Annotated in this window: 59 protein-coding genes (1 of these 59 cut by a window edge); 30 read left to right on the plus strand and 29 right to left on the minus strand. The window is 72.6% G+C overall.

Annotation, left to right across the window (positions count from 1 at the left end; all coding sequences use genetic code 11):
- The first annotated feature begins 94 nt into the window (after nucleotides 1-94).
- The 3 genes from BKD26_RS40565 to BKD26_RS28050 are packed head-to-tail and all read left to right on the plus strand — an operon-like array spanning nucleotide 95 to nucleotide 1,937.
- A complete protein-coding gene (locus tag BKD26_RS40565) occupies nucleotides 95-664 on the plus strand; it encodes a hypothetical protein (protein WP_179166737.1) in 570 nt (189 codons plus the stop codon).
- On the plus strand, nucleotides 661-1,323 hold the full coding sequence (locus BKD26_RS28045; protein WP_179166738.1) for a neocarzinostatin apoprotein domain-containing protein: 663 nt from the start codon (nucleotides 661-663) through the stop codon (nucleotides 1,321-1,323). Before BKD26_RS40565 ends, BKD26_RS28045 begins: the two co-directional genes overlap by 4 nt.
- Nucleotides 1,320-1,937 (plus strand): neocarzinostatin apoprotein domain-containing protein, encoded by a 618-nt coding sequence (locus BKD26_RS28050; RefSeq protein ID WP_179166739.1) that lies wholly within the window; start codon nucleotides 1,320-1,322, stop codon nucleotides 1,935-1,937. Before BKD26_RS28045 ends, BKD26_RS28050 begins: the two co-directional genes overlap by 4 nt.
- 20 nt (nucleotides 1,938-1,957) lie before the next feature.
- Here BKD26_RS28050 and BKD26_RS28055 read toward each other — a convergent pair whose 3' ends face one another.
- The 3 genes from BKD26_RS28055 to BKD26_RS28065 form a co-directional block, all read right to left on the minus strand.
- A complete protein-coding gene (locus BKD26_RS28055) occupies nucleotides 1,958-2,611 on the minus strand; it encodes an adenosylcobinamide amidohydrolase (RefSeq protein WP_241518894.1) in 654 nt (217 codons plus the stop codon).
- Nucleotides 2,612-2,677: 66 nt separating this feature from the next.
- A complete protein-coding gene (locus BKD26_RS28060; protein ID WP_084903740.1) occupies nucleotides 2,678-3,325 on the minus strand; it encodes an isochorismatase family protein in 648 nt (215 codons plus the stop codon).
- A gap of 1 nt (nucleotide 3,326) precedes the next feature.
- Complete coding sequence (locus tag BKD26_RS28065; protein WP_084903743.1) at nucleotides 3,327-4,520, minus strand: CoA transferase; 1,194 nt, start codon at nucleotides 4,518-4,520, stop codon at nucleotides 3,327-3,329.
- Nucleotides 4,521-4,585: 65 nt separating this feature from the next.
- On the opposite strand from BKD26_RS28065, the gene BKD26_RS28070 reads away from it, so the two are divergent.
- Both BKD26_RS28070 and BKD26_RS28075 read left to right on the plus strand, forming a co-directional pair.
- On the plus strand, nucleotides 4,586-5,524 hold the full coding sequence (locus tag BKD26_RS28070; protein ID WP_084903745.1) for a hydroxymethylglutaryl-CoA lyase: 939 nt from the start codon (nucleotides 4,586-4,588) through the stop codon (nucleotides 5,522-5,524).
- A 12-nt stretch (nucleotides 5,525-5,536) separates the two neighbouring features.
- The gene (locus BKD26_RS28075; protein WP_084903748.1) at nucleotides 5,537-6,232 is read left to right on the plus strand and encodes a hypothetical protein; all 696 of its coding nucleotides are present in this window, start codon (nucleotides 5,537-5,539) and stop codon (nucleotides 6,230-6,232) included.
- A 24-nt stretch (nucleotides 6,233-6,256) separates the two neighbouring features.
- On the opposite strand, the gene BKD26_RS28080 is transcribed toward BKD26_RS28075, so the two are convergent.
- A complete protein-coding gene (locus tag BKD26_RS28080) occupies nucleotides 6,257-7,042 on the minus strand; it encodes an IclR family transcriptional regulator (RefSeq protein ID WP_241518885.1) in 786 nt (261 codons plus the stop codon).
- A 206-nt stretch (nucleotides 7,043-7,248) separates the two neighbouring features.
- On the opposite strand from BKD26_RS28080, the gene BKD26_RS28085 reads away from it, so the two are divergent.
- The 6 genes from BKD26_RS28085 to BKD26_RS28110 all read left to right on the plus strand — a co-directional run bounded on the left by BKD26_RS28085 (nucleotide 7,249) and on the right by BKD26_RS28110 (nucleotide 15,185).
- Nucleotides 7,249-8,526, plus strand: a complete 1,278-nt coding sequence (locus BKD26_RS28085; protein WP_084903750.1) for a flavin reductase — start codon at nucleotides 7,249-7,251, stop codon at nucleotides 8,524-8,526.
- Nucleotides 8,527-8,604: 78 nt separating this feature from the next.
- Complete coding sequence (locus BKD26_RS28090; protein WP_206603728.1) at nucleotides 8,605-9,903, plus strand: acyl-CoA dehydrogenase family protein; 1,299 nt, start codon at nucleotides 8,605-8,607, stop codon at nucleotides 9,901-9,903.
- Nucleotides 9,900-11,396, plus strand: coding sequence for an aldehyde dehydrogenase family protein (locus BKD26_RS28095; RefSeq protein WP_084903753.1), 1,497 nt, complete (start codon nucleotides 9,900-9,902; stop codon nucleotides 11,394-11,396). The genes BKD26_RS28090 and BKD26_RS28095 overlap by 4 nt, the downstream gene beginning before the upstream one ends.
- Nucleotides 11,393-12,592, plus strand: a complete 1,200-nt coding sequence (locus BKD26_RS28100) for an FAD-dependent oxidoreductase (protein ID WP_084903756.1) — start codon at nucleotides 11,393-11,395, stop codon at nucleotides 12,590-12,592. The genes BKD26_RS28095 and BKD26_RS28100 overlap by 4 nt, the downstream gene beginning before the upstream one ends.
- The gene (locus BKD26_RS28105; RefSeq protein ID WP_084903758.1) at nucleotides 12,582-14,036 is read left to right on the plus strand and encodes an aldehyde dehydrogenase family protein; all 1,455 of its coding nucleotides are present in this window, start codon (nucleotides 12,582-12,584) and stop codon (nucleotides 14,034-14,036) included. The genes BKD26_RS28100 and BKD26_RS28105 overlap by 11 nt, the downstream gene beginning before the upstream one ends.
- Nucleotides 14,037-14,177: 141 nt before the next feature.
- Entirely contained in the window at nucleotides 14,178-15,185 is a 1,008-nt protein-coding gene (locus BKD26_RS28110; RefSeq protein ID WP_084903761.1) for an alpha/beta hydrolase fold domain-containing protein, read from the plus strand.
- Nucleotides 15,186-15,208: 23 nt separating this feature from the next.
- Here BKD26_RS28110 and BKD26_RS28115 read toward each other — a convergent pair whose 3' ends face one another.
- Nucleotides 15,209-15,502, minus strand: coding sequence for a Dabb family protein (locus BKD26_RS28115; RefSeq protein WP_084903763.1), 294 nt, complete (start codon nucleotides 15,500-15,502; stop codon nucleotides 15,209-15,211).
- Nucleotides 15,503-15,607: 105 nt separating this feature from the next.
- On the opposite strand from BKD26_RS28115, the gene BKD26_RS28120 reads away from it, so the two are divergent.
- Genes BKD26_RS28120 through BKD26_RS28160 form a run of 9 tightly spaced genes read left to right on the plus strand, consistent with a single transcriptional unit; the run spans nucleotide 15,608 to nucleotide 24,226 of the window.
- A complete protein-coding gene (locus tag BKD26_RS28120; protein ID WP_084903766.1) occupies nucleotides 15,608-17,326 on the plus strand; it encodes a nitrilase-related carbon-nitrogen hydrolase in 1,719 nt (572 codons plus the stop codon).
- A complete protein-coding gene (locus tag BKD26_RS28125; protein ID WP_084903768.1) occupies nucleotides 17,323-18,141 on the plus strand; it encodes an oxidoreductase in 819 nt (272 codons plus the stop codon). The genes BKD26_RS28120 and BKD26_RS28125 overlap by 4 nt, the downstream gene beginning before the upstream one ends.
- A complete protein-coding gene (locus tag BKD26_RS28130) occupies nucleotides 18,138-19,109 on the plus strand; it encodes an alpha/beta hydrolase (protein ID WP_179166740.1) in 972 nt (323 codons plus the stop codon). The genes BKD26_RS28125 and BKD26_RS28130 overlap by 4 nt, the downstream gene beginning before the upstream one ends.
- A gap of 31 nt (nucleotides 19,110-19,140) precedes the next feature.
- A complete protein-coding gene (locus BKD26_RS28135) occupies nucleotides 19,141-20,301 on the plus strand; it encodes an aromatic ring-hydroxylating dioxygenase subunit alpha (RefSeq protein ID WP_084903771.1) in 1,161 nt (386 codons plus the stop codon).
- Between the two features lie 2 nt (nucleotides 20,302-20,303).
- Nucleotides 20,304-21,056 (plus strand): hypothetical protein, encoded by a 753-nt coding sequence (locus tag BKD26_RS28140; RefSeq protein ID WP_143662721.1) that lies wholly within the window; start codon nucleotides 20,304-20,306, stop codon nucleotides 21,054-21,056.
- The gene (locus BKD26_RS28145) at nucleotides 21,053-22,018 is read left to right on the plus strand and encodes a hypothetical protein (protein WP_084903778.1); all 966 of its coding nucleotides are present in this window, start codon (nucleotides 21,053-21,055) and stop codon (nucleotides 22,016-22,018) included. The genes BKD26_RS28140 and BKD26_RS28145 overlap by 4 nt, the downstream gene beginning before the upstream one ends.
- Entirely contained in the window at nucleotides 22,015-22,815 is an 801-nt protein-coding gene (locus tag BKD26_RS28150; RefSeq protein ID WP_084903781.1) for an SDR family oxidoreductase, read from the plus strand. Before BKD26_RS28145 ends, BKD26_RS28150 begins: the two co-directional genes overlap by 4 nt.
- Nucleotides 22,812-23,483 (plus strand): hypothetical protein, encoded by a 672-nt coding sequence (locus tag BKD26_RS28155; protein ID WP_084903783.1) that lies wholly within the window; start codon nucleotides 22,812-22,814, stop codon nucleotides 23,481-23,483. Before BKD26_RS28150 ends, BKD26_RS28155 begins: the two co-directional genes overlap by 4 nt.
- A complete protein-coding gene (locus BKD26_RS28160; protein ID WP_084903786.1) occupies nucleotides 23,480-24,226 on the plus strand; it encodes an arylmalonate decarboxylase in 747 nt (248 codons plus the stop codon). The genes BKD26_RS28155 and BKD26_RS28160 overlap by 4 nt, the downstream gene beginning before the upstream one ends.
- On the opposite strand, the gene BKD26_RS28165 is transcribed toward BKD26_RS28160, so the two are convergent.
- Genes BKD26_RS28165 through BKD26_RS28185 form a run of 5 tightly spaced genes read right to left on the minus strand, consistent with a single transcriptional unit; the run spans nucleotide 24,206 to nucleotide 29,588 of the window.
- Complete coding sequence (locus BKD26_RS28165; RefSeq protein WP_084903788.1) at nucleotides 24,206-24,835, minus strand: hypothetical protein; 630 nt, start codon at nucleotides 24,833-24,835, stop codon at nucleotides 24,206-24,208. The two genes, BKD26_RS28160 and BKD26_RS28165, sit on opposite strands and share 21 nt — an antisense overlap.
- A 14-nt stretch (nucleotides 24,836-24,849) precedes the next feature.
- Complete coding sequence (locus tag BKD26_RS28170; RefSeq protein ID WP_084903791.1) at nucleotides 24,850-26,568, minus strand: AMP-dependent synthetase/ligase; 1,719 nt, start codon at nucleotides 26,566-26,568, stop codon at nucleotides 24,850-24,852.
- A gap of 43 nt (nucleotides 26,569-26,611) precedes the next feature.
- Nucleotides 26,612-27,232 (minus strand): acetoacetate decarboxylase family protein, encoded by a 621-nt coding sequence (locus BKD26_RS28175; protein ID WP_206603729.1) that lies wholly within the window; start codon nucleotides 27,230-27,232, stop codon nucleotides 26,612-26,614.
- Nucleotides 27,229-28,941 carry a GMC family oxidoreductase gene (locus tag BKD26_RS28180; RefSeq protein WP_084903794.1) on the minus strand — a complete coding sequence of 571 codons (1,713 nt, stop codon included), beginning with the start codon at nucleotides 28,939-28,941 and terminating at the stop codon, nucleotides 27,229-27,231. Before BKD26_RS28180 ends, BKD26_RS28175 begins: the two co-directional genes overlap by 4 nt.
- Entirely contained in the window at nucleotides 28,938-29,588 is a 651-nt protein-coding gene (locus BKD26_RS28185; RefSeq protein WP_084903796.1) for a TetR/AcrR family transcriptional regulator, read from the minus strand. The genes BKD26_RS28180 and BKD26_RS28185 overlap by 4 nt, the downstream gene beginning before the upstream one ends.
- Before the next feature lie 191 nt (nucleotides 29,589-29,779).
- Between BKD26_RS28185 and BKD26_RS28190 the strand changes: the two genes are divergently transcribed.
- Entirely contained in the window at nucleotides 29,780-31,111 is a 1,332-nt protein-coding gene (locus tag BKD26_RS28190; RefSeq protein WP_084903799.1) for an NAD(P)-binding domain-containing protein, read from the plus strand.
- Here BKD26_RS28190 and BKD26_RS28195 read toward each other — a convergent pair.
- Complete coding sequence (locus BKD26_RS28195) at nucleotides 31,089-32,063, minus strand: hypothetical protein (protein WP_084903801.1); 975 nt, start codon at nucleotides 32,061-32,063, stop codon at nucleotides 31,089-31,091. The genes BKD26_RS28190 and BKD26_RS28195 overlap by 23 nt on opposite strands.
- A gap of 203 nt (nucleotides 32,064-32,266) precedes the next feature.
- Complete coding sequence (locus BKD26_RS28200; RefSeq protein WP_084903804.1) at nucleotides 32,267-32,734, minus strand: SPW repeat protein; 468 nt, start codon at nucleotides 32,732-32,734, stop codon at nucleotides 32,267-32,269.
- Between the two features lie 194 nt (nucleotides 32,735-32,928).
- Between BKD26_RS28200 and BKD26_RS28205 the strand changes: the two genes are divergently transcribed.
- The gene (locus BKD26_RS28205; RefSeq protein ID WP_084903806.1) at nucleotides 32,929-33,129 is read left to right on the plus strand and encodes a hypothetical protein; all 201 of its coding nucleotides are present in this window, start codon (nucleotides 32,929-32,931) and stop codon (nucleotides 33,127-33,129) included.
- Here BKD26_RS28205 and BKD26_RS28210 read toward each other — a convergent pair.
- Nucleotides 33,102-34,607, minus strand: coding sequence for a SulP family inorganic anion transporter (locus BKD26_RS28210; RefSeq protein WP_084903809.1), 1,506 nt, complete (start codon nucleotides 34,605-34,607; stop codon nucleotides 33,102-33,104). The two genes, BKD26_RS28205 and BKD26_RS28210, sit on opposite strands and share 28 nt — an antisense overlap.
- An 83-nt stretch (nucleotides 34,608-34,690) precedes the next feature.
- Nucleotides 34,691-35,275: a carbonic anhydrase gene (locus BKD26_RS28215; protein ID WP_084903811.1), complete on the minus strand. Its 585-nt coding sequence runs from the start codon at nucleotides 35,273-35,275 to the stop codon at nucleotides 34,691-34,693.
- A gap of 592 nt (nucleotides 35,276-35,867) precedes the next feature.
- On the opposite strand from BKD26_RS28215, the gene BKD26_RS28220 reads away from it, so the two are divergent.
- Nucleotides 35,868-36,242: a subtilase-type protease inhibitor gene (locus tag BKD26_RS28220; RefSeq protein ID WP_241518886.1), complete on the plus strand. Its 375-nt coding sequence runs from the start codon at nucleotides 35,868-35,870 to the stop codon at nucleotides 36,240-36,242.
- A gap of 231 nt (nucleotides 36,243-36,473) precedes the next feature.
- Here the strand turns inward: BKD26_RS28220 and BKD26_RS28225 are convergent, their stop codons facing one another.
- Nucleotides 36,474-37,262 carry a PRC and DUF2382 domain-containing protein gene (locus tag BKD26_RS28225; RefSeq protein WP_084903817.1) on the minus strand — a complete coding sequence of 263 codons (789 nt, stop codon included), beginning with the start codon at nucleotides 37,260-37,262 and terminating at the stop codon, nucleotides 36,474-36,476.
- 149 nt (nucleotides 37,263-37,411) lie between these two features.
- On the opposite strand from BKD26_RS28225, the gene BKD26_RS28230 reads away from it, so the two are divergent.
- On the plus strand, nucleotides 37,412-38,347 hold the full coding sequence (locus BKD26_RS28230) for a hypothetical protein (protein ID WP_084903819.1): 936 nt from the start codon (nucleotides 37,412-37,414) through the stop codon (nucleotides 38,345-38,347).
- A gap of 10 nt (nucleotides 38,348-38,357) precedes the next feature.
- Here the strand turns inward: BKD26_RS28230 and BKD26_RS28235 are convergent, their stop codons facing one another.
- The 3 genes from BKD26_RS28235 to BKD26_RS28245 form a co-directional block, all read right to left on the minus strand.
- The gene (locus tag BKD26_RS28235) at nucleotides 38,358-38,768 is read right to left on the minus strand and encodes a response regulator (protein WP_084903822.1); all 411 of its coding nucleotides are present in this window, start codon (nucleotides 38,766-38,768) and stop codon (nucleotides 38,358-38,360) included.
- A 78-nt stretch (nucleotides 38,769-38,846) separates the two neighbouring features.
- The gene (locus BKD26_RS28240) at nucleotides 38,847-40,484 is read right to left on the minus strand and encodes an NAD(P)/FAD-dependent oxidoreductase (RefSeq protein WP_084904055.1); all 1,638 of its coding nucleotides are present in this window, start codon (nucleotides 40,482-40,484) and stop codon (nucleotides 38,847-38,849) included.
- A 53-nt stretch (nucleotides 40,485-40,537) separates the two neighbouring features.
- Nucleotides 40,538-40,975, minus strand: a complete 438-nt coding sequence (locus BKD26_RS28245; RefSeq protein ID WP_084903824.1) for an SRPBCC family protein — start codon at nucleotides 40,973-40,975, stop codon at nucleotides 40,538-40,540.
- A gap of 362 nt (nucleotides 40,976-41,337) precedes the next feature.
- Here BKD26_RS28245 and BKD26_RS28250 point away from each other — a divergent pair, with 362 nt between their 5' ends.
- Together BKD26_RS28250 and BKD26_RS28255 are read left to right on the plus strand one after the other, a co-directional pair.
- On the plus strand, nucleotides 41,338-42,309 hold the full coding sequence (locus BKD26_RS28250; RefSeq protein ID WP_084903827.1) for an LLM class F420-dependent oxidoreductase: 972 nt from the start codon (nucleotides 41,338-41,340) through the stop codon (nucleotides 42,307-42,309).
- A gap of 7 nt (nucleotides 42,310-42,316) precedes the next feature.
- The gene (locus tag BKD26_RS28255; protein WP_277622422.1) at nucleotides 42,317-42,898 is read left to right on the plus strand and encodes an isochorismatase family cysteine hydrolase; all 582 of its coding nucleotides are present in this window, start codon (nucleotides 42,317-42,319) and stop codon (nucleotides 42,896-42,898) included.
- A 34-nt stretch (nucleotides 42,899-42,932) separates the two neighbouring features.
- On the opposite strand, the gene BKD26_RS28260 is transcribed toward BKD26_RS28255, so the two are convergent.
- Nucleotides 42,933-43,328 carry a hypothetical protein gene (locus tag BKD26_RS28260; RefSeq protein ID WP_084904060.1) on the minus strand — a complete coding sequence of 132 codons (396 nt, stop codon included), beginning with the start codon at nucleotides 43,326-43,328 and terminating at the stop codon, nucleotides 42,933-42,935.
- Nucleotides 43,329-43,496: 168 nt separating this feature from the next.
- Here BKD26_RS28260 and BKD26_RS28265 point away from each other — a divergent pair, with 168 nt between their 5' ends.
- Nucleotides 43,497-43,823, plus strand: coding sequence for a plasmid stabilization protein (locus BKD26_RS28265; RefSeq protein ID WP_073758902.1), 327 nt, complete (start codon nucleotides 43,497-43,499; stop codon nucleotides 43,821-43,823).
- 16 nt (nucleotides 43,824-43,839) lie between these two features.
- On the opposite strand, the gene BKD26_RS28270 is transcribed toward BKD26_RS28265, so the two are convergent.
- The 3 genes from BKD26_RS28270 to BKD26_RS28280 all read right to left on the minus strand — a co-directional run bounded on the left by BKD26_RS28270 (nucleotide 43,840) and on the right by BKD26_RS28280 (nucleotide 45,793).
- Nucleotides 43,840-44,532, minus strand: a complete 693-nt coding sequence (locus BKD26_RS28270) for an HAD family hydrolase (RefSeq protein ID WP_084903830.1) — start codon at nucleotides 44,530-44,532, stop codon at nucleotides 43,840-43,842.
- A gap of 84 nt (nucleotides 44,533-44,616) precedes the next feature.
- Nucleotides 44,617-45,300 carry a DUF6766 family protein gene (locus tag BKD26_RS28275; RefSeq protein WP_084903832.1) on the minus strand — a complete coding sequence of 228 codons (684 nt, stop codon included), beginning with the start codon at nucleotides 45,298-45,300 and terminating at the stop codon, nucleotides 44,617-44,619.
- An 88-nt stretch (nucleotides 45,301-45,388) separates the two neighbouring features.
- The gene (locus tag BKD26_RS28280) at nucleotides 45,389-45,793 is read right to left on the minus strand and encodes a hypothetical protein (protein ID WP_084903835.1); all 405 of its coding nucleotides are present in this window, start codon (nucleotides 45,791-45,793) and stop codon (nucleotides 45,389-45,391) included.
- Between the two features lie 231 nt (nucleotides 45,794-46,024).
- Here BKD26_RS28280 and BKD26_RS28285 point away from each other — a divergent pair, with 231 nt between their 5' ends.
- Nucleotides 46,025-46,555, plus strand: coding sequence for a DUF6328 family protein (locus BKD26_RS28285; RefSeq protein WP_084903837.1), 531 nt, complete (start codon nucleotides 46,025-46,027; stop codon nucleotides 46,553-46,555).
- Here the strand turns inward: BKD26_RS28285 and BKD26_RS28290 are convergent.
- Entirely contained in the window at nucleotides 46,534-48,099 is a 1,566-nt protein-coding gene (locus BKD26_RS28290) for an ATP-dependent DNA ligase (protein ID WP_084904063.1), read from the minus strand. The two genes, BKD26_RS28285 and BKD26_RS28290, sit on opposite strands and share 22 nt — an antisense overlap.
- Nucleotides 48,100-48,386: 287 nt before the next feature.
- Here BKD26_RS28290 and BKD26_RS28295 point away from each other — a divergent pair, with 287 nt between their 5' ends.
- Nucleotides 48,387-49,457, plus strand: coding sequence for a phosphatidylinositol-specific phospholipase C domain-containing protein (locus BKD26_RS28295; protein ID WP_084903840.1), 1,071 nt, complete (start codon nucleotides 48,387-48,389; stop codon nucleotides 49,455-49,457).
- Here BKD26_RS28295 and BKD26_RS28300 read toward each other — a convergent pair.
- The 3 genes from BKD26_RS28300 to BKD26_RS28310 all read right to left on the minus strand — a co-directional run bounded on the left by BKD26_RS28300 (nucleotide 49,454) and on the right by BKD26_RS28310 (nucleotide 51,596).
- The gene (locus tag BKD26_RS28300) at nucleotides 49,454-50,335 is read right to left on the minus strand and encodes a DUF6397 family protein (RefSeq protein WP_084903842.1); all 882 of its coding nucleotides are present in this window, start codon (nucleotides 50,333-50,335) and stop codon (nucleotides 49,454-49,456) included. The genes BKD26_RS28295 and BKD26_RS28300 overlap by 4 nt on opposite strands.
- Before the next feature lie 129 nt (nucleotides 50,336-50,464).
- A complete protein-coding gene (locus tag BKD26_RS28305) occupies nucleotides 50,465-50,878 on the minus strand; it encodes a roadblock/LC7 domain-containing protein (protein ID WP_084903845.1) in 414 nt (137 codons plus the stop codon).
- Between the two features lie 127 nt (nucleotides 50,879-51,005).
- On the minus strand, nucleotides 51,006-51,596 hold the full coding sequence (locus BKD26_RS28310) for an ATP/GTP-binding protein (protein ID WP_084903848.1): 591 nt from the start codon (nucleotides 51,594-51,596) through the stop codon (nucleotides 51,006-51,008).
- 317 nt (nucleotides 51,597-51,913) lie between these two features.
- Here BKD26_RS28310 and BKD26_RS28315 point away from each other — a divergent pair, with 317 nt between their 5' ends.
- Complete coding sequence (locus BKD26_RS28315; RefSeq protein ID WP_084903851.1) at nucleotides 51,914-52,582, plus strand: dienelactone hydrolase family protein; 669 nt, start codon at nucleotides 51,914-51,916, stop codon at nucleotides 52,580-52,582.
- 2 nt (nucleotides 52,583-52,584) lie between these two features.
- Here the strand turns inward: BKD26_RS28315 and BKD26_RS28320 are convergent, their stop codons facing one another.
- The 3 genes in view from BKD26_RS28320 to BKD26_RS28330 are tightly spaced (at most 13 nt apart) and all read right to left on the minus strand, a layout consistent with a single transcriptional unit that may run on beyond the window.
- Nucleotides 52,585-52,998: a DUF742 domain-containing protein gene (locus tag BKD26_RS28320; protein WP_084903854.1), complete on the minus strand. Its 414-nt coding sequence runs from the start codon at nucleotides 52,996-52,998 to the stop codon at nucleotides 52,585-52,587.
- A 13-nt stretch (nucleotides 52,999-53,011) separates the two neighbouring features.
- On the minus strand, nucleotides 53,012-53,449 hold the full coding sequence (locus BKD26_RS28325; RefSeq protein WP_084903856.1) for a roadblock/LC7 domain-containing protein: 438 nt from the start codon (nucleotides 53,447-53,449) through the stop codon (nucleotides 53,012-53,014).
- Nucleotides 53,446-53,638, minus strand: partial view of a nitrate- and nitrite sensing domain-containing protein gene (locus tag BKD26_RS28330; protein WP_084903859.1) — the end only. Its footprint extends 2,357 nt past the window's final position; the window shows 193 of its 2,550 coding nt (coding positions 2,358-2,550); the start codon falls outside the window, past its right edge; the stop codon is at nucleotides 53,446-53,448. The genes BKD26_RS28325 and BKD26_RS28330 overlap by 4 nt, the downstream gene beginning before the upstream one ends.

A 53,638-nucleotide genomic window follows, 5' to 3' on the forward strand; every position in this document is an offset into this window, starting at 1 on the left:
AGCTGTTGGAACTGCCATTCGATGCATGAAGAGATCCACTTCCGATACAGGCCCTAGGGCGGTCCCGGACACGGGCATGGTTCCCCTCGGGGGCGTGGCCCGCAAAACACGCGGGTTGTCGGCGTCGGTCGGCGCGGGCACCACGGCCGCCTTCTTCGCCGCGCAGGACCTCTACGTCTTCCGGTGGGAACATCTGGGCGGCTCGCTCGCCATGTCCACGACTGCAGCGGCAGGAGCGGCTCTGGGCTTCTTCACCGCCGGGGCGGCGGCCGCGTCCAGAAGTCGCGCTGCTTCGCCCGCGATGCCGCCACTGCTCCTGCTCGCGCTGGGTGCGGCGATGACCGCCTGCGCGTCGGCGGCGAACGCCTGGCAGCTCACCCTCGCGCTCGCGGGTGTGCTCACGGTGGCGGCCTGGTGCGCCCGGCTGCTGTACGCGTGCGCGGCGCCGGACATCCCGCCCGGGCTGCATGCCGGATGGGGGGTGGTCGGCGCGGTGGGCGGGGCGGGGGTCTGGGAGTTGGCGGGGCGGTGGGTCCCGGCGGGCGACGCCCTTGTCCTGGCCGCCCTGTGGCCGGTGGCTACCGCCGCGGCGTGGACCGTACTCCAGGGGCGGTGGCCGGCCGCCGGCCGGCGCGTACGGCACGACAGGAAGGCATCCTCATGAGACTTCTCGCGCCGGGCCGCTTCGGACGGGTGGCCCCGGCGGCCGCGACGGCGTGCGCCCTGCTCCTGTGCGGCGGCACCAGCGCCGCCGCGACTCCGAAGGAAGGGCCGGGGACGGCGACGGCGCGGGTCTCCGCAGCCGTCGGCCTGACCGATGGGCAGAAGATCACCGTCACCGGTCGGGGCTTCCGCCCCGGCCTCCCCTCGGTCGCCGTCGGCCTCTGCCGAAAGGGGTACGCGGGCATCAAGGACTGCGACCTGGGCGGCGGCGCCACGCTGGTCAACATCGACGGCTCCGGCCGGCTGCCCACGGTCACGCTCACCGCGCGGGCCAGGTTCGCCGGCGTCGACTGCCGGACCGCCGCATGCGTCATCGGTATCGCCCCGCTGCCCTCCGCCGCCCCCGCCGCTCTTCGCGCCGCCAACACCGTCGACATTCCCGTGGGTTTCCGGGGCGGCACCGTGCCGGGCGAGGCCTCGGGCACGGGAAGCGCCGCCACCCCCCCGGCCGCCCCGGGTGCGCCGGACGCGCGCTGGGGCGGGCCGTCGACGGCGCTGTGGGCGGTTTCCATCGGCGTGACCGTGTTCTGCACCGCCTTGGCCCTCGTCATCCCACGACGTCATCGATCCCCTGTCCCCCACACCGGAGGTACACCATGACACCCCTACGGCTCTCCCACTCCACCGCCGCTCTCGCGGTGGCAACAGCCCTCGCGGTGACGGCTCTTGCCGTACCCGCCGCGGCGGCGCCCTCGCTGACCGTGAGCAAGTCGACCGGGCTGGTGCCCGGTGACAAGGTCACTGTTTCCGCGAAGGGACTCAGCCCCAACCAGCCGTTCGTTCCGCTCGGGCTCTGCAAGCCGAACCCGGCCGGACCGACGGACTGCGCGACCGCACCGGAGTCCTCGGTCCTCGGGAAGACCGACGCGTCCGGCGTCTGGCGCAGCGCGTCCTCCAACGGCACGACCGCCCGGATCACCGTCAAGGGGAAGGTGGGCGGCGTCGACTGCACCGCGAAGGCGGGGGCGTGTGTCATCGCCGTTTCCATCACGGCGGCCAAGGAGCTGGCCCAGGTACCGCTGACGGTCGGAGCTGGCGGCACCACGCCGCCCTCGGCCACCGGCGGCGCCACCGCGTCCGGCGGCGTCGGCAGTCTCCCGGAGACCGGCGCCACCGACGGGATACCCGTGGCACTGCTCGGCGGTGGCACCCTGCTGGTGCTGGGCGCCTCGGTGATGATCCTGGTGCGCCGACGGCAGGACGACGCGGCCTGAAAGCAGGGCCGGCCGCCGGCTCAGCGGACCGGCGCCCGGCCCCCGTCCCGTTCGCTGAGGCATGCCGCGTACGTGGCCGTGTGAACGGTACGGGCGAGCCGGGCGCCCCACGGCGAACGGGGGCCCATGAACGTCTCCTCCGCCCGGCCGTCGCGCGCGACGGGCGCCGCGACGCAGACCGCGTCGGTCGGCGTGCCGGACGCGTCGAAACCCGCGTCCAGCAGCGCCTGCACCTTGGCCTCCGTGGCCGTCGCGACCGCGTTGACGTACGCCGCCGGGCTCAGGGGGACGGGGAGCGCGGCGATGATGTTGATGGTCCCGGCGGGCGGCGGTCCGGCCGTGGTGGGGCCGGGGGCCGCGGCCCAGCCGCGCACCCCCACTCCGGCGGTGACGAGGGCCTCCGCTCCGCCCTCCGTCGCATGCCGGAAGTCCCGTACGGAGGCCGCGGTCATCAGCCCGACGCCCGGTCCGCGCAGGCCGGCGTCCGCGGCCAGATCCGCCAGGTGACGGTCGGCGTCCATCCTCCGGTAGCCGCCGCGCACCTGGGCGTTGATCACCCAGTGCCGCTCGCCCCAGCCGCCGCCCAGGACGGCGGAGGACATCATGCGCCACCCCGGCCCGGGCGCCCACACCAGCACGGGCAGGACGGTCCCGTCCTCCTCGCGCTCCGCGATCCGGGCGTCGGACGGCGTGGCGGTGCGGGTGGGAAGGGCTGTGGAGGCTGCGGTCACCGAGGAACCCTAACCCACTCCTCCGAGCGCGGCGCGGGCTTCGTCGAGGCCGACGACGTCGGCGTACTTGGCGTCGAGGTCGAAGAGGTTCGCCTCGTGCGGTCCGGGGTCGCGGTCGGCCACGGCTTCGCGTACGACGAAGGGCCGGAAGCCGTGCTGGAGGGCGTCCAGCGTGGTGGCGCGGACGCATCCGCTGGTGGAGAACCCTCCGATGACGACGGTGTCCACGCCGTACGACACCAGCCGGTCGTGCAGTCCGGTACCGAAGAAGGCGCTCGGGTAGTGCTTGTGCACCGTGTCGTCGCCGGGGAGGGGAGGGCACACGGCGGTGAAGCGGGCGTACGGGCTGTCCGCGCGGAAGGCGTCGAGCCCGGGAACCTTGCGGTGGAAGTGGGGTACGTCGAAGGCCGGTTCGCGGTCGTAACGCACGGCGGTGAAGACCACCGGCAGGCCGGCCTCGCGGGCGGTGCGGGCGAGGAGTTCCATGGCGGCGAGGGCATCGGCCGCCGCCCGCAGGAAGAGTGCGGAGCCGGGGTCGGCGTAGGCCCGTACCGGATCGACCAGCAGGACGGCCGGCCGCTCCCCCCAGCCGATACGCCGGCCGAATCCGGCGGTCCGGTAGTCGTCTTCGAGTGGGCGGCCGGGGGGCGCGTCCACGTCAGATCACCCCCTCGGCGGCGAGTTTCTCGAGCCGCTCGTCGGTCAGGCCGAGCAGCTGTCCGTAGACCTCGTCGTTGTGTTCGCCGAGGGCGGGGCCGGCCCAGCGGACGGCTCCGGGTGTGGCGGACAGGCGGGGTACGACGTTCTGCATGGGGATCTCGCCGAAGTCGGGGTGCGGTACGCGCACGATGGCCCGGCGGGCGGCGAAGTGCGGGTCGGCGAGCATGTCGGCGGCGGTGTAGGTCTTGCCTGCGGGGACTCCCGCCCGGTGCAGGGCCGCGAGCAGCTGATCGGACTGCTGTTGTGCGGTCCAGGCGGTGATGAGGTCGTCGAGTTCGCGCTGGTGCGCGCCGCGCGCCGTGTGGGTGGCGTAGTGGGGGTTGTCCGTGAGGTCCTCCCGGCCCATCACCTCGGTGAGGCGCCGGAAGACGGTGTCCTGGTTGGCGGCGATGAGGACGGTGGCGCCGTCGGCGGTCGGATAGGCGTTGCTGGGCGCCACGTTCGGGAGGACGGCTCCGGTGCGTTCGCGCTGGTAGCCGCCGATCTCCCACTCGGGCAGGAGGGACTCCATGTAGGCGAGGACGGCTTCGTACAGCGCGGAGTCGACGACCTGGCCGGTGCCGGTGCGGTCCCGGGCGTGCAGGGCCATGACGGCTCCGTACGCGGCCATGGTGCCGGCGAGTGCGTCGCCCAGTGAGATGCCGGTACGGGACGGGGGCCGGTCGGGTTCGCCGGTGATGTGCCGGATGCCGCCCATGGCTTCGCCGATGGAGCCGAAGCCGGCGCGGGGCGCGTACGGTCCGCTCTGCCCGTAGCCGGTGACGCGGACGAGGACGAGACGGGGGTTGAGGGCGGCGAGCTCCTGGTAGCCGAGGCCCCAGCGTTCCAGGGTGCCGGGGCGGAAGTTCTCGACCAGGACGTCGGCGTGGGCCGCGAGTTCGCGGGCGAGGGCCTGGCCGTCGGGGTGGCGCAGGTTGCAGGTGACGGACTTCTTGTTGCGGGCGACGACGGGCCACCACAGCGATTTCCCGTAGGGCCGTTCACGCCCCCACTGGCGCATGGGGTCGCCACGGCCGGGGTCTTCGAGCTTGATGACCTCGGCGCCGTGGTCGCCGAGGAGTTGGCCGCAGAAGGGGCCGGCGAGCAGGGTGCCGGTCTCCAGGACACGGATGTCGGACAGAGGTCCAGTCATGTCCGTGAGTCTAGTTTTGGGAAACGCCGTTTCGCTAGAGGAATCGGCGGGGCAGAATGCGGCGCATGGAGAACTCATCGGTGGACGTGCCCGCCGGCTCGGTCGGGGTGGTGGAGGTCGCGCCCCGCGACGGCCTGCAGAACGAGAGCGCCACCCTCCCCCCCGAGGTGCGGGCGGAGCTGGTACGGCGTGCCGTGGCGGCGGGCGCGCGGCGGATCGAGGCGGTGGCCTTCGTCCGCCCGGACCGCGTGCCGCAGATGGCGGGCGCCGAGGAGGTCATGGCGCTCCTGACCCGCCCGGAGGGCGTGCGCTACAGCGGGCTCGTGCTCAACCGGCGGGGGCTCGCGCGGGCGGTGGACGCCGGTGTGCACGAGGTCAACTGCGTGGTGGTGGCCACGGACTCCTTCTGCCGCCGCAACCAGGGAGTGAGTACCGATGAGGCCCTCGGGGCGTGGGCGGACATCGCGAAGGCCGCGCATGCGGCCCGGGTCTCCCCGACGCTGACGATCGCGGCCGCGTTCGGCTGTCCCTTCGAGGGCGAGGTGCCCGAGGAGCGCGTTGTGGAGATCGCGCACCGCGGTGCCGGCACCGGGGCCGCCGAGATCGTCCTGGCGGACACGATCGGCGTCGCCGCACCGGACGCGGTGGCCCGGTTGCTGCACGCGGTGCGGGAGGCAGCGCCCGGTGTTCCGCTGCGCTGCCACTTCCACAACACGCGGAACACCGGGTACGCGAACGCCGTGGCGGCCGTGGCGGCGGGGGCCGCGTGGCTGGACGCGTCCCTGGGCGGGTTCGGCGGCTGCCCCTTCGCCCCTGCGGCGACCGGCAACATCGCGACGGAGGACCTGGTCTATCTGCTGGAGCGGATGGGGACGCGCACGGGCATCGAGCTGGACGCGGCCTGCGCCACGGGCACCTGGCTGGGCACGCTGCTGGGGCGGGAGGCGCCCGCGCTGCTCGGGCGTGCGGGCGGGTTCCCGTCCACGGCCGGCGACCGGACCTGAGGGAGGGGCACCATGGGCGCGCATCCGCACGGCTGGTGGATCCTGCTCCACCTGGTCCTGTTCGTCTTCTGGCTCGGCGGCGACCTGGGGGTCTACGTCTCCAGCCGCTACGTCCTGCGCGCGGAGCTGCCGTTCGCGGCCCGCGCCACCGCCCTGCGCATCATGGGGATCCTCGATCTCGGCCCGAAGATCTGCCTGGTGCTGTTCCTCCCGAGCGGCGTCACGCTCATGGCGCTGGAGCCGCACGGGGCCGAGGCCGTCCTGAACGGCTGGACCGTGGCGGCGGCCTGGGCGGGAGCCGCCTGCTGGCTGTGGGTGACGGTCGCGGACCATCACCGTCCGGGCCGGCGCCCCTGGGTGCGGCGCGCCGACTGGACCGCCCGTATCGCCGTGACGACGGCGCTGCTCGGCGTGGCGGCGTACACGCTGGCCGCTTCAGAGCCCTTCGGGGTGGCCACCGAGCCGCGCTGGCTCGGCGCGAAGGTCGCGCTGTACGCCGCCGCCATCGCGTGCGGGCTCGGCATCCGGCTCACCCTGCGGCCGTTCGGCCCGGCCTTCGCGACCCTCGGTACGAAGGGCTCGACGCCGGCGACGGAGCGGGCGCTGCGGCGGGCGGTGGACGGCTGTGTCCCGTACGTGGTGGCCATCTGGTGCTGCGTACTGGGCGCGGCGGTGCTGGGCGTGCTGAAGCCGGGGGCGAACCTTTGAGGGGGGTACGGGACCGTCTGCCGATCAGTCGGCGGCGGGCCGGTGGCCGAACTCGGCCGACAGCCGCTCGGCCGCTTCGAGCAGCAGAGGTGCGCATTCGCCCATGCGGGGCTTGAAGCGGGTCTGCGGACCGGCGACGCTCAGGACGGCGATGACATGGCCGTCGTGCCCGAGGACGGGGGCGGCGATGGAGGCGGACCCGACCTCGCGCTCCCCGAGGGACGTCGCGTAGCCACGGCGCCGGATGGCGGCGAGCTCCTTGCGGAGCTTCGCGGGGTCGGTGACGGTCCGGTCGGTCAGCGGCTCCAGCGGGTGCCGGTCGAGGTACGCGTCGATCTCGGCCTCCGGCAGGAAGGCGAGCATGGCCTTGGACGAACTCCCCGCGTGCAGGGGGAAGGGGATGCCGAGGGCGACCTCCATCCTCAACTCCTGGACGGGCACGACCTGGTCGACGTACAGGCGTGTGTCACCGCGCCGGATGGACAGGGTGGCCGTCTCGCCGCACTCGTCCGCCAGGCGGCGCAGTTCGGGGGCGGCGAGGATGCGCAGATCGGTGCGGGCCAGGTAGGCACGGCCGAGCGAGATGGCCGCGGGGCCGAGGGCGTACCGGCGGGTGACGGGATCAGTGATGATCAGGTCGCGGTTGCGCAGCGCGGTGAGGATGCGGTGCACCGCGGCCTTGGTGATCCCCAGCTCCTGGGCGATCTCGGTCACGCCCAGATCGGGGCGTCCGGCGCGGCCGAAGAGGAGGAGTACGTCCATGGCGCGCTCGACCGCTGCGATCGACCTGCTGCTGTTCTCGTCGGTCACGGTGTCTGTCCCCCGGTGTGGTGCGGGCGTGCTGAGCCGGCCGGGGCGACTGGCGCCGACCACGGCCCAGCATAGGGCGGGATTTCCCCATGGGAAACACTCCCCCGGCCACGTACCGCGATCCCCTTGACGCCGACTCTCGCACCTTATTACGGTGTGCGTGACACTGTTTCGCATCAGGAAACGATGTGGGGGCGGAAGTGGCCATGGACACCGGTACCGCCGTGGACGGGACCACCTTCCGCCAGGTGCTGGCGCGCTGGCCGAGCGGAGTCGGCATCATCACCACCGCGGGACCGGACGGCCTGCGCCACGGAATGACGGCGAGCTCCTTCAGCAGCGTCAGCCTCGACCCTCCGCTCGTCCTGGTCTGTCTCGACCGCCGCATCCGCTCCCACGAACTGGTCACGCGCAACGGCGTGTTCGCCGTGAACGTGCTGGGGCGCGACCACATCGGACTCGGCCGCCGGTTCGCCGGGCTGACACCGGGCGTCACCGACCGGTTCGCCGAAGGCGACTGGCTGCCCGGTGCCACCGGCAGTCCGGTGCTCACCGACGCCGCGGCCTGGGTGGACTGCCGGGTACGCCATGTCTACCCGGGCGGCGACCACACCATTTTCGTGGGTGAGGTCGTAGCGGCCGGAGTGCCCCGGATCACCTCCCCGCTGCTGTTCCACTCCCGGTCCTGGGGCCAGCTCGCCGATCCCCTCCCGGACAGCATCGCCGTCGCCGACACGGAGCTGGCCCGGACGCTGGCGGCGGAGGCGGGGAACCAGCGGCGCGCGGCGCGGCTGACAGCCGCTGTCCGCGCCGCCGGTGTGCGGGTACGGCTGCCCCGCGACGAGCTGCGCCGCTCCCCCGCCCTGCCGGAGCGGGTCTCGGTCCGGGTGGCGGGCGCCGGCGAGGCGGCGGAGGCGGCCGCCGCCGGGTACCTGACGGTGGAGGTGGCCGTCGCGGCGGACGGCATCGGTGCCGGGGCCGCCTCCGTCGTCGCCGCCGTGGCCGGCTCGGGCACCACCGTCGTGGGCCGTATCGACGACGCCCTCGATCCCGCGCGCGGCCGGGCCGTGCTGCACACCGTCGGCGCGCTGCGGAAGGCGGGCTGCGGCGAGATCGCCCTGGAGGAGGCCGGGCCCCGGGGCGGTGAGGACGGCGACGACGGCTCGCCGCGGCATCTGCGCGGGCTGCTGCAGGACGCCGTGCCGCAGGCGGGAGACGTCCGACTGCGGCTCGCCCTGCGCGACCACCACGGTCTCGGGCTGGTCAACGCCCTCACCGCGATGAAGAACGGCGTCCGGGACTTCGACACCGGCCTCGCCGGCTGCGGCGGACTGCTGCCCACCGAACGCCTGGTGCTGCTGTGCTCACGGCTCGGCGTCGAGACGCCGGTGGAGAGCGGGGCCCTGCGCCCCATCCTGAACGAGCTGCACACCCTGCGGTACGGGCGACGGCGAGGCGGCCCCCTCCGACCTGCCGTCTTCTGACCGTACGCCGTAAGCCGTGAGCCGTATGCCGTGCGCCGTCCCCACCCCGGCGCCCGAAGCCCGTGAGGAGCCGCACCCATGCCAGCGTCCCCACCACCCGCCGCCCGCCTGACCGCCGAACGCCTCCTCGACGCCATGACCGCGGCCGAGCGCGCCCGGGCCGAGCGCGTCGAGGCCGTCCTGCCCGCCCTGAGCGCCTCGGCCGCCCGGTCGGACGCCGACGCCGCGTTCCCCGCCGGCCACGTGGCGCTGCTGCGCGACGCCGGACTGCTCGGCCTGGTCGTCCCCGAGGAGTACGGCGGACTCGGCGGGACGCTGCGGGACCTCGCGGCGGCGACCTTCGCCATGGGCACCGCCTGCCCGTCCACCGCGCTCGCCTACTTCTTCCACAACACCAGCGCCTCGCGTGGACTGTTGCCCCTCGAAGCCATCCGGGCCGGGCTGTTCGCCCCCGAGGAGGCGGGCGAGGTGACCGCCTTCGCCGAGCGGGTGCTGACGACGATGGCGTCCGGGCGGTGGCTCGCCAACTTCGCCAGTGAGTCGGTCAAGAGCTCCGGAGCCAACATCTCCATCGCCACCTCCGCGAAGCCGGCCGCCGGCGGCTGGCTGCTGTCCGGCGAGAAGTCCTTCGGCTGCGCCACCGGCGTCGCCGACACCTACCTCGTCACCGCCAAGCTGGAAGGCAAGGAAGGGCCCGACGCGCTGGCCCTCTTCCTCGTTCCGCGCACCGCACCCGGAGTCACCTCCCGCGAGCCGTGGAACGGCCTCGGCATGCGCGCCAGCGCCAACCACGGCATCCGGCTCGCCGACGTCTTCGTACCCGACGACCAGGCCCTCACCGTGCCCGGCGCGTTCACCCGCATGCTCCAGGTCAGCCGGGGCAGCTTCGTCGGCAACCAGCTCGCCATCGCCGCCGTGTACACGGGCGCGGCCCAGGCGGTGTACGACCACACCCTGGACACCCTCACGCGCAGGACGTTCGCCGACACGGGCAGGCCGATCGCGTCCAGCCCCGTGCACCAGGTCCTGATCGGTGACATGACGCAACGCCTCCAGACCGCCTACCTGTGGCTGCGGCGCCAGTTGGAGCTGGAGACCTCCGAGCCGCCGGTGCGGCCCAAGTCCGAGGTGTTCACGCACTGGCGGCTCGGCAAGGGCTCGGTGACCGAGGCCTGCTTCGACGTGGCGCTGGGCGCGTTGAAAGCCTGCGGTACGTCGGGGGCGACGATGGACGGGCCGGTGGGCCGTGCGCTGCGTGATCTCGCCATGGGCCTGGTGATGACGTTCCCGGCGGAACGCGGCCGGCTCGAAGCGGCCAGGATCGCCACCGACGCCCAGGAGAACGCCCTGTTCGCGACCGTGGAGGCCGACCGGTGAGACCGCCCGCCGCAGCCGCTGACCTGGTGGACGGTACCTGGCAGCCCTGCTTCCACGAACTGGACGTGGTTCTGGAGAACCCGGCCACCGGTGAGCCCGTACGTCGGGCGATGGCGAGCTCCCCGGAGCGCATCGAGCGCGCCCTCGCCGCCGCGGCGTCGCTCCACGCCGACGAGCGCTGGGCCGGGCTCGCCGACGAGAAGCGGGCGGACGCGCTGGAGACGGCGGCCGCCGCGATAGAAGCTCGCGTCCCGGAGATCGTACGGGCCGAGGCGTACGCCACCGGCGTCCCGCTGGCCCAGACGTCGGGGCTGGGCGTCATCCTCGGCGGGGCCTTCCGCATGGCCGCCGCGCGCCTGCGCGCCGGGTTGCTGCACGCCGGCGCCGTCCGCCCGGGCGGCCGGTCCGTCGAGGTGCGCCGTGCCCCGCTCGGGCCCGCCCTGTGCGTCGTCCCGTACAACGCGCCCGCGCCGATGGCCGCCCACAAGGCGGCGAGCGCGCTGGCCGCCGGGTGCCCGGTCGTCGTCAAGGCGCCCGAACTGGCCCCGTACGGAACGCAGTTGCTGATCGAGGCGGCCGCCGAGGGGCTGTCCGGCGCCGGGGCGCCGCCGGCCGTGCTCCAGCTGCTGCACGGAGGCGGCTCCGCCGGGGCGCGGCTGGTGGCGGACGACAGGATCCGGGTGGTGTCGTTCACCGGAGGTACGGCGGCGGGCCGGGACGTCGCCGCCGTGTGCGGGCGCGCGTTGAAGCCCGTCCAGCTCGAACTCGGAGGGAACAACCCGCTGGTCGTGCTGCCGGACGCGGACGTGGACATCGCGGGGCGCGTCGCGGCCGAGCTGCTCACCACGCTGAACGGCCAGTGGTGCCGGGCGCTGGGCCGGCTCATCGTCCCGGCGCGTCTGCTCACGGAGGTCGTCGACGCTACGGCGGCGGTGCTCGCCGGAGTGCGGGTCGGCGATCCGCTCGACCCGGCCACCGAGTACGGGCCGTTGGCGCACTCACGCCACCGCGCGAGGGCGCTGGCGGCGGTCGAGGCGCTGACCGGTGCGGGGGCGAGGGCGCATCCCCTCGCCGCTGTTCCTGAGCGGGGCAATTTCCTGCCGCCTCTCCTGGTGACCGGTGCGCCGGAGGCCGCCGCGCGCGAGGAGATCTTCGGGCCGGTGGCCACCGTGCACCCGTACGACGGTGAGGCCGAGGCCGTGGCCCTCGCCAACTCCACCGGATACGGGCTGGAGGGGTACGTGGTCGGGCGGGACGAGACGGCCGCCCTGGGCGTCGCGCGGCGCGTCCGGGCGGGCGAGGTGAAGGTCAACGGCTCGTCCCTGCTGAGCCTGCACACCGAGACGCCCCGCCCCGCCTGGGGCTTGTCCGGGCTGGTGGACGAGGGCACGGACGAGACGATCCTGCACTTCACCGGCGCCCGGGTCACCGGTGTGGAGGGCGCCTTCGCGCTGCACACCCCGGCCGTCGGCGCACAGCGTGGTGCGCGGTGAGCCCTGTCCTGGTCGCGGGCGCGGGGCCGGTGGGGCTGACCGCTGCGCTCGTCCTCGCCCGGCGCGGCGTCGCGGTGACGGTCCTGGAGAAGGGGGCGGGCCTCGCGGCCGAGTCGCGGGCGTCGACGTTCCATCCGCCGACCCTGGAGATGCTCGACGAGCTGGGAGTTGTCGCGGCGCTGCTCGACCGGGGGCTGGTCGCCCGCACCTTCCAGTACCGCGATCGCCGCACCGGACGGCCGGTCGCCGAGCTGGACCTGGCGGTGCTCGCGGACGACACGCCGTACCCGTACCGCGTGCAGTGCGAGCAGAGCAAGCTGACGCCGATCCTGCTCGACGCGCTGAGCCGCCACCCCGCGGCGGATGTGCGGTTCGGCTGTCCGGTCCGGGAGGTGGCGCAGGACGCCCGTTCGGTGACCGTGGTGCTCGGGGACGGCTCGCGGGTGCGCGGTGACTGGCTGATCGGCGCGGACGGGGCGCACTCGGCCGTACGGCGGGCCCTGAGGGCGGGCTTCGCGGGCGTGACGTATCCGGAGCGCTTCCTGGTGGCGTCCCTCGACGAGGACCTGACGGCCGCGATGCCGGACCTGGCGCCGATCGCGTACGTCCTCGATCCGGACGAGTGGCTGGTGCTGCTGCGTACGCCCGACCACTGGCGGGTGCTGCTGCCCACGCCGGACGGCACTCCGGACGCGGCCGAGTCGGCGCGGCTCCCGGAGCGGCTTCGCGGCGTGTGTCCGGACCGTGTGGCGCCGTGGCGCGTCGCGCACGCCAGCCTCTACCGGGTCCACCAGCGGGTCGCGGACGGCTTCCGGTACGGCAGGGTGCTGTTGTGCGGGGACGCCGCGCACGTCAACAACCCGCTGGGCGGCATGGGGATGAACAGCGGCATTCATGATGCCGTCCTGATGGGCGGCGCGCTCGCCGCCGTGATCGCCGGTGAGGCCGGGGACGCGGAGTTGTCCCGTACCGCCGAGCGACGTCGGCGTTGTGCCCTGACGTACGTCGGAGCCGAGACCCATCGCAATTGGGAACGGCTGCGGGCGCGTGACGAGGCGACCCGGGCGGCGGTGCGCGAGGAGTTGCGGGCCACGGCGGCGGACCCGGGCAGGGCCAGGGAGGCGCTGCTGCGGAGTTCGATGCTCGCCTCTCTGAGGCCGCCGGGTGAGGTGGACGGGGGCGCGCGTGCCCGCTGAGCTCATCGTCCGCCGGAACCCGGCGCGGGTGGACGACGTCGTCGGCAGCGTGCCGGTGGCGGACGGCGTGGCTGTGGACCGGGCCGTCGCGGCGGCGGACGTGGCCGCCCGCTCCTGGGCCGGGGAGCCGGTGGAGGAGCGGGCCCGTGCGCTGCTGTGCGCGGCCGCCTCGCTCGATGACACGGCGGCCGAGGCCGCGCTGTTGCTGGCGCGTGAGTCGGGCAAGCCGTTGACCGACTGCGCGGGCGAGATCCGCTTCTCCGGGGCCGTCCTGCGCTGGTACGGCGAACATGCCCCCGGGCTGCTCGCCGACCGGGTGACCGACGACGCGGCGGGACGACTGACGGTGCGTCACCAGCCTTTCGGAGCAGTGGCGGCGCTCACGCCGTGGAACGCCCCGGTGGTACTCACCGTCGTCAAGCTGGCGCCCGCGCTGGCGGCGGGCAACGCCCTGGTGGTCAAGCCTTCGCCCCTGGCCCCGCTGGCCGTGTCGCTGGTCCTCGGCACGCTCGCGCGCCACTTCCCGCCCGGGCTGCTGCACGTCGTGCACGGGTACGCCGGCACCGCGCGCGCCCTGGCGGGGCACGCACGCATCCGGAAGGTGTCGTTCACCGGCGGTCCGGAGGCGGGGCGTGCTGTGGGGGCGGTCGCCGCGGCCGCGCTGACTCCGACCACCATGGAGCTGGGCGGCAACGACGCCGCCGTACTGCTGGACGACGCCCGGCTGTCGGAGAGCGATCTGCAACGGCTGGTGATGGCGAGTTTCGCCACCGCCGGACAGGTGTGCATGGCGGCCAAGCGGATCTATGTGCCGCGCCGACGGTACGAGCGGTTCGTGGCGGAGTACGTCGCGGCGGCCGAACGGGCGCTGCTGCTCGGCGACCCGTTGTGCCCCGCCACGACGGTGGGCCCGGTGATCAGCGCGGAGGCGGCGGACCGGATCCGGCGGCTCGTCGCCGATGCCCGGGACCGGGGCGGCGGCTGTGTCGAGCTGGGCAGGGTGTGCCCGGACACTGACCTGACGGCTGGTCACTTCGTGCGGCCGGCGCTGCTGCTGGGTCTCGACGACGGCGCTCCCGCGGTGCGGGAGGAGCAGTTCGGCCCGGTCGTCCCGGTGCTGCCCTATGACGACGAGGACGAGGTGGTGGCCCGCGTCAACGCCACCGAGTACGGGCTGGGCGCTTCGGTGTGGAGCGCCGACGAGGACCGGGCGTTCGCCTTCGCCCACCGCCTGGAGGCGGGTTTCCGCTTCGTCAACACGCACAACCGCACGGGGATGTCGCTGCGGGCGCCCTTCGGCGGGATCAAGCGCAGTGGGCACGGCCGGGAGTACGGGGCCGAGGGGCTGTACGCCTACACGCAGCCGTGCGTCACGCACGCGCCGGCGGCCTTCCGGCCGGGTGGTCCGGGAATGCCGCCGGGGGCGTATCCCGGCCTCGTGTGACCAGCGCCCGGGAGCGGGGCGCTCGGCTCCGCTTTCGACGGCGGGTATTGACAGGTCCTGCCGCCTCCGCTGTCATCCCCGTATCGCGAGCAGAAACTTCGTTTCCTAAGAGGAAACCACTGCCCGCCCTTGGAGGCTCGCATGCACCTGCCCGCTCTGCGCAAGGTGATCGTTCCGGCACTGGCCGCGCTGCTCCTCGGCGTCGTCCCGGCCACCGCCGCCCACTCCGCGTCCGGCACCGCCCACTCCGCGTCCGCCGTCACCAAGGTGTCGACCACCGTCGACGTGTCCTGCACGGTCCTCACCTACCGCCAGTCCGCCGACTGGTACTTCCCGTCCGGCCCCCCGAAGGGCCTGATCTGGCTCCAGCACGGCTTCTCCCGGGCCAACGACCACATGACGGACCTGGCCGGCCGCTACGCGTCCGCCGGGTATCTGGTGTTCGCCCCCACGCTGCGCAGCGCCGACATGTTCGGCTGCACGCTGCAGAACATCGGCAACAACAAGCCGTTCCTCGACAACGTGGCGACCTGGTTCGCCTCCGCCGACAACGCCTCGTCCCAACTGGCCCGCAGCTACGCGTCGGCCAAGCGTCAGGCCGGCCGCACCGATCTGGGCGCGCTGCCCGCCGCGTTCGTCTTCTCCGGCCACTCGGCCGGCGCCGAAGCGGCGGAGTACGTGGCGCAGAGACTGCGCGCCGCCCACCCGGCCGCCTTCACCAAGCTGCGGGGCCTGGTGCTGCTGGACCCGGTGAAGTCGTTCATCGGGAACAACACCGACGCCTCCCTGTCCCAGCTGGCGACGACGTCCCTGCCCATCCTGACGGTCTCCGCTCCCGGCTACAGCTGCAACAACAGCGGCAGCGGGACCAGCGCGCTCCAGCAGCTGCTGCCCCGCCCCTTCGTCGGCGTACGCCTGACGACGGGCGCCCACACCGACGCGGAGGGCTCCTCCACCGACGACGCCGGCACGCTGATGTGCGGCACGCCGCAGCAGAAGAACGTGTCGGCGCTCCAGACCCTGGCGGTCGGCTGGGCGAAGGACGCCTTCAACGGGGCGCGCACCGCGGACCTGTACCCCGGTGGCACGTACTACGCGTCCCTGCTCGCCGCGGGCACCATCCAGACCCTGCCGGGCCGCACTTCCTGAACCGGTCGCGGCATGTGAGCCGGTCAGTCACCGGCGGTCTCCTCGTAGTCGACCGTCACCCGGTCCGCGAGCCGCGGTCGCAACCAGTCACCCAGCGCGCGATGCGCTGGGTGACTCCGGTATCCGGCGAGCGCGTCGGCCGAGGCGTGCCGGGTGGTCATGCACAGGTCGTACGAGACGGCCGACCCGGTGACGTCGAGACCGACGCCCATCGACGCGATCTCGCTTACCAGGGCGGGCAGTTCCTCCAGCCGCTGCTTCGCCTCGCGGGCATCGGCCGGGTCGGTGAACTTCATCAGGACGACGTGGACGAGCACGGCAACACCTCCGGTCGGTCGTCGCTCCGCACCCCTGTCGCGGGGTGGCGCCCAAGTGTATGTTGGGGAAACACTGTTCCGCCAGGGGAACCAGGGGAGGCTGTCATGGGCGTCACCGTGCGCGTCGCCGCTGCCCAGTTCGCCGTCGGCACCGACCGCCGGGCCAACCTGGCCGCCTGCCTCCGCGCGATCGGCGCGGCGGCACGGCGCGGCGCATGTCTGGTGGTGCTGCCGGAATTCTGCAACCACCTCTCCTGGTACGACGACCGGGCGCACGCGCTGCGCATGGCGTGCCGGCCCGGTGACGACTTCCTGGCGCCGGTGGCAACGGCGGCGGAGCGGCACGGCATGTTCGTCAAGCTCCACGTCACCCTGGCCACCGCCGACGAAGACCGGGACCGGGTCACCGCGGCGAGCCTGCTGTACGGCCCCGACGGCACGCTCGTCGCCCATGCGGACAAGCAGGTCCTGATGGGCAGTGAGAACGACCACCTGGACCCGGCTCTCGAAGCAGGCCCCGTGGTCGACACCGCGCTCGGCAGGATCGGCCTGTACGCGTGCATGGAGGGTGTGATCAGCGAGGTGTGCCGGGGACTCGCCCTGCGCGGCGCTCAGGTGCTCCTCAACAGCCTCAACTCCTTCGCCCTGGACGAGGCTTCGCTCCACATCCCGGTGCGGGCGGCGGAGAACAGGGTCTGGGTCGTCGCCGCCAACAAGGTCGGTCCCCTGCTGCCCGACGCACACGCCGACGCCGTCGCCGCCGGGCTCGGAGTACCGCGCGAGGCGCTGCACGGGGCCGGGGAGAGCCAGATCGTCGCCCCCGACGGCACCGTGGTGGCCCGGGCCCCGCGCACGGGTGAAGGAGTCGTCGTGGCCGACATCGAGCCGGCGCGGGCCGACGACAAGCGGCGCCCGGACGGCACGGACGTCTTCGACGCCCGGCGGCCCGAGTTGTACGTTCCCATCGCGGCTCAGCCCCGCCCGGCACCGGACTTCCCGGGACGGCGGGCCGACGAGGTGACGGCCGCCGTCGTACGCCCGGGTGCGACGGAACCGCGCGACGCGGTGGCCGAGGCGGCGCAACTGACCACGCGGGCGGTCGCCCGTGGCGCGTCCCTGGTCGTGGTGCCGGAGCTGTTCTGCTTCCCCGGCGGGGTCGTCGAGGCGGCGCCCGGCGACCAGCTGGTCAAGGAGGCACTGGCGGCGCTGACCGGCGCGCTGGCCGGCACCGACGCGTACCTCGCGTGCACGCTGCCCCACGAAGGCGTCCACACCGGGTACGTGCTCCGTGCCGACGGCCCCGTCCTCGTACAACCTCAGCTGCACCGCAGCGCGCGGCACGCCGCCTGGGCCGACGGTCCGTCCGGGTCACGGCTCCTCACGTACGACACCCCGTGGGGCAGGGTCGCGGTCGTCGTCGGCGACGACAGCCTGTACCCGGAGACCTTCCGGCTCGCCGCGCTCGCCGGGGTGGACACGGCCGCCGTCTGCTTCACCGGGACGGAGTCCTGGGAGAGCCGCCTCGGCCTGCCGGAGCGCAGTGCCGAAAACCGGCTGAACGTCGTGGCGGCCGGTCACACCACCGGCGCTGTCCACTGCCTGCCACGGGACTTCGGCCTGTGGCAGACGCGCGACGCGCCCTTCGACGGCCGGATCAGCCACCCCGACACCACACCGGCGGACAGCCGCCTCGCCCTCGGCCCGATCCGGCCGGCCCAGGCCGCCCGCCGTCTCGTCTCGCGGGGCACCGACCTCGTCGACGGGCGCCCCTGGCACCTCGCCGGGCCTCTCATATCGGCCGCACGCCCAGGAGGAGCAGCGTGAGCGAAACCCCCCAGGCCGTCCAGGACATGACGGACGAAGCCCCGGCCACCGATGTGACCGACACCTTCGAGCAGTGGCGCGCCCTGCTCACCGAGGTCAAGGAGAAGATCGACGCCCGCTTCGAGCTCCACCGGGATCCGTCCACCAAGGACCTGGACACCTATGGCTCGCCGCCCGGCAGCCCCGGCGGCTCGCTGGCCGCCTACACCGGCCCGGAGGTCGACTGGATGGTGCACTCCTGGCTGGGCAACCCCACCCGCGGCTTCGCCAATCTCCACCTGACCGTCTGGCTCGGCCCGCACATCCGCGTCCCGCACCTGGGCATCGCCCTGCTCTGCTGGCCGGGCGGCTGGTTCTACCTCGATTCCGTACCGCGTACGAACCTGCTCGCGGACGGCGGTTACTACGACCGCTACTACGAGCCCGTGGCGCAGGATTGGCTGTCCGTACGCGAGGAGAACCCGGAGCTGTCGTGGTTCACCAGCCGCGCCGGATTCATTCGGGCGAGCCTTTCTCCGACCGCGTACTGCTACGCGATGCCCCGCGACGATCACCACATCACCCTTGTGCGGCGACTGACGCACGCGCACGTGGACCGGTGGCTGGGGTGGGTGGACGAGGCGGAACCCGTACCGGAGGAGCAGCGGGCCGCGCTCGCCGCCGCCGACCTGGCGACCCGCCGCAACATCGCCGAACGCGACCCCGCCAACGTCATGGGCGTGCGGTACTTCGGCCAGGAGACCACCGGCCGGCTCGTCCGCGCCCTGTGGGGCGGGGACCGCGAGTCGCCCAGGCCCGGCGGAGCCGCGTCATGAGCCAGGTCCGGTCCCTGTGGTGGGCGCGGCGGGTGCCCGGCCTCAAGGAACCGTTCGACACCGCCCACCTGCGGGTCTTCTACCCCGCCCGGCACACGGGCTCCGCCGCCGAACGCCTCACCGGCGAAGTCCCGGCCGATCCGTCCCGCGCCCCTTACCCCGTCGTACTGCTCCTGCCCGGCATCAACATCGGGCAGGACGCGTACCGCTGGCTCGCGATCGCCCTCGCCGAGAAGGGCCTGGTCACGGTCACGGCGGACCTGGTCGGTGAGCTGTTCGCCGGCAGCCACGGCCTGACCCCGGCCGTCGACCTCGACGCCGCCTCCCCGGCCGGGTACGGCTCCCGGCCCACCACCCCGCTCATCGCGGCGCTGCTCGCCGCGGTGGGCGAGCTCGCCGCCCGGGCTCCCCTGGACGGGCTGCTGGACCTGGACCGCGTCGCGCTGGGCGGGCACTCGGCGGGCGGCACCGTGGCGTTGCAGTCCGCCGGGTTCACGCCGGGCGTCCGCGCGGTGTTCACGTACGGGGCCCATACGCTGGTCGCCTCGATGCTGGGCTGGCCTCGCGGCACGGTGCTGCCGGTGAGCGGCACGGCGCCGGTCATGCTGCTGTCCGGCGAGACGGACGGCGTGATCGCCGCCAGCACCGACCGGTACGGGGGCGAGTGCGCGGCCGATCCCGTGGAGCGCACCTTCGCCGAGGCCCTGCGGGACGCGGACGGGGCGCACGTGTGGGCGCGGCTGACCGGCGCGGGCCACTTCACGCCCTGCGATCCGCACGACCCCACCTCGGCCCGTGGGTTCCTCGAACGTCCCGGCGGAGCCCAGCACTCGGCACGGGCCCTGCTGGCGCGGCTCGTCACGCTCTTCTGCGCCACGCATCTTCGTAGCGACACCACGGCCGGTGGCGCGCTCAGATCACTGCTCGTCCCGCCCCACCCCGGCCTCGCCCTGGTGCGTCGCCGCTGAAACCCCTACTCGATCCGGAGGAGCGGCACGGATGCTCAAGAATTTCTGGTACGCGGTCGAGTTCGCCGACCGCGTCGGGCGCACGCCCCGCAAAGTGGTGTGCCTGGGCCAGTCGCTCGCGCTGTACCGCACCGGCGCCGGCCACCCCGTCGCCCTGTCCGACCTGTGCGCGCACCGGGGCGCGGCGCTGTCCGCCGGCACCCTGGCGGGCGACTGCGTGGTGTGCCCCTACCACGGGTGGCGGTTCGACGCGGACGGGGCATGCGTCCTCATCCCGGCCAACCAGCCGGGGCGGGGCATCCCCAAGAAGGCGCGGGTCGACGCGTACCCCGTACAGGAGAAGTACGGCTTCGTGTGGGTGTTCCTCGGCGACCTGCCGCCCGAGGAGCGGCCCCCGATCCCGGTCTGGCCCGAGTTCGACGACCTCGTCGAGCACGGCGGGCGGTTCAGGGCGGTCAGGGGCGAGTACCTGTGGCGCTCCAACTACGAGCGGGTGCTGGAGAACGGCTGCGACATCGCGCACACCCCGTTCGTCCACGCGGGCTCCTTCGGCAACCCGGACCGTCCGGAGGTCGAGGAGTACACGCTGGAGCAGCCCGACGAGTGGTCGGCGTTCGCGACCGTCGCCCTGCATCCGCCCACCGCCAGGGGGCTGTGGGGCAGGCTGTACGCGGACCGCAGGGCACGGGCGAAGGACCGGCCGCCGGTGGTGACCACGGCCGGCTGGATGCTGCCGAACCTGATCAAGCTGCATGTGCGGCTGCCGCTGGGCAGCATGGTCATCTACGACACCAACATCCCCGTCGACGAGACGACGACCCTGGTGAAGTGGGTGGCACTGCGGGACTTCTTCACCGGGGCGTGGGCCGACGGCAACACGCGCAAGCGGGTCATGAGGATCTTCGGCCAGGACGCCCCGGTCGTGGACGGCACCCGCCCCGAACTGCTCCCCGCCGACCTGGGCGCGGAGCTGCACCTGCGGTCGGACCTGATCTCGGTCGCGTACCGCCGCAAGCGCCAGGAACTGGCCGCCAAGGGCTGGATGGTCGGCGAGGCGGACCGCATCACCGGCGACGTCCCGGCGCGCACCGCCACGGTGATCCCCTCACCGGGCCGGCGTGACAACGCCGAGTTCGCGCGCGCCTGGGAGCAGAAGGCGCACGGCTTCCACCCCACCGTCGAGAGCGAGTGATCATGTCAGAAGCGGCGACGTCCCCGTCCGCCCGGCTGTCGGCCCTGGTCCTCGACCGGCTCCTCGACGGTACGGGAGTGAGCGAGCGGCCCACCGAGTGGACGACCCTCCGCGGCCCCGCCTCGCCCGAACCGGTGGGCCACGTACGGTACTTCACGGGCGGCCTGAGCTCCGTGGCCTCGGTGGTGTACATCGGGCTGGTGCTGCCCGCGGCGGCGCTGGACAGCCACATGGTGTTCGCCTTCGGCGCGGACGACGGCCCGCTGCCCCACTTCACGCTGGACTCGGTGTACGCGGGCGGTGGTCACGCCTTCCACCTGGACCTGGTGCAGCGCGCCGACCTGGCCGCCCATCCGGTGTACACCGACACCGTGTACGGGCCGCTCACCAAACCGCACGCCCTCGCCGCCGAGATCCCCGGACTGACCGCGGCGGCCATCAGCCCGCGCCAGCGGTCCCTGATGTCCCCGTGGATGCTGGTGCACCGCGCCGACGAGGCGGCCCTGCGCGCGGTCGGCCCCATCGCCGAGGAGTACGTGGAGCACTGGCTGTCGCTCGCCGCCGCGATGCCCGCCCAGGTGGCCGGCGAACTCGCCGGCACCGACCTGCCCGAACGGGACCGGCGGCTGCGCACCGCGCTGTTCAGCCGGGAGATCGACCCGGTGTGGGGCAGGGTCGACCGGCTGCTCGGCACCGAGACCACGGACCGGCTGCGGCACCTCCTGATCACCGGCCGTCCGGAGGGGACGCGATGACCCAGGTCTCCCCCAGTGCCTGGCAGCAGCGCATCGCGGGCGAGTGGCACGGCCGCCCGTCCCTCTTCGACGCCCACGGCACCTGGTGCGGCTACGAGGACATCCGCCGCTCGTCCGACGTCGAGGACGGCGCCACCGTCTACCGCATGGACGGCGGCCTCACGGGCGGCGGGCCGCTCGCCGGCCGCTTCCGCCTCGCCGCGCCCTTCGCGTTCGCGGTGAGCGACGCCGACGACAACCGCCTCTACCAGGGGCCCGACTTCCACGGCAGCGGGCAGCCGTACGGCGCCTTCGTCGACGCCCACTACTACGGCCCCGGCTGGCAGGTGGGCCTGAACACCTGGAACCACGTGCTGCCCGGCGGCACCACCCAGGTCTACTCCTCGGTCCTGTACCAGGGCTGGACCGTCATCGGCTGCTTCAACGGCCTGTACGTGAGGACCACCGACCACGACACGAACCCGGACACCCGGCGGGCCGTCGCCGCGCACCGGGACGCCGAGACCGCCAGCGGCCCCGTCCCGTGGATCCTGCCGACCAAGCGGACGGGGCGGTACGCCGGGGACTGTGAACTGTGGGGCGCGGACCAGAAGCCGCTGGGCACGGTGCGGGTCGTCGACCGGCTCACCCCGCTGGACCTGCTCCGTACCGAACACCGTGTCACCTGGACCGGTGGCGGGGCCGACCGGGCGTTCACCGTGGTGCGGCGGCGGGACGGGACGCGCGAGTTCTGGGAGGGCCCGGACGCCTGGGGCGGCGCCCAGGCCTTCGGGCGCGCCAACTTCCCGCTGTGGCACTTCACGGGCGGCGACGTACACCGGGTCAAGGGGCGGGAGTTCGCTCTCGACGCCACGCCCGGCATGTCGGCGGGCGGCCGGCTGGCCGTCACGTACGAGCTGTTCGGCGGCAACGTCCTCAGCGCCGTGCTGCACGGCGTACTGACGTGGGAGGGTGAGTCGTGAGCACCGTCGTGGTGGTCACCGGCGGCACGCGCGGAATCGGCCAAGGGCTCGTACGGGCGTTCCTCGCGCGCGGCTGCCGTGTGGTGCTGTGCGGCCGTGGAGGTGGTGCGGCCCTGCCCGGCCCGGCGGACCGGGTGCTGGGGCGGGTGGCGGACGTCACCGACCGTGCCCAGGTGCAGGCGCTGTGGGACGCCGCGTACGAACGGTTCGGACAAGTCGACGTCTGGGTCAACAACGCGGGGGCGGCCGCGCCCCGGCGCCCGTTCTGGGAGCTGGACGCGGCGGACGTCGAGGCGGTGGCGGCGGCCAACCTGCTGGGCACCGCCCACGGCTCGGCCGTCGCGGTGACCGGTTTCCTCGCCCAGGGGCGGGGGCGGCTGTGGAACATGGAGGGCTTCGGCTCCGACCGGCGCGTACTGCCCGGCCTCGGCGCGTACGGCGCCACGAAGAGCGCGGTCACGTACCTGACGCGGGCCATCGCCGCCGACCTCGACGAGCGGGCCGCGACGCGTCCGCACGACGTGAGGGCGCTGCGTCTGTCCCCCGGGATGCTCGTGACCGACCTGCTCGTCCACGGCTACACCCCCGAGCAGTACGCGAAGGCCCGCAAGGTCCTCAACGTCCTCGCCGACCGGGTGGAGACGGTGACCCCGTGGCTCGTGGACCGGGTGCTCGCCGACCGCACCCGCAACGGGGGCCGCGTGGCGTGGCTGACCCGCCGCAAGGCGGCCGCCAGGTTCGCCACGGCGGGGCTGCGGCGCCGCGATGTGCTCCCCGAGACCCTCCCGGGTCGGTGAGCGCCGTGGAGTATCCCGTCGCGCTCGCCCTGGAGGACTTCGTACCGGTGGTGCTGACCGGTGTCGCGGCGGCGCGGCTGGTGGAGCCGATCGGCCGCGCCGCCCCACGCGCGCGTACCCTCGCGGCCACCGGCGCCGCGCTGGTCTTCGCCGGGGGCCTGTCGAAGGCGGGCTGGAAACTCACCGTCGCACTGGACGGACCCGACATCCAGCCCCTGAACAAGGCGCTCTTCCCGCTCCTCGCGCTCGGGTTCCTGCTCCTCGCGCACGCGCTGCTCAGCACGCCCCTCACCGGCGACGCTCCGCGCGCCCGCCGGCCGCCCCCGCTGTGGGGCTTCGCCGCGACGTGGGCGGCGGCCGCCGCCGGCTCCCTCGCGCTGCGCTCGACGCTGCCGCTCATGGTGCTCACGATCGCCGCGGTGACGGTCTGCGGCGTACGGCTGATCCTGCTGGCGCGCTCGGCCGGGGATTCCCGCGCGGCCACGGCCACCGGCCTGTGGCTGCTGGGCACCTACGCGCTCGGCCCCCTCGCCGCCCGGCCCGACCAGAGCGTGGCCCTGCAGTGGGTGGAGCAGTCGTGCAACACGCTCACCCAGGCCGCCCTTCTGTACGCGGCCTGGCGGCTGTCCGCCTCGTCCCTCCCCTCCTCCCGGAAGGTGACCCTGTGACCGACGCCCTCGGCTGGCGCCGCACGTTCGGCGTCATCGCACCCAGCACGAACACCATCGTCGAACCGGACTTCTACCGCATGACGGTGCCGGGCGTGACCGCCCACTTCTCCCGCATCCACATCCGCGACCAGAACATGGCGGGCGACGCGGGCATGGAGCGGCTGCTGGAACAGATACGTGACGAGATCGGCGCCGCCTGCGAGCGGGTGCTCACCTGCGAGCCGGACTACATGGTGATGGGCATGTCCGCCGAGACGTTCTGGGGAGGCGTGGCGGGCAACCGGGCCTTCGTGAAGCAGATCCACGACCTCACCGGGCTCCAGGTGGCCACCGGCGCCGAGGCGTGCGAGCGCGCGCTGCGCCTCTACGAGGCCCGCCGCATCGGTGTCGTGACGCCGTACCAACCGGTCGGGGACGCGAACGTACGCCGCTTCTTCGGCGAGCTCGGCTTCGAGGTCGCGGGCGTGACCGGCTTGCGCTGCCCGACAGCGGTCTCCATCGCCCATGTCGGGGAAGGGCGGCTCCGGGAGGCGCTGACCGGGCTGGCGGCGCTCGAAGGGGTCGACGCACTGGTCCAGTGCGGAACCAACCTGTCCATGGTGTCGCTGGCCGACGAGGCGGAACGGTGGCTCGGACTCCCCGTGATCGCCATCAACGCCGCCACGTGGTGGATGGCCCTGCGCGACAACGGGATCGAGGACAAGGTGTACGGCGCCGGGTCACTCCTGCGCGAACACTGATCCGTCACGGGAGCGGGCGTCTCGCAGCGCGGCCACCAGGCCGGCCAGCATCAGCGCCTCCCCCGCGTTGCCGAGCGGCGGCACCGCGACAGCCACCACCGAGGCGACGAACAGGGCCACCGCTCCCGCGGCGAGCCACGGCACGCGTCGGCGTCGCCAGAGCACCACCCCCGCTGCGAGCAGCAGGAGCATCGCCGCGACGGCCGCGAGCGGCACCCCGCCGGGTTCCGCGTCCGCGTACCGTACGGTGTCCGCCCAGTGCCGCGGTTCGAGGTGCAGCCCCGGCAGAGTGGCCCAGGTCCCCGCCACGGCCAGCACACCGGCCGTGCCCCACGCACCGGCCACCACCACGCGGCCGCCGCTCACCAGCATCGTGGCGCACGGCACCACCAGCGGCGTCAGCACGGCGTGGACGAGGTACCGGCCGGTGCTGAGCGTCTCCAGCGCTGGGCCGTGCCCCAGCACCGTACCGGCGGCGACGACGGCCGAGTCGTACGCCAGAGCGCAGCCGAGCAGCGCGATCCACGGCCCCGGGCGCGGACCGCGCAGCGCCACGGCGGCGAGCGCCAGCTGCCCGACGGCGACCACCGCCAGAGCCGAGGAGAACACCGTGTCCGTCCGGCTCAGCGGGCGTAGAGCGACTCGATGAGCTGCGCGTACCGCTGCTCCACCGCTCCTCGCCGCACCTTGAGCGTCACGGTGAGCTCGGGCCCGCCGGGTTCCCACGTGTCCCGGAGGACGGCGTGGGCGCGGATGCGTTCGGGGCGGGAGAGCCGGGCGTTGGCGTCCTCGACGGCGGCGGCGATCTCACCTTCGAGGTCAGCGGTCCCGGCCCGGGCGGTGACGGCCTCCCGGTCCGGGGCGATGAGGGCGACGTTGTAGGGGCGCCCGTCGCCGATGACCACGACCTGCCCGATCAGGGGCGAGGCCCCCAGCAGGACACCTTCGATGCGGGTGGGTGACATGTTCTTGCCGCCCGTGTTGATGATGATGTCCTTCTTGCGGTCGATGATGCGGACGTTCCCGTCCCCGTCGACGGTGACGACGTCGCCGGTGTGGAGCCAGCCGTCGGAGTCGACGGCCTGCGCGGTCAGTTCGGGCTCGTCGCGGTAGCCGCGCATCAGGAAGGGTGCGCGCACCAGCAGTTCGCCGTCCTCGGCGACCCGTATGCGAGCGCCTGGTACCGGCCGCCCGACGGTGCCGGGCCGGGGGTCGCCGGGCGGGTTCATCAGTGCCATGCCGGACAGCTCCGACATGCCCCAGGCGTCGCCGAGCGGCACGCCGACCGCGTGGAAGAACTCCACCAGCTCCGGCGGCGCGGGCGCGGCTCCGGTGACGCAGACCCGGGCGCGGTCGAGGCCGATCCTCTTGCGCAGTTCGGCGAGGACCGGCTCGGCTGCGTCGAGTTCCTTGGTCTGTTCGGCCGTCAGTGTTCCGGCGTGCCGGCCGGGGCGGAGCCGTCGTGCGGTGCCGACGCAGCCCTCCACCAGGGCGCGCAGTCCCGGGTCTGCCCCGGTGAGCGCCGCGTCGAGCCCGGCTTTCAGCCGCTGCCATACGGCCGGCACCGCGCCGAAGAGGGTCGGGCGTACGGACGTGAGGGCGTGGGGCAGGTCCTTGAGGTCGGGCACGCAGGTCAGCCGAGTGCCGAAACGGATGTTCGTGTAGTGCGAGGCCCACCGGTCGGCGATGTGCGCGGCGGGCAGGAAGGACAGGTGGCTGTCCTCGTGCGTGATGCCGAGGAGTTCTTCCGTGGCGTCCAGTTGGGCCGTCATACCGGCGTGGGTGATCTCCACGGCCTTGGAGCGGCCGGTGGTTCCGGAGGTGTGGATGAGCGTGAGGACGTCGTCCGGCCGTACGCGCTGCCATGCCGCCCGGAAGTCGAAGTCCGTCGGCGCGGCGGCCTCCACGGCGGCCAGGCCCACCACGCCGTCATCGTCGGCGCCGTCGACGGTGACGAGGTGCTCGACGTCCGTACCGTCGAGGGACTGCCGGAGCACGGGCAGGAAGTGCCGCTCGGTGACCAGGACGCGCGCCCCGGACCGGGTGAGTACGTCGGTGAGCTGGTCCGGGGGCAGGGTGTTGTAGAGCGAGAACGGTATGGCGCCGAGGTGGAAGGCGGCGCAGTCGGCCACGTGGAACTCCGGCCGGTTGGTCAGCATCAGGGCCACGGTGTCGCCGTGCCGGACGCCCAGGCCGTACAGGCCGGTCGCGACCGAGGCGACGCGCTCGGCGTACTCGGCCCAGGTCAGGACGTCACCCTGGACGGTGAGGAGGGCGGGGGCCGGGCCCCGGGTGGCGGCGGTGCGCTGGAAGGCCTCGCAGAGGGTCGCGGCGTCGGGCATGTCGGGTCGGCTCCTTGGCGTCGGGTGGTACGCGGGAGGAAGATCAGGACGCCGCGCCGAACCGCAGGCGGAAGTCCCGCAGCACCAGGCTGAGCAGCGGGGGCCGGCGGACGAGGTGGCTGAGCGGGCTGGTGTCGGGCACGGCCCAGCGTGCGGTGGCGAGGGCGACACCGGTCCGGGTGCGGACCGGGCTGGTCTTGGTGCGCCCGTGGAGGTTCTGGGCGACGTGGTAGGTGAGCGGCCAGCGGCCCGGCAGGCGGCGGGTGCGTCCGAACACGGCGGTGGCAAGAGTTCCAAGGTCGGCCTTTGCGGTGGCGCGCAGGCCGGCCGAGCGGTCCATGTCGAAGGACCCGAGCTCCTTCGGGATGCCCCACAACTCCCGCCCGCCGGCCATGGAGGCGGGGCTGTCGACCCAGATGTCGGTGATGGTCACCCGTGGACGGGCGCCGTCGCGTACGAGGACGGCGGCGAGGAGCTCGTCGTAGCGCAGCACGCTGTCCTGCTCGTACACGACCCAGGCGACGCCGGCCACGCCGCGTCCCGCGACGGTGACCGGCCGGGTGCCGGGCGGGAGGCCGGGCGGCAGCGCGTTCCGTGGGACGAGCCAGAGGGACAGGTACATCTGACCGGCGAGGTGCCAGGGTTCGGGCGGGTAGGCCGTCACGGTGGGTCCTTTCGGATGGCGGCCCGCCCCAGGTGCAGCGCGGCGGGTGCTGTGGCGGGGACGGACGGCGTGCGTGGGGGGACGGGTGCCAGGGTGCGGTAGGGCTGGCCGGGGGTGGGCCGGGGATCGGGGTCGCCCTTGTTGGGCCACAGGGCGGTGGCGCGTTCGGCGAGGGCGGTGATGGTGAGGGAGGGGTTGACGCCGAGGTTGGCGGAGAGGGTGGAGCCGTCGACGACGTGCAGGCCGGGGTGGCCGTGCACCCGGTGGTAGGGGTCGACGACGCCCGTCTCGATCGTGTCTCCGATGGTGCAGCCGCCGATGAGGTGGCCGGTGGTGGGGATGTCGAAGAGGTCGGCCCACGTGCCGCAGGGTATGCCGTCGATCCGGCGGGCGGCCTGCCGGGCGGCGCGGTGTCCGGCCGGTATCCAGGTGGGGTTGGGATCGCCCTCGCCGGGCCGGCTGGTGAGCCGGCGTCCGAAGAGGCTCCGTCGCGTGTAGGTGGTTACCGAGTTGTCGAGGGTCTGCATCACGAGGAGGACGAGGGACTGCCGTGCCCAGCGGCGCGGGTCGTGCAGGGCGGGCAGGTCGCGCAGGTTCTTCGCCATGGCGGCCATGCCCAGCAGCAGCCGGGAGCGGCCGGGCACGGGGTCCACGAGGACGGCACCGAGCAGTCCGAGGAGGTTGCTGCCGCGTCCGTAGCGGACCGGTTCGATGTGGGTGGTGTCGTCGAGGTGGACGGAGGAGGTGATGGCGACACCCTGGGTGTAGTCGGCGTTCCGGTCGCGGGACCGGACGGCGAGCACCGCTTCGGAGTTGGTGCGGGTGAGGCGCCCCAACTGTGGGGAGAGCCCCGGGAGTGCTCCGGTGTCGCGCAGCCGGTGCAGGAGGCGTTGGGTGCCCAGGGCGCCGGCGGCGAAGACGACGTGCCGCGCGGTGAGGGTCCGCTTGCGGCGCCGCAGGGCCCGGCCGGTGCGTACGGAGGTGACGGCCCAGCCGTCACCGGCGGCGCGGACGTCGGTGACGGTGCGTTCGGCGTGGACGTGGGCTCCGTTGCGTTCGGCCAGGCCGAGGTAGTTCTTGGGCAGGGTGTTCTTGGCGTTGTGCCGGCAGCCGGTCATGCAGGCGCCGCAGTGCAGGCAGGCGGCCCGGTCGGGGCCCGCGCCCCCGAAGTAGGGGTCGGGGACGACGGTGCCGGGCGCGCTGCCGGGCGTCCCGAAGTGCACGCCCACCGGGGTGGGGCGGAAGGTGTCCTCGCGGCCGAGGTCGCGGGCGGTCTGCCTCAGCACCTGGTCGGAGGCGGTGACCAGTGGGTTGAGGGTGACGCCGAGCATGCGGCGGGCCTGGTCGAAGTAGGGGGCGAGTTCGGTGCGCCAGTCGGTCAGGGACGCCCAGTGGGAGCCCTCGTAGAAGGCGGCGGGCGGCTCGTACAGGGTGTTGGCGTACCCGAGGGATCCGCCTCCGACGCCCGCTCCGCTGAGGACGAGCACGTCACCGAGGAGGGTCATGCGCAGAATGCCGGTGCAGCCGAGCCTGGGCGCGAAGAGGTAGTCGCGCACGTGCCACGAGGTGCGCGGGAAGTCCGCGTCGTCGAAGCGGCGCCCGGCCTCCAGTACGCCGACCCGGTAGCCCTTCTCGGTCAGCCGCAACGCGGTGACGCTGCCGCCGAATCCGGAGCCGATGACGAGGACGTCGTAGTCGAAGGCCGTCACGGTCGCTCCCCCACGAACCCGGCCATGAGGGGGATCACCAGCCGCTCGATCGCGGCACGCCGTGCCCCTGGCCGGTCCTCGGTGAAGGCGACCGGTCCGGCGAGACCGGGGGTGAGGGGGGCGAGCGCCAGGTGCGGCAGGAGCAGGAGGAGCAGGGAGAGGAGGGCGTCGGTGTCGGCGTCCTCGCGGATGTCACCGGTCTCGACGGCTCGCTGGACGAGGGGCCGCAGTCCGGCGAGGTACAGGCCGTGCACGGGTGCGCGCACGGCTTCCCTGACGGCCGGGTCCATCTCCATGTTGGTGGCGGCGGTGACGCCGCGCTCCAGGGGGTGGGTGGCGAAGTAGTCGAGCCATGCTTCCAGGGCGTCGGTCAGGTAGGTGGTGAACTCCTTGGTCCCGTCGTATCCGTCGAGCCACGGCTGCATGGCCGCGTAGATGCGCAGCGAGGTCTGTTCGGCGACGTACGCGAACAGGTCGAGCTTGCCCGCGAAGTACTGGAAGAGGGACCCCTTGGCCACTCCCGCCGCGCGGGCGATGACGTTGAGGCTTCCCGTGGAGTACCCGTGCGTGCCGAACTCGTCCATCGCGGCGACCAGGACCCGCTCGCGCCGCGCGGGCGAGAGATGCGTCCAGGTGGAAGTGGGCATGGGGGTGCTCCCGCCGTATGACCAGGCGGTCATGTGACCGCCCGGTCATCGTCGCGAACGCACCCACGCATGTCAACCGGGCACACAGGCCATGCAGTTGACAGCCCATCAGCTCACGCACCACCCTGTGACCACCCGGTCACATGACCAGGTGGTCACCCCCGTGTGTCTCTCTCGTCGGAGGGCTCGTGATGAAACGTGTCTGCGTCATAGGAGCGGGATCGTCGGGCATCGCCGCCTGCCAGGTCCTCGCGGAGCGGAAGATCCCGTACGACTGTTACGAGGCCGGCTCGGAGGTGGGCGGCAATTGGCGCTACCTCAACGACAACGGCATGTCCTCGGCGTACCGCTCCCTGCACATCAACACGTCACGGCAGGTCATGGAGTACGCCTGCTTCCCCATGTCGGAGGCGTACCCCGTCTATCCCAGCCACTTCCACATCGCGCGCTACTTCGACGAGTTCGTCGACCACTTCGGCCTGCGCCCGTCCATCACCTTCCGCACGGAGGTCACCGGCGTCGAGCCGTCCCCCGACGGGCGACGCTGGTCCGTCACCACGCGGCACCGAGACAGCGAGGAGCGGAACACCCGTGCGTACGACGCGGTCCTCGTCGCCAACGGCCACCACTGGCAACCCCGTTGGCCCGATCCGCCGCTGCCCGGCTCGGACTCCTTCGCCGGGTCCCAGACGCACTCGCACCACTACAAGACACCCGAGCCCTTCGCCGACAAGCGGGTCCTCGTCCTCGGAATCGGGAACTCGGCGTGCGACATCGCCGTGGAGACCTCCCGGGTGTCCCGGCGGACCTTCCTCGCGATGCGGCGCGGCGCCCACATCCTGCCCAAGTACCTCTTCGGGGTCCCCACCGACCACCTCACCGGATCCTGGCTGGCCCGAGCGCCGCTCGCCGTCCAGGACCGGGGGCTCCAGCTGCTGCTGCGGCTCAGCCGCGGCCGGCTGAGCGACTACGGCCTTCCTGTGCCCGCCCACCGCGTCCTGGCCGCCCACCCGACGATCTCCGACGACCTTCTGTCGCGGCTCGGCCACGGCGACATCACCGTCAAACCGATGATCGAGCGCCTGGACGGTGACCAGGTGCTCTTCACCGACGGGTCGCGCGAGACCATCGACGCGATCGTCCACTGCACCGGCTACGCCATCAGCTTCCCCTTCCTCAGCCGTGAGCTCATCGACCCGGCCGGCAACGACATCGGGCTCTACCGGCGGGTGGTGGACCCCGACCACCCCGGCCTGTACTTCATCGGGCTCGTCCAGCCGCTGGGAGCGATCATGCCGCTCGCCGAAGCCCAGTCCCACTGGGTGGCCGACCTCATCGAGGGGACGTGCGCGCCACCCGGACGCGCGGCGATGCGGCGGGAGATCGCGACGTACCGAGCCCGTACGGCACGTCGGTACGTCGCGTCCTCGCGTCACACGATCCAGGTCGACGCCCTCGCGTACCTCCGCGAGATCAGGGCGGAGCGCCGCCGCCGTTCGCTCAGTACGCCTGCTCGACGGTGACGGTCCGGTCCTTGGCGTCGCCCCAGTAGCGCACATAGGAGGCGGCGACGGGGTCACCCAACGACGCCTTGAGCCACAGGGCCGACCAACGGCCGGCGGCCCGTATGCCCTCGGTCTGGTCCAGGGTCTGGGGAGAGGCGTCCGGGCCCGCGCCCGGCGGGTTCTGCACGTCGGTGATCCCGAAGTGGTTGGCGCCGTGCAGGCCGACCAGCGCCTTGGGCTTGGCGGACAACGCCCGATAGGTGTCCCGCGCGGCGACGGGCGCGGCGACGCCGTCCGCGTCCCCCTGGACCAGGGCGACCGGTACACCGGCGTTGTTGATGGGGCCGACCGGCCCGCCGCCCGGCGGCACACTGTTCGTACCGAAGAAGGCGGCGGCCTTCAGCTGCGCCGGCTTGACCGCGCCGGGCGGCAGTCCGGCACAGAAGGGCGGCGCGCACAGCCCCTGAAGGGCCGACAGTCCGGCGGCTCCACCGAAGGAGTGGCCGAGCAGGGTCAGCGTGCCGGTGTCGATACGGCCGGCGAGCGGGCTGCCGTCCCGGCCGTTCTCCGCCGCCGCCCACGCCACCGCACTCAGGGCCTGGTCCGACGACGCCCACAGGCCCGGCACCCCGAACACCGGACGTACGTGGTTGGGCACGACGACCACGAAACCGAAAGCCGCGACGGTACGCGCGAAGCCCGAGTAGTGGGCCTTGTCGACATTCGCGCCCTGCAGGAGCAGCGCCACCGGCAACCCGCGGCTCGTGGTCGCCGGGTAGTACACATCCGCGGCGTCCGCGCCGACCCTGGCGGCGTACGAGCCGGTCGGGAAGGTCGTCGGGTTCTCGGGCGCCACGGCCTCGCGGGCCTCAGCGTGACCGCCGGCCGCCGCCAGCAGAGCGAAGCTCAGCAAGCCGGCGAAGAGGCCGCGCCGCAGACCGTGCGCGCGGCGGAGAAAGGTATGTGCCATCGGTACTCCGATCCTTGAGCATGATGACCCTAGAGTGTTTCTTAGAGCGAAACTGTGTTTCCCTATGAAGTTAACGGGGGCAGCATCTGCCGCGTCAACCCACCAGACACCGCGAAGGCGCCCGCGGGGGCACCCGCGGAGGCACCGGAAAGGCCCCGGCGCCAGGGGCGTCGGGGCCTTCCGGGTCGAGCGTGTCGGCTCAGTCACTCCATGGCGGGGCCGGGGCCACCGCGGCCGCGGGTGCGACCGGAACGGCGTTCGGCCATCGCCGCCGCGGCCATGGCCAGGCCGAGCAGCAGAGCCACGGCGCCGACGATGATGTTGTTGACCACACTGCGGGTCGTGTCGACGTTCCCGGCGACGACCCAGGGAGAGACGATCGTCCATGCGCCGATGGCGCACGCGGCCCAGGCCATGGCGTGGGTCCGCTCGTACGCCGAGGTGAACCCGCCCATGCACAGGGCGTAGGCGACACCGGTGATCAGGTTGCAGACGGCGAGAGCCGTCAGGCCGCTGAACCCGGCGATCCATGGCGAGGCTGCCAAGTAGAGACCCGTGAGAAGGCCGAGGGTCTCGATCGCCTGGCCACGGGGGGTGCTGGTCGCCCGTTCGAACCGAGAGCGCATCTCGGCCAGATCGGGGTGTTGCTCGATGCTCGGGTGGGTGGTCATTGCGGGCCCGCCTCCTGTGGAAGACTTTATCCGCCCTTTATCTCCCATATAACTCCTTTGACGGCATTCCGGTCAACAGGAGGACGATGGGGCCGCGTCATGCTGACGAGAACACCGCCCGACACTTCTCCGACGTGAATTCGTTGATCATCGGCAGGGCCCATGACCACGACGTACGAAACGAGAGGGCAAGCATGAACTTCCGTGCCACCGCCATGGCCGCGGCCACCGGCGTCCTGCTCACCGCCGGCGCCGCGACCGCCCAGGCCGCCGAGCGCGAGGCCGCTCCCGGCGCCGGTTCCGGCACCGGGAGCGACAGCGTCGCGATCGTCAAGAACGACCGGCTGACGCCCTCGTCCGTCGTCGACTACGTGCTGGACACCGACGAGGACTGAACCGGGACTCCCTCGGGAGGCAGCATCCGCACCGGTTCCGTACCGGCGTCGTTGTGGCGCAGCGCCCAGTTCTCCAGGGCGACGCGGCACGCGTGGTCGAGGTGGCGCAGCCCGGACAGGTCGAGCTCGATGGGCCGGTCCTGCGGCAGGTTCTCCAGCTCCTCGAGGATCCTCGGCAGCCGGAGGAACGTCGCGTTGCCGGTGATGGTCGCGACCAGGCGGCCACCGGTGAGCTCCCGTACCTCGACGTGGAGGTGGGACGTCTCCCAGGCGGTCTTGCACACCGCGAGCAGCAGGCCCAGCATCACGCCCTCGAAGAGGTTGGTGACGAGGATGGCGACGGCGGTGACGCCGAGTATCACGGCCTCGCCGCGGTGCTCGCGCCACAGCGGGACCAGGTCCTTGACGGGTACGAGCTTGCAGCCGGCGTGCACCAGGACGCCGGCGAGCGCGGCGAGCGGGATGACGCCGATCGCGGCGGGCAGCAGGGCGACGAACAGCAGCAGCCACAGTCCGTGCAGGATGCGCGAGAGCGAGGTGCGAGCCCCGGCCTGGACGTTGGCGGCGCTGCGGACGATGACGGCCGTCATGGGAAGGGCGCCGAGCGCGCCGCAGATGGTGTTGCCGATGCCCTGGGCCATCAGCTCCTTGTCGTAGTCGGTGCGCGGCCCGTCGTGCATGCGGTCCACCGCGGCCGCGCTGAACAGGCTTTCGGCCGAGGCGATCAGGGTGAAGGCGAGGACGGTGCCGATCGCCGCCACCGTCGCGATGTTCCCGAACTCGCCGAGGCCGGGGGGCTGGACGGCTTCCAGCAGTCCCTGCACCTCGACCTTGGCGACCGGCAGCCCGAACAGGGCGGTCACGGCGGTGGCGAGGGCCACCGCGACGAGCGGGCCGGGGACCACACGGGCACGGGCCGGGAGCCGTGGCCACAGGACCAGGACGGCCACGGTCCCGGCGCCGACGAGGAACGCGGTGAGCGCCGTGCCGCCGGAGAGGACGGAGCCCGCCAGGTCGGGCAGGCCGGCGAGCTTGCCGAGGCCGCCGGACGGCTGGTCGGTGTCGGCCATCGCGTACACCTGACCCAGCACGAGGACCAGGCCGATGCCCGCGAGCATGCCCTGGACCACGGCGACGGATATCGCCCGGAACCAGCGGCCGAACTTCAGTGCGCCCAGGATCAGTTGGAGCAGTCCGGACACGAGGACGATGGCACCGAGCGTGGCGAGGCCGAACTGCTGGACGGCCTCGTACACCAGGACGGTCAGGCCCGCGGCGGGGCCGCTGACCTGGAGGGAGCTTCCGGGCAGGGCGCCCACGACGAGTCCGCCGACGATGCCGGTGACCAGCCCGAGTTCGGCGGGTACGCCGGAGGCGACGGCGATGCCCACGCACAGGGGCAGGGCCACGAGGAAGACGACGAGCGACGCGAGTATGTCGCGGCGCAGCACAGTGCGGTCCTTCAATGGGGAAAGCATGAGGGTGAGTTCCTAGCGGTGCGGTCCGCCGCCCCGGGGGACGGCGGACGGACGGAGGGGGACACGAGCGTGCTGTGGCCGCCTCACAGAGGCCTGAACTCGCCCTCCAGCTCCGGGTGGTGGACGCTGACGACGCCGGTGTCGACCTCGTAGTACCAGGCGTGGAGCGTCAGTTCCCCGTTCGCGAGAAGCTCCCGCACGGCCGGGTAGTCGCGGAGTGTGTCCAGCTGGGCCACGGCGTGTTGGCGCACGGCCTGCGCGAGGTCCTTGGTGTCCGGCGGCTCCGGTACCGAGTGGGTGAGCCAGCCGCGCACGGCGGGGAGGGCGGAAAGATCGTCGCCCCGTACGAGGGCGCCGACGGCGCCGCAGTGGGAGTGCCCGCACACGACGATGTGGCGGACACCGAGGACGCGTAGCGCGTACTCGACGGTGGCGGTCTCGGCACTGGGCCGGGCCTCGTCGTAACGGGGCACCACATTGCCGGCGGTGCGGAGTTCGAAGAGCTCGCCCGGGCGGGCGCCGGTGATGAGAGAGGGGATCACCCGGGAGTCGGAGCAGGTGATGAACAGCGCCTCGGGCGCTTGTCCGGCGGCGAGACGGCGGATCTCCTCCGGCTGTCTGGCGACACGGGTGGGGAACGTACGAGCGTTGTCGATGAAGGACTTCATTGCGGCCTGCCTCCTGCGCTCCGAGCCGTGGGGGCCGGGGGGCGCGGTGTGGTCGGGTCATTGTCGGATGTGTGTGGGGGCGTGGCTGACGAACCACGGGGTGTCCGCGGCGCTGCCGGGTACGACACCGTGGTGCGGTGCACTAACGATCATGCACCACAGCAGCTTCGTCAACTTTGCCAGGACATTACCTTCTCGTGAAAGGTCGTTTTGCGTCGGCGCGCCGGGGGCGGCAGGCCGGATCCCAACCCCGCACGTTGCCATCACGTTTCGGCCGTGTTGACCGGCGACGACTCGCACGTTTCTACGCATCGTGCATCTTTGAACCATATCCGGCACGCCATAAAGCCCTGATGGAACGCGGGGCTCATGGCCGCGCACTGTCCTTCGAGAATACGTTTCGCGTCACCGCTTGAATAACAGACCAAACCGAAAAGCGATGCTGAATGTGCGTCAACAGGGCGGGCGCGGCAATGTGGCTGCCGCACCACACCGAACGAACCGGAATCGAGTTGAGAGGTTTTATGCCATGCGGACACTGGTAAGGCGCGCCATCGTTTGCGGTCTGGCCACAGCGGGGGTCCTCGGGCCCATGACCGTCACGGGGGCCGCCGCGAAGGCCGCCGCGCCCGAGCCGCGGCTCTACGCACCGACGGCCCTGGTGCTCACGGTCGCCCAGGGCGAGACCGCCGCCACCGCGGTACCCACCCGGGCGGTGACGCTCACCTGCACTCCGACCGCCGGCGGGACGCATCCGGCACCGCAGCGGGCATGCGCCGAACTGCGTTCGGTCGAGGGAAGTTTCGACAAGCTGGGCGCTGAGGGAACCCGCCCCTGCATCAAAATCTACGACCCGGTCGTCGTCACCGCACAGGGCACCTGGGAAGGCCGGCGCGTGAACTTCGAGCGAAAGTACGCGAATTCCTGCGTCATGCAGTCGGAGGGTTCGAGCGTCTTCTCCTTCTGAGCCCGGACACCGCCTTCCCAGCCTTCCCCGCCTTCCCCGCCTTCCCTGCCTCCCCCGCCCTCCCCGGCCCGCACGGCCGCACGACCGGCCGTGCGGGCCTCGCCGTGCCACCTTCGCCCCGGCGCGGTGACGGTTGTATACGAAATCCGGCCATGGATGCGGCCAACCGTGCGCCGGATACGTGACATGCGCAACCCCGCTCCTTGAGGAGCGGGGCGGGTCCGCCGGGGGTCAGCGGTCGGTGCCGGTCTCCTTGTCGGGCAGATCGGCCTCGATCCGTTCCTTGCGGACCTGGCCTCGTACGGTCTCCTGGTCGGTGACCTCCTCCGTCTCCAGCCGTACGCGCTCCACGGGAGTGGTCCGGGTCTCGACCACCGGCTCCTCGGCGTGCAGCGTCACCTCGTGTTCGGCCTCGGAGATCTCCGGACCGGACAGGGCGGCGTCGCGGTTGGCCTCAGTGACCGGCTCACGCTCGAGGGTGACTTCCTCATGTCGCAGCGGGATGGTCTGCTGGACCTCTTCCGTGACGACGTACTTGCGGAGCCGGGCCTTGCCGGCCTCGCGCTGCTCCACTCCGACGTGCATCTGCTCCTCGGAACGGGTCATCGCGTCGTCACCGGTACGACCGCCGGCGGGCCGGCGAGCCCGGCCACCGTCACCGTCGCCACCGCCGGGCCGGCCGGCCTGGCCACGGGCGGCGTCCCAGCGGATGCCGTAGTAGTCGTAGAGGCGCCGCTCCTCCGCGGCCGACAGATGGCCGCCCGCGTCGACATCGACGTTCGGGGCTTCCTTGACCTTGCCCTTGGGGTACGGGACCTCCAGGTGGTCCTCGACGACGGTCGCCTCGTGGATGGGGACGAAGGATTCGCCGGCGCCGAAGAATCCGGTCTTGACGCTGACCCAGTCGGGCCGACCCGTCACATCGTCAACGAACACATGCTTGGCTTCGCCGATCTTGTCGCCGGTCGTGTCGTACACCGGGTGGTCGAGCACGGCCGGGATCTGTGCCTGGGTGATCATGCATCCTCCTTCGAGTTCTCTTCGCTGCTTTCGAGGTCTCACGGTCCGGGTGACCACCGCTTCCAGGACGAAAACCACTCCCACCGCCATAAACAGGACATAACTTGGAAGGGGCGATGTGCTGACAGGCCGTGCCATCCGGGAGAGCCGTGGATCTGGAGAGCGTCACCGACGAGCTGTACGGGCTGCGCCCCGACCGTTTCACCGCGGCCCGCAACGCGCGCGCCGCCGAGGCCCGCAAGGCCGGCGACCGGGCGCTCGCCGATGCCGTCCGGGCGCTGCGCAGGCCGACGCTGGCGGCGTGGGCGAGCAATCTGCTCGTACGGGAGCAGCCGGAGGAGGCCCGGGCGCTGGCCGCTCTCGGTGAGGGTCTGCGCCGCGCGCACCAGGATCTGGACGGTGAGCGGCTCCGTGAGCTCAGCCGGCAGCAGCACGTCCTGGTGACCGCCCTCGCCCGGCAGGCACGGCAACTGGCGGCGGACGCCGGGCAGCCGGTCGGCGAGGACGTCCAGTACGAGGTGGAGGCGACCTTGCACGCCGTCCTGGCGGACCCGGCGGCGGCCGAGGAGTGGGCGGCGGGGCGGCTGGTGAAGCCGCTGAGCGCGCCGGTGGGCTTCACCGCGGCGCTCACGGACGTCTCCGCCCCGGCGGGCGGGCGGAGTGCGGGCCGGCCTGCGGACTCGCGTGCGGACTCGCGTGCGGACTCGCGTGCGGACTCGCGTGCGGAGGAGGAGCCGCGTAAGGAGGAGGAGCGGCGTAGCGAGGAGCGACAGCGGCGGGAGCGGCGGGCTCGCGAGCTGCGGGAGGAGCTGCGGCGCGCCGAGGAGGAGGCGCGCGCACAGGAGGAGGAGCGCGACCGGGCCGAGGCCGACGAGGAACGCGCCGAGGAGGAGCTCCGGGAGGCGGGACGGCGAGTGGAGGCGCTGGCCGCGGAGTTGACGGAGGCCGAGCGGCTCCGGCGTACGGCGGACGACGGCGTACGCGCCGCGCGCCGGCGGCTCCAGGAGGCCGAACGGGCCGCGCGGGAGGCCCGCCGCCGTGCCCGGGACGCGGCCACCCGAGCGGAGCGGGCCGCCGGGCGGTGAGGAGCCCGGCCTACGCGGCGGTTGTGGGTGACAGGCGCAGGCGGCCGGCTTCGTGGAGGTAGCGCACCTTGATGCACATGGCCCACGGGTCGATGGGTTTGGCGACGAGGTCGGCGGCGCCCAGCCTCATGGCGTCGCGGGACAGTTGGGGGTCGATGCCCATGCCGGTGACCAGGATGACCGGGATGCGCCGGGTCTGCTCCAGCCGCTGCATGTAGAGCAGGACGTCGAGCCCGCTCACCACCGGCATGACGACGTCGAGGACCGTGACCGCGACGCCGCCGCGCAGCACGGTCTTGAGCGCCTCGTCCCCGCTGGTGGCCAGCGCCAGGGGGTAGCCGAGCGGGGACACGGCCTCCTCCATCGCGAACAGGTTGTCCTCGTGGTCGTCGACCAGCAGCACTTTCTCCGCGACGGTCATGGCTGCTCACCTCCGATCGGGCCCACCTGTCCAGCATGCGCCGTTACGCCGTCCGTGACAGGTTTTACGGTTTCGGTTTCAGGAGGAGGAGAAGGAGGAGGAGCGGAGGCCGTGGCCCGCCAGGGCGGTCTGCGCGCGGGCGAGCGCCCGGCGGAGGGGGCGGGAGCTGCGGAGGGCCGCGCGGGCGGCGTTCGCGCCGGGCGCGCCGTGTACTCCGCCTCCCGGATGGGCGCCCGCGGAGGCGAGGTAGAGCCCCTCAACGGGGGTCTCGGGGCGGCCCGTACCGGGTACGGGGCGGAAGACCAGCTGCTGGTGGATCGCCGTGGTGCCCCCGTTGATGGCGCCTCCGTACAGGTTGGCGTTCATCGCTTCGAGGGTCGGCGGGGCCAGGATCCGGCGCGCGCGGACGAGCGAGCGGAACCCGGGCGCGAAGCGCTCGACCTGGGCCTCGACACGGTCGGCGAAGGCCTCCTGCTCGCGGGGGTCCCAGGTGCCGGTGATGCCGTCGTCGCCCGCGTCGTGCCGGATGCGGTGCGGTACGTGGGTGTAGGCCCAGGCCGACTCGGTGCCCGCCGGGGAGCGGGTCGCGTCGGCGGTGGTCATCTGCCCGAACAGCAGGAACGGCCGGTCGGGCACCTCGCGCATGGCGAGCTGGGCCGAGAACCGGGTGAGCTCGTCCATGCCGTCGGCCAGGTGCACGGTGCCGGCGGTGGCCGCCGCCTCCCCGGCCGTCCACGGGACGGGGCCCGACAGCGCCCAGTCCACCTTGAAGGTGGCCCAGTCCCACTGGAAGCGGTGCAGGTCGTCGAGCAGGCGGGAGGGCAGGTACTGGGGGGCGACCAGGCCCCCGTACAGCGCGGGTGCCGCCACGTCGGCGAGGACGGCCCGGTTCACCGGCACCGTCTCGCCCGCGGCCGTACGGACCGCCACCGCGCGCCCGGCACGGACGGTCACCTCCACCACCCGCTCGCCGCAGCGCACCACGCCGCCGCGCCGCTGGAGGCGGCGTACGAGGGCGGCGCTGAGCGCCCCCGCCCCGCCGACGGGTGTGGGGAAGCCGTACGTCTGGCCGAGCATGGACATCAGCCAGCCGAAGCCCCCGCTGCCCGCCGCCTCGGGGGCGAGGTCGGCGTGCAGCGCGTTGCCGGCCAGCAGCAGCCGGCCTCCCTCGCCGTGGAACTCCTCCTCCGTCAGGCGCCGTACGGGCAGCAGCATCATGCGGGCCAGTCGCAGGCCGCCCGCGGCACGCAGCCGGGTTGCCAGCCGGGCGGATGCCCGGACGGGCGGGAAGGGCGTGAACAGCGCGCCCAGGAGGTCGTCGCCGATCCGGTCCCACACGTCGCACAGGTGCTCCCAGGCGAGGGCGTCGCCGGGTGCGAACCGCTCCAGTCCGGCCGCCGTCGCCGTACGGTCGCGCTCCAGCACCGCGCACCGCCCGTCGGCGAGGGGGTGCGCCAGGACGCGCGGCGCGTGGCTCCAGTGGAGGCCCTCTTCGTGGAGGGCGAGGCGGGACAGTACGGGGGAGGCGGCGGCCAGCGGATAGAAGGCGCTGAACACGTCACTGACGTAGTCCGGGTGGACGCCCCGGTCGCTGCGGACGGCGCCGCCGGGCTCGTCCTCGGCTTCGAGGACCTCGACCGACCAGCCCGCGTCGGCGAGGACGTTGGCCGCCACCAGCCCGTTGGGGCCGGCGCCGATGACCAGCGCGTCCGGCACGGTGTCGGGTGCCGCGTCCGGCACGACGGGGCCGGGCGTCGCGGGCTCCGCTGTCACGGGGCCTCCCTTTCGACCAGAGCGGCGAGGCGGGGCAGCATGGCGCGGTGACGCAGTTGCAACAGGGCGTCGACGGCCGCGTTGTGCAGGAGGCCGCCGGGTCCGCGCAGCGGGTGCTCGTCGACGATGACGAGTGTCTCGTCGCCCCAGGGACGTACCTCTATGGCGATTCTGGCCGTGCCCAGGGCGCCCATCTTGGCTTCGAGCTCCAGGCACCTGGGTGGTTCATGGAGCCGTACGACGGTCTCGCCCTCGGCCGTGTACGGGCCCAGGCGCACGGTGTACTCGATGGCGGAGCCGGCCTTCGGCCAGTCCCCGTCCTTCTGCCGGGACGATGACGTCCCCACGACCCAGTCGCTGTAGCGCGACCCGTCCCCGAGTACGGCCCATACCGCTTCGGGGGGCCTTTTGATCAGCTGATGCCGTACGGCCATGGACGCCTCCGGTGTCCGTCGGTCGGGAACGAACGCACGGCGGGTACCCGCATCCGGCCGATGCGAACGGGGGGTGCGGGGGGTGCGGAGGGTGCGGCAGGGGCGGACGACGGAGCCCCGACTGGACGGGGGGAATCCAGCCGGGGCCGTTCGCCGTGGTCACGAAGGGCGGTCGCCTCGCGGCGGGGGGCCGGGGACACGGTCCCTTCGCCACCACACATGGATGAACGGTCAACCATCAAGGGGTGTTCCTCGGGTTCGCCGTTCTCTCGTGTGACTCGCCTCACCCCTGCTGAGCTGGTCCGGGACCATGCCGTCCTTCCTGATGTTTCCGGCGGAACCTTTGGGGAATTCGCCGGTTTATGGTGCAAATCGGATACACGATGATGACCGAGCAGGCGGGGCCCCGCGCCCTGGTGGACCACGTCGTCCAGGCCGAGGAAGCCGGGTTCGACTTCTCGGTGACGTCCGACCACTACTTCCCCTGGCTGCGTTCGCAGGGCCACGCGCCCTACGCCTGGGCGGTGCTCGGAGCGGCCGCGCAGGCGACCTCACGCATCCCGCTGATGACGTACGTGACGTGCCCGACCTTCCGCTACCACCCGGCCGTCGTCGCCCAGAAGGCCGCGACGCTCCAACTGCTGTCCGAGGGCCGGTTCCGGCTCGGGCTGGGGTCCGGCGAGAACCTCAACGAGCATGTCGTCGGCGGCGGCTGGCCCACCGTCGACGTACGGCACGAGATGCTCGAGGAGGCCCTCGGCATCATCCGGGCGCTCTTCGAGGGCGGCCATGTCACCCATCACGGTGCGCACTTCGACGTGGAGTCCGCCCGCCTGTGGGACCTGCCCGACGAGCCGCCGCCCATCGGCCTCGCGGTCTCCGGCGAGCAGTCCTGCGCACTGGCGGGCCGACTCGCCGACCTCGTCATCGCGACGGAGCCGAAGGGTGAACTGCTCGACGCCTTCGACCGGCACGGCGGGCAGGGCAAGCCGCGGGTGGGCCAGCTGCCCGTCTGCTACGACCCGGACAAGGAGGCCGCCGTACGCCGGGCGCACGACCAGTTCCGGTGGTTCGGCAGCGGCTGGAAGGTCAACTCGGAGCTGCCGCATCCCGACTCGTTCGCCGCCGCCACCCAGTTCGTGAGGCCGGAGGACGTCGCCGAGTCCATCGCGTGTGGCGACGATCCGGACGCCTTCGTGGCCGCGGTGAAGCCGTACGTCGACGCGGGCTTCACCGAGATCGCCCTGGTGCAGATCGGTGGCGACGCGCAAGCTCCCTTCCTGGAGTGGTCGGCGAAGACGCTGCTGCCCGCGCTGCGCGACGCCTTCGGCTGAGGCCCCGTTGGGTACGACCGGGCGGCACGCCGGTGCCGGCAGCACCGGGCTCGTCGTCATCGACATGATCAACACGTACGAGCACGAGGACGCCGAGCTGCTGCTGCCCTCCGTGCGCGAGACACTGCCCGTCCTGGTGGACCTGCTGACGCGGGCCAGGGAGCACGACGTACCCGTGATCTACGTCAACGACAACTTCGGCGAGTGGCGCTCCCACCACGGCGAGATCCTCGAAACGGCACTGGCCGGGCCGCACGCCGAACTGGTGGAGCCGATCCGGCCGGACGGCTCCTCCCTCTTCGTGGTCAAGGCACGCCACTCGATCTTCTACGAGACGCCCCTGGCGTACCTGCTGACGCAGCTCGGCGTCGGTCACCTGGTGCTGTGCGGCCAGGTGACCGAGCAGTGCGTGCTGTACTCGGCGCTCGACGCGCACATCCGGCACATCGACGTAACGGTGCCGACGGACGCGGTGGCGCACATCCACGAGCCGCTGGCGCGGGCCGCCCTGGAGATGATGCGGCGCAACATGGGCGCCCGGACGGTGGAGGCGAAGGAGATCGACTTCGGCTCCGGCGCCCGGGCGTGACTCCTGACGTCAGTGCGTGACGTGGCGTATGACGTCAGTGCGTGACGTAGCGTGACGCGAGCAGCAGCCGCGCCTCCTTCTCGTGCTCGCCCGAGACGGACGAGGACGACCGCACCTCGAACAGCCCACCGAGCGCCTTCTCCACCTCGGCCACGGCGTGGTGGTCGCCCGTCAGCAGCGCCGTGACGGGTGTGCTGAGGTCCGGCGGTCCGGGCAGCTCACCCGAGCGGGCGGAGCTGTCGAACGTGGCCATCCACACGGTGGGCTCGTGGTCGTGGGCCTGTTCCGGTCCTGGCGCGGGCATGTCGCAGCCCGCGAAGACGCGGTCGAGCGTGTCGAAGACGGCCTGGGCGTCCTGGCGGCCGCAGTCGCTGAGCTGCACGGTGACGTCGCAGTCCGCGGGGTGGTTCCTGGTTGCGTTGCTCTCCACGTCGCTCCACTCCTCCTTGGGGGTCCGGTCCACTCCCCGTACAGGCACGAATACCTCGCCTCCGGCCCGCCAATCAGGATCTTCCCCGGCGCGTTTGCGGAGGTGGGTGCCTGGTACGAGGGTGTGGAGAAGCAGGGGGGTCCGCAAGGGGGACGTCAGGAGGAACGAATGCCCGCAGGATCCAGCCCCAAGCGTGAACGGCAGTACGAGCACATCAAGGAAAGCTCCAAGAAGCGCGGCGCGAGCGAGAAGAGGTCCGAGGAGATCGCCGCCCGTACGGTGAACAAGGAGCGGGCGCGCTCCGGGGAGTCGAAGACCGCCAGTAAGACCTCCAAGCAGGACATGTCGTCCTCGAAGCGGGGCGGTCAGCGATCCGGCAGCAGCGGCACCAAGGGCCCGACGTACGACCAGCTGTACGAGGAGGCCAAGAAGCGGGGCATCCAGGGCCGGTCGTCCATGAACAAGTCGGAGCTCCAGCGCGAGCTCGGGAAGTGACGCGCCCGGCGCGCCGTCAGCCGTTCGGCACGACTTCGGCCGCGGCGCCGGCTGTACCGAGCGGGCTGCGGTCCAGGCGCGCCAGCAGGTCGGCGGGGTCGTCGTAGAACGCGGCGGCCCCCGCCTCCATCAGGTCCGCCCGCGGGATGCCACCGCACAGCAGGCCCACGCAGGTGACGCCCGCCCGGGCGCCGGCCTCCATGTCCCAGACGGTGTCGCCCACGAACACGGAGCGCCCGGCCGGCGCCCCCGCGAGTTCCAGTGCGTGCCGTACCGGCTCCGGCGCGGGCTTGCCCTCCTCGACGTCGTCCGCGCTCGCGGTGGCGGTGATGGCGTCGTCCGCGTCGATGGCGCGGCGCAGTGCGGACAGCTCGGCTGCCCCGGCCGAGGTGGCCAGGACGACCGTCCAGCCGTCCGCCGCGAGGGCCTTCAGCAGCCGGCCGGCGTCCCGGAAGGCGGGCAGCCGGTCGAAGTAGGTCCCGTAGAGGGTCTTGTGGGCGGCGCTGATCACGTCGTCCTGTTCCTTGTCCCGGTCGTCGCCGAGCAGGTGCGCGATCAGGTCGTGCGAGCTGAGGCCGACGGCCCGGTGGACGGCGTGCATGGGAACGTCGTGCCCGGCCTGCCGGAACGCCTCCCACCAGGTGGTCACATGCAGGTGGTTGGTGTCGGCAAGAGTACCGTCCACGTCGAACACCGCCGCGCGTGTCATACCTTCTCCGTTCTGTGTCTGTGCCGCTGCACTTGTCGTCCTTACCGCATTCCCTTGACCTGAGTCTCACCCTCGACTTCAGCCTCACCCTTCAACTCCTGTGGAGGTGTGGGCGGCACCCACGGGTTTCGACTCCGGCGAGCCGCGCTGGCGCAGGAAGACGGCGAAGATCGCCATGGAGCCGACGGCGAGCAGCTCGGACTGCCAGTTCTGCAACGTACGGCTCCAGAAGTCCGCCGTCAGGAGGTAGTCCGACCAGGGGACCGGGTCCTGGAGCTCACCCAAGCGCTCCTCCCCGTACGCGGCCGCGCCGGCGACCGACTGGGCGTACCAGGAGCCCACGAAGGCCAGGAACATCACCACGCCGAGGGACCGGGAGTACAGGGCCTGTCTGATGCCCCCGACGGAGGCCCACCGGGGCGAGTCCGGGCGGGCGTGCTCGCCCATGCGCTGCGCCTCCTCCGACTCCACGCCGATCTTGTGCAGCTCCTTCGACTCGGGCGACCCGCGCTGGACGAGCCAGACCGTGGCGAAGAGGAACAGGAAGAACTGCAGGTACTCGGACTGCCAGTTCTCCGTGACGTCGACGGCGAAGTGGGAGGTCGTCAGGTAGTCGCCGAAGCTCAGGGCCCGGGCGCCGACGGAGCGCAGGTCGTTGTTGTACGCGGCCTGCCCGGCCAGTGCCTGTCCGAAGAGGGACGCGAGGAAGGCGGCCCCGAAGGTGAGGGAGATGCCGTTGTCCCGGAGGAAGCGGGTCACGCGCGTCATCGGTGCATCATCCCCACCACGGTGAAGAAGACGAGGCCGCAGATCACGACGAGGAGGTAGAGCGTGAACACGGTGCGCATGCGGGGGATCAGTCCCCCTTCACGAGGCAGCGGTAGGGCTTTCGGTGGCGGGGGGTGCAGCCCGCCGCGTTGATCTTCCAGCCGTCCGCGAAGGAGGTGAGGAAGTAGGTGTCCTGGTCGAGCTCGACGCGTGCCTGACGGCCGTACACCTGGGTGGTGCGGCGGTCGCCGGGGTTCGGCAGGCCGGCTTCGGCAAGCCCTGCGGCGCAGGTCGGGCCGGGGTCCTCGGCGAGTTCCTCACGGGTCTCGGGTGCGAGGAGCTCGCACGCGGCGGCCCTGTCCGCGGCCTGCTCGCGGGCCGTGAAGGCGGCGGCCGCGGCGGAGACGGACCGGATCTCCTCCTGCGGGACCGAGCAGCCGGGGAGCGTCAGGGCGACCGGTACCAGGAGCGCGGCGAGAGCGGTGGCACGCACGTGGGCGCGGCTCCTTTCGGCACCTGGTGTCCCGGGGTCCTCCCGGAGGTGTCGGTGTCGGTGTCGGTGTCGGTGTCGTACGAGCATGGGCGCATCGCGCATCTCGGGTCACGTTCCGTCTGCCCGACACCCGACGAGTTCCTACGGGTGCCGTACGGGCACGGGGCCGGCGGTTGATCCGGATGTCCCGGGTTAGAAGACAAGAGCGGGACGGACTGTGGGAGGAGCACCATGCCTGAGCACGAAGAGCGGGGTACGCCGGGGACCGGCGGCGGGCGGGCGGACACGGCGCGGGGGCGCAACGAGACCCCCGACGAGCGGGCGGACAGACGCTGGGCCGAGCTGATACAGGAGATACGCGTCGCGCAGACGGGTGTGCAGATCCTCTTCGGTTTTCTGCTCACGGTGGTGTTCACGCCGAGGTTCGCGGAGCTGCCGAGCACAGACAAGACGATCTACATCACCACGGTGGCGCTGGGCGCCGCGGCGACCGGGGCCTTGATCGGTCCGGTGTCGTTCCACCGCATCGTCTCTGGGCGGCGCATCAAGCCGCAGGCCGTCGTATGGGCCTCGCGGCTGACCTTCACCGGTCTGGTGCTGCTGCTGGCGACCCTGATCTCGGCGCTGTTCCTGGTGCTGCGGGTCGCCACCCATGACGGGTTCGTGCCGTGGCTGGTCGCGGGGGTGGTGACCTGGTACGTGGTGTGCTGGTTCCTGCTGCCGCTGTGGGCCCGGATCCGCTACACCACCTTGGACGACTGAGCGCCGCCACCTGTGCGGCCGGCGAGGACCGTCTCGATGGTGTCGGCTTCGGAGGCCGGCTTGTCGGGGCGGTGGCGGACCACCCGGGCGAAGCGGAGGGCGACTCCGGCCGGGTAGCGCGGGGAGCGTTGCAGACCGTCGTAGGCGATCTCGACGACGAGCTCGGGGCGGACGCGGACGGTGAAGCCGTCATCCTCGACGGCCAGTTCCCGCAGCCGCTCCGTCTGCCACCGGAGCATGGCGTCGGTCAGGCCCTTGAACGTCTTGCCGAGCATCACGAACGTACCGTCAGCGGCGCGGGCGCCGAGGTGGAGGTTGGAGAGCAGGCCGGTGCGGCGGCCGTGGCCCCACTCGACGGCGAGGACGACGAGGTCGAGGGTGTGCACCGGCTTCACCTTCAGCCACGAGCGGCCACGGCGGCCCGCGCTGTAGGGGGCGTCGAGCGCCTTGACCATGACGCCTTCGTGGCCGCGCCCGAGGGTGTCGGTGAAGAAGGCCTCGGCCGCGTCCGTCTGGGCCGGGTCGCCGGGGTCCTCGACGACAGTGCGACGCACCCGCATGGGTTCGGGTACCAGGCGGGCCAGTGCCGCGTGCCGCTGATGGCCGGGCAGGTCGACGAGGACGGTGCCGTCGGCGGCCAGGACGTCGAAGAAGACCGGTGACACGGGCCGCGCGGCAGCGGCGGTCGCCACGTCGACGCGGGAGCCGACCCGGGACGCGATGTCCTGGAACGGTACGGGCCGGCCGGCCGGGTCGAGGGCGATGACCTCACCGTCGAGGACGAACCGGTCTCCCGGCAGCTCACGCGCGACGGCCGAGATCTCCGGGAGCCGGTCGGTGATGTCGTCGAGCGAACGCGTGTAGAGGCGGACGTCCTCACCCGAGCGGTGCACCTGGACGCGGATGCCGTCGAGCTTCTCCTCGACGACGCACGGGCCGAGGGCGGCGATGGCTTCGGCCACGCTCTTCGCGGTGTGGGCGAGCATGGGGTGCACGGGGCTGCCCACCCGCAGCTGGAACCGCTCCAGCGCGGCCGGGCCCTCGGCGAGCAGCGCCTGGGCGACGCGGGGCAGCGAGCCCTCCAGCATCACGGCCCGGCGTACGTCGGTGGCGGGTGCCGCTGCCGCCTTGGCGACACCCTCGAGGGCGATGGCGTCCAGCGCCCCCTGCCGGACCTCGCCGGTCAGGAGCCGGAGCAGGAACTGCTGCTCGGCGGCGGTCGCGGCGCCCATCAGCTCCCGTACCAGCCGCTGCCGCTCCGCCTGGGCCCCCGGACCGGCGACCCGCGCGAGCTCGGTCAGGGCGGCGTCGGTGTCGGCGACGGTCAGCGTGGCGTCGGCGGCGGGCGGGACGGGCTCCTTGAGAGTGCTCCAGCCGACGCCGATCCGCCCCTGGGGGAGCCGTCCCGCGAGGTACGCGATGACCAGCGGCGCCTCCTGGGGCGAGGTCGCGGAGAAGAGATCGGCCAGGGCGGCGATCTTGCGGGAGCGCGCGGAGGTGGCGGCGACTTGGTGGGAGACCTCCGCGAGTCGGGCCAGCAGCATGCGGCCATGGTGCACGCCCCGCGCGCCCACCGCACGCGGACGGCCGCCGATACCGGCCCGGCGCCCGCCCCACACCGGCGGCGGGCGAGCGGGGTGTCGGCCTCGGGTTCCGGTGCCTGGTACACACAGGTCCAGCCGTGCCCTGCCCGCACCGGCTCCCTCGGCCGCATGGCCGCATGGCGTGTTGGTCGAACAGCCCACACCGGGCCTCCCTTCATTCACTCAACTCCCCTACGCTTCGCTCGACTTGGCGCACGCCAGTACATGTCGGCTGAAGCAGGGGGCTCATGATGAAGTTGCCGCGTACCGCGATGACGGCCGCGTCCGCCGTGTTGGCCGGGGCTCTTTGCCTCGGGGTCACCCCGGGCCAGGCCTGGTCCGCCGATTCCGCGTCCACCGACCCCGGGCAGTCGACCTACTCCGACTCCACCGGGGTCGGCGTCCACAACGCGTACGAGAAGGCCAAGTACCCCTATTTCGCTGACGCGTTGGACTCGGGTGCGGGGATGCTGGAGATAGACGTGTGGACGAACGCGTTCGGCAGATCGTGGCGCGTTTCGCACAGCAACCCCCTCGGTAATGACAACAACTGCGAGAACGCCGCGCACGCCGGCGAGTTGCGCAGCAAGCCCAGGAACCAGGACCTCGGCGGGTGTCTGTCGGACATCCGGGCGTGGCACGACGCCCACCCGGGGCACCGGCCCATCCTGCTCAAGATCGAGTTGAAGGACGGTTTCCAGGCCAGGAACGGCCGGGGTCCCGCCGCGCTGGACGCACTGCTGACCGCCAAGCTGGGCGACGCGCTGTTCCGCCCGGCCGATCTGGCCGGAGGCCGGGCGGACCTCGACACCGCCGTACGGGCGGACGGCTGGCCCACCCGCTCGGCGATGGCGGGGAAGTTCGTGGTCGAACTCATCCCGGGCACCGTCGAGGAGGACAACCCGATGGACACCTTGTGGACCGACCGCGAGTACGCCACGCATCTGAAGAGCCTGGCTGCAGCGGGCCGGCTGCGGGAGGCTGCCGCGTTCCCCGCAGTGCACCATGCCGCCGCGGGCGATCCCCGCACCCGGTACGCGGACGCCGGCATACGCCCCTGGTTCGTCGTCTTCGACGGTGACGCCTCCGCCTACGCGAGCGGCTCCATCGACACCGCGTGGTACGACAGCCGCCACTACCTGGTGGTGATGACGGACGCCCACAACGTGGCACCCGCCATCGACGGCACCAACCCGACCGAGGCGCAGGCCCGGGATCGGGTCACCCTGCTGGCCGGGCGGCACGCCAGCGTCGTGTCGGCCGACTGGTACCCGCTGCCCGCCGTGCTGCCCGCCGTGCTGCCCCGGGGCGGGGCCTAGCCGGCACGCACCGCCCTCCGCCGGCCCAGCCGCAGCCGGGTGAGCAGCCCGGTGCGGCCGGGGCCGCGCTTCGGGGGTTCCGGGGGTCGCGGGCGGTGGCCGGTGTCGTCCGGGCGGGGAGCCGGCCGGAGCGCTCGCGCCTCGTCCAGGGCGAGCGACAGGCTCATCCGGTGCCAGAGGATCTCGTCCGGGTCGTCCGCCAGCAGCAGCCGGTGGACGATGTCCCGCGCGGCGAGGGACTCGGGGCGCGCGTGCGGGGGTTCGGGTCGGAGCCGGTCGAGGTGCGCCCGCTCGTACGGATCGCCGACCACCTCGGCCACCTGGACGGCGGTGAGGAGGGACGCGATGGCCGCCGCGGCCGCCCAGGGGTCCTCGGCCTGGCGCAGCAGGAGTCCGAGACGTCGTGCCCGCCAGTTGCGCGGGCGGGTGTCCTTCCCCGCGTCCAGCTTGGCGCGCACTGATGCCGGCAGTCTGCCGGTGAGCAGCTCCGGGTGCCGTTCGGCGAACTCCCGTACGTCGGCTGCCACATAGAGCCAGACGACGGCCCGATAGCGGTTGAGGTAGAAGGTGACCGGGCTGACGTGTCCGGTCCTGGCCAGTTTGGTGAAACGCTCAGCGGTGATCGAGGCGAGTTCGGCGGCGCTCGCCGTACCCACGGTGCGGACGCGCTCGCGCAGACCGGTGGGAAAGTCCGGCGCGGCACGCAGCCGCTCGATCTCCTCCTCCGCCACCCGGCGTCGCCCTCCGTTGACTCCGGGCACGGTCCGCACGTGGCCCAGTTGGACGGCGAGGTCGATCTCGTTCCTCTTCAGCTCCAGTCGGTGTGCGGCGCGCCCGTAGGCGACGGTGTGTGCTGCGACTGCTTCCCTGACCGTCATGGTGGATCCCCCGTGAAGTTCGATTACGTTGCGTCACGAAGGTAGCGCGGCCGGGGCCACTCGCGTCCGGCCTGTGGAAAACCTCGGCCGGACGCGGGTCGCCGCAGGTCAGCGACGGGTCAACGCCGGTCAGCGGTCCGTGAGCGCCGCACCGCCGGGCTGTCGGGTGGCGACGGCGAGGTGCTCGCCGACCCGGTTGACGAGAAGTGTCATCTCGTAGGCGACCTGGCCGACGTCGGCCTCCGCCGCGCTGAGCACGCACAGGCAGCTGCCCTCACCCGCCGCGGTGACGAAGAGCATCGCGTCGTCGAACTCCACCATCGTCTGGCGTGCCCTGCCCACCTGGAAGTGCCGCCCGGATCCGCGGGCGAGGCTGTGCAGTCCCGAGGAGACGGCGGCGAGGTGCTCCGCGTCCTCCCGTGCAAGCCCCGTGCTCGCGCCGGTGACCAGGCCGTCGTTGGACAGCACCAGCGCGTGCCGGATGTGTTCCACCCGCTGCGTCAGATCGTCCAGGAGCCAATCGAGTCCTTTGTCCAGAGCCATGTCCGGTCCTCCCCGTTTCGCACGTTCCCCGCTGCCTCGTAAGCCTTGCGTACTGACGTGAGCAGGGCAAGCACCCCGTGCGGTGCGAGGGCGACCCCGCCCGGCCCGTCGGCGTAGGACCGCGTGCCTACGAGACCGAGTCGAGCAGTCGGGCGGTGTGCATGCGCCCCGCGTACTCGACGAGTCGTACCAGGACTTCCTTGCCGGAGTCCCGGTCGCGCGCGTCGCACAGGACGACCGGTGTGCCGCGGTCGAGGTCGAGCGCGCGCGACACCTCGTGCGCGCCGTAGGCCCGCGCCCCGGGGAAGCAGTTCACCGCGACGACGAACGGGATGTGGCGGTGCTCGAAGTAGTCGACCGCCGGGAAGCATGCCTCCAGGCGCCGTGTGTCGGCGAGGACGACAGCGCCCAGGGCTCCTTGGGACAGTTCGTCCCACAGGAACCAGAAGCGGTCCTGTCCGGGCGTACCGAAGAGATACAGCGACAGTCCGGAGCGGATGGTGATGCGGCCGAAGTCCATGGCGACAGTCGTGGTGGTCTTCTGGTCCACTCCCCCGGTGTCGTCGACCAGTTGCCCGGCCTCGCTGAGCTGTTCCTCGGTGCGAAGGGGCCGGATTTCGCTGACCGCGCCCACCAGGGTCGTCTTGCCGACCCCGAAACCGCCGGCGACCAGGATCTTGAGAGCGAGGGCGGTGGTGTCGGACCGCTCGGAGGCCATCGATCACTCCTCTCAGGAGTGGGCTCGGGGTCGGCAAAAGGCCGGCACCAGTACATGCGTTCTGGGCGAGGTCAGCAGTATCGCAACCAGGACGCCCGTCCCGGGCAATGCGATCGCTTTTGAGCGATGTGACTGTTGTCGACCCATGCGATGTCCACATGGGTACGCGATTCGACTCCGCGTGGCGACCGCCCGGCGGTGTCGGGCATCCGTCCCGGAGGCATGGGTACCCGATGGCGTGACCGTACGGGGGTCGCGCGGGCGCGGCTTCCGGGCCGACAGGCGCGGCGCAGGACCGAGCACGGGAGGTGGCACCCATGGCAACGGCGTCGGAGGCGGTCTCCATCGGTGTCGGTGAGGTCGGCCTGGCCGGAGACCTGGCTCTGCCTGGCGCGGCTCGCGGTGTGGTGGCCTTCGCCCACGGCAGCGGGAGCTCACGGCACAGCCCCCGTAACCGCGCCGTGGCCGAGGTCCTCCAGGAGGCGGGGCTGGGCACCCTGCTCATGGACCTCCTCACCGGGGACGAGGAGCGCGTGGACATGGTCACCGCCGAGCTGCGGTTCGACGTCCCGCTGCTGGGACGGCGCATGACGGCGGCGGTGGACTGGCTCCAGGACCGGCCGGACACCGGCGAGCTGCCGGTGGGGCTGTTCGGTGCCAGTACGGGCGCGGCCGCGGCACTCGTGGCGGCCGCCGAAAGGCCGGAGCGGGTCCGTGCCGTGGTGTCGCGCGGTGGCCGCCCGGATCTCGCGGGCGCCGCACTCGCCGGCGTACGGGCGCCCGTACTGCTGATCGTCGGCGGCCATGACCAGGAGGTGCTGCGGCTGAACGAAGAGGCGGCGCGGCACCTGACCGCCCTGTGCACGCTCCGTGTGATTCCGGGAGCCACCCATCTCTTCGAGGAGCCCGGGACGCTGGAGCAGGCCGCGGGCGCCGCGCGGGACTGGTTCCTCCGCATGAGCCCGGAGAGCGGGCCGGACGCATGATCCTATAGGGCTCTCAGACCGTCGATCACCTCCCGCAGGATCTGTTCGTCCGGCAGCTGCGCGGGCGGAACGGGCCGGCTGACCCGTACGTGACCGGCTTCGAGGAGGTCGCCGAGGAGGACGCGCACGACGCCGACGGGCAGGTCGGCGTCGGCGGCCAGTTCGGCCACGGACTGTGTCTCGCAACGGCACAGGGAGAGAAGGGCACGGTGTTCGGGGCCGAGGAGGGACTCCTCGGCGGCGCCGTGCGGGCTGTCGTCGACGACGACGAGGGCGATGAGGTCGAACCGTACGTTGCTCGGACCGGGCTTGGTACGGCCTCCGGTCATCGCGTACGGGCGGACGAGGGGCCCAGCGTCGGCGTCGTACCAGTGGGCGCCGCGCACCTGCGGGCCGGTGCCGCTGTCCTCGGTCATGGCGTGTCTCCGGTCAGTCGGCGGAGGACGGGGTGGTGGTGACGCGCGGCGGGGTGCGCAGGTGTTCACCCACACGTTTGACCAGGCGGGCCATCTCGTACGCGATCAGGCCGATGTCGGCGTTCGCCGCGCTCAGTACGGCCAGACACGAGCCGTCGCCGGCGGCGGCCACGAACAGGAACGCCTCGTCCATCTCGACCATTGTCTGGCGTACGCCGCCTGCCTTGAAGTGGCGGCCCGTGCCCTTGGCGAGGCTGTGGAAACCGGACGCGACGGCAGCCAGGTGTTCGGCGTCCTCGCGGGTGAGCGCACTGGAGGAGCCGACGGCGAGGCCGTCGTTGGACAGGACGACGGCGTGGCGCACGTCCCGTACGCGCGAGGCGAGATCGTCCAGGAGCCAGTCCAGTTCGCCGGACGGGTGGTGGGGGGCGATCCTCTCGTGCTCGATCATCCTTCGTCTCCTTCGCCGGTACGGGTACGGGTGTGGGCGCGTGGGGCGGGGGCGGTGCCGGGCGCGGCGGCGCCGCGGGTCCAGCCGTCGTGGTAGGCCGTCATACGGGCCCTGACCTGTTCGGGGGTGCGTCCGGAGGGCTCGTCGGCGGCCGGGTCCCGGTCGGGGCCCGGGGCCGGGTCCCGGCGC

It is taken from the genome of Streptomyces sp. CB03238, from assembly GCF_002099185.1.
Lineage (GTDB): Bacteria > Actinomycetota > Actinomycetes > Streptomycetales > Streptomycetaceae > Streptomyces.

What these genes read in the sequence shown, in the direction of transcription:
- BKD26_RS28045 (WP_179166738.1), top strand. Translation starts at nt 661, where the DNA reads ATGAGACTTCTCGCGCCGGGCCGCTTCGGACGGGTGGCCCCGGCGGCC.
- BKD26_RS28050 (WP_179166739.1), top strand. Translation starts at nt 1,320, where the DNA reads ATGACACCCCTACGGCTCTCCCACTCCACCGCCGCTCTCGCGGTGGCA.
- BKD26_RS28065 (WP_084903743.1), bottom strand. Translation starts at nt 4,520, where the DNA reads ATGACTGGACCTCTGTCCGACATCCGTGTCCTGGAGACCGGCACCCTG.
- BKD26_RS28070 (WP_084903745.1), top strand. Translation starts at nt 4,586, where the DNA reads ATGGAGAACTCATCGGTGGACGTGCCCGCCGGCTCGGTCGGGGTGGTG.
- BKD26_RS28075 (WP_084903748.1), top strand. Translation starts at nt 5,537, where the DNA reads ATGGGCGCGCATCCGCACGGCTGGTGGATCCTGCTCCACCTGGTCCTG.
- BKD26_RS28085 (WP_084903750.1), top strand. Translation starts at nt 7,249, where the DNA reads ATGGACACCGGTACCGCCGTGGACGGGACCACCTTCCGCCAGGTGCTG.
- BKD26_RS28090 (WP_206603728.1), top strand. Translation starts at nt 8,605, where the DNA reads ATGCCAGCGTCCCCACCACCCGCCGCCCGCCTGACCGCCGAACGCCTC.
- BKD26_RS28110 (WP_084903761.1), top strand. Translation starts at nt 14,178, where the DNA reads ATGCACCTGCCCGCTCTGCGCAAGGTGATCGTTCCGGCACTGGCCGCG.
- BKD26_RS28120 (WP_084903766.1), top strand. Translation starts at nt 15,608, where the DNA reads ATGGGCGTCACCGTGCGCGTCGCCGCTGCCCAGTTCGCCGTCGGCACC.
- BKD26_RS28130 (WP_179166740.1), top strand. Translation starts at nt 18,138, where the DNA reads ATGAGCCAGGTCCGGTCCCTGTGGTGGGCGCGGCGGGTGCCCGGCCTC.
- BKD26_RS28135 (WP_084903771.1), top strand. Translation starts at nt 19,141, where the DNA reads ATGCTCAAGAATTTCTGGTACGCGGTCGAGTTCGCCGACCGCGTCGGG.
- BKD26_RS28140 (WP_143662721.1), top strand. Translation starts at nt 20,304, where the DNA reads ATGTCAGAAGCGGCGACGTCCCCGTCCGCCCGGCTGTCGGCCCTGGTC.
- BKD26_RS28145 (WP_084903778.1), top strand. Translation starts at nt 21,053, where the DNA reads ATGACCCAGGTCTCCCCCAGTGCCTGGCAGCAGCGCATCGCGGGCGAG.
- BKD26_RS28170 (WP_084903791.1), bottom strand. Translation starts at nt 26,568, where the DNA reads ATGCCCGACGCCGCGACCCTCTGCGAGGCCTTCCAGCGCACCGCCGCC.
- BKD26_RS28185 (WP_084903796.1), bottom strand. Translation starts at nt 29,588, where the DNA reads ATGCCCACTTCCACCTGGACGCATCTCTCGCCCGCGCGGCGCGAGCGG.
- BKD26_RS28190 (WP_084903799.1), top strand. Translation starts at nt 29,780, where the DNA reads ATGAAACGTGTCTGCGTCATAGGAGCGGGATCGTCGGGCATCGCCGCC.
- BKD26_RS28195 (WP_084903801.1), bottom strand. Translation starts at nt 32,063, where the DNA reads ATGGCACATACCTTTCTCCGCCGCGCGCACGGTCTGCGGCGCGGCCTC.
- BKD26_RS28200 (WP_084903804.1), bottom strand. Translation starts at nt 32,734, where the DNA reads ATGACCACCCACCCGAGCATCGAGCAACACCCCGATCTGGCCGAGATG.
- BKD26_RS28205 (WP_084903806.1), top strand. Translation starts at nt 32,929, where the DNA reads ATGAACTTCCGTGCCACCGCCATGGCCGCGGCCACCGGCGTCCTGCTC.
- BKD26_RS28210 (WP_084903809.1), bottom strand. Translation starts at nt 34,607, where the DNA reads ATGCTTTCCCCATTGAAGGACCGCACTGTGCTGCGCCGCGACATACTC.
- BKD26_RS28215 (WP_084903811.1), bottom strand. Translation starts at nt 35,275, where the DNA reads ATGAAGTCCTTCATCGACAACGCTCGTACGTTCCCCACCCGTGTCGCC.
- BKD26_RS28220 (WP_241518886.1), top strand. Translation starts at nt 35,868, where the DNA reads ATGACCGTCACGGGGGCCGCCGCGAAGGCCGCCGCGCCCGAGCCGCGG.
- BKD26_RS28225 (WP_084903817.1), bottom strand. Translation starts at nt 37,262, where the DNA reads ATGATCACCCAGGCACAGATCCCGGCCGTGCTCGACCACCCGGTGTAC.
- BKD26_RS28235 (WP_084903822.1), bottom strand. Translation starts at nt 38,768, where the DNA reads ATGACCGTCGCGGAGAAAGTGCTGCTGGTCGACGACCACGAGGACAAC.
- BKD26_RS28245 (WP_084903824.1), bottom strand. Translation starts at nt 40,975, where the DNA reads ATGGCCGTACGGCATCAGCTGATCAAAAGGCCCCCCGAAGCGGTATGG.
- BKD26_RS28250 (WP_084903827.1), top strand. Translation starts at nt 41,338, where the DNA reads ATGGTGCAAATCGGATACACGATGATGACCGAGCAGGCGGGGCCCCGC.
- BKD26_RS28265 (WP_073758902.1), top strand. Translation starts at nt 43,497, where the DNA reads ATGCCCGCAGGATCCAGCCCCAAGCGTGAACGGCAGTACGAGCACATC.
- BKD26_RS28270 (WP_084903830.1), bottom strand. Translation starts at nt 44,532, where the DNA reads ATGACACGCGCGGCGGTGTTCGACGTGGACGGTACTCTTGCCGACACC.
- BKD26_RS28275 (WP_084903832.1), bottom strand. Translation starts at nt 45,300, where the DNA reads ATGACGCGCGTGACCCGCTTCCTCCGGGACAACGGCATCTCCCTCACC.
- BKD26_RS28285 (WP_084903837.1), top strand. Translation starts at nt 46,025, where the DNA reads ATGCCTGAGCACGAAGAGCGGGGTACGCCGGGGACCGGCGGCGGGCGG.
- BKD26_RS28290 (WP_084904063.1), bottom strand. Translation starts at nt 48,099, where the DNA reads ATGCTGCTGGCCCGACTCGCGGAGGTCTCCCACCAAGTCGCCGCCACC.
- BKD26_RS28295 (WP_084903840.1), top strand. Translation starts at nt 48,387, where the DNA reads ATGATGAAGTTGCCGCGTACCGCGATGACGGCCGCGTCCGCCGTGTTG.
- BKD26_RS28300 (WP_084903842.1), bottom strand. Translation starts at nt 50,335, where the DNA reads ATGACGGTCAGGGAAGCAGTCGCAGCACACACCGTCGCCTACGGGCGC.
- BKD26_RS28305 (WP_084903845.1), bottom strand. Translation starts at nt 50,878, where the DNA reads ATGGCTCTGGACAAAGGACTCGATTGGCTCCTGGACGATCTGACGCAG.
- BKD26_RS28310 (WP_084903848.1), bottom strand. Translation starts at nt 51,596, where the DNA reads ATGGCCTCCGAGCGGTCCGACACCACCGCCCTCGCTCTCAAGATCCTG.
- BKD26_RS28315 (WP_084903851.1), top strand. Translation starts at nt 51,914, where the DNA reads ATGGCAACGGCGTCGGAGGCGGTCTCCATCGGTGTCGGTGAGGTCGGC.
- BKD26_RS28320 (WP_084903854.1), bottom strand. Translation starts at nt 52,998, where the DNA reads ATGACCGAGGACAGCGGCACCGGCCCGCAGGTGCGCGGCGCCCACTGG.
- BKD26_RS28325 (WP_084903856.1), bottom strand. Translation starts at nt 53,449, where the DNA reads ATGATCGAGCACGAGAGGATCGCCCCCCACCACCCGTCCGGCGAACTG.